This window comes from Ideonella sp., assembly GCF_036277275.1.
Lineage (GTDB): Bacteria > Pseudomonadota > Gammaproteobacteria > Burkholderiales > Burkholderiaceae_C > Ideonella.
On record NZ_DASUNH010000001.1, the window covers coordinates 1 to 57,671 of the forward strand.

Genomic DNA, 57,671 nt, shown 5'->3' on the forward strand with positions numbered 1-57,671 from the left:
AAGGTCACGTTCGTCGAGTCGCTGGGCGGCACGACCTACGCCTACTGCGACTACCCCGGCGCCGAAGACACGCTGACCTGCGAGCTGGATGGACACTCGCACCCGAAGCAGGGCCAGACATTGAGCCTGCAGGTGCCGTCAGAGCGTGCCTACATGTTCGATGCGCAGGGCCTGGCCTTCCAGCGCCACAGCGAGGCGGGCCGTGCCTGATCACAAGCTCGTCCGCTGGGCGGCGATTGCCGCGACCACGCTGCTCACCTCCTGCGCCCCCAAGGGCCCCGACACCGGCGCACTGAAGCTGCTCGTCTGGATCAACGGCGACAAGGGCTACAACGGGCTGCAGAAGGTCGGTGATGCGTTCGCCGCCGAGACCGGCGTACAGGTCACCGTGCAGCACCCCGAAGGCGCGCCGGACAAGTTCCAGGCCGCCGCCGGCGCCGGCAAGGGCCCGGACATCTTTTGCTGGCCGCACGACCGCGTCGGCGAATGGGCCAAGTCCGGCCTGATCGTGCCGGTGCACCCGCCTGCGCGCGTGCGCAGCGAGATCGAAGACTCGGCCTGGAACGCCTTCACCTACCAGAGCAAGACCTGGGGCTATCCGCTGTCGATCGAGGCGATCGGGCTGATCTACAACAAGGCGCTGGTGAAGACGCCGCCAGCCACCTTCGACGAGCTGATCGCGCTCGACAAGCAGCTGCAGAAGAACGGCAAGCACGCGGTGCTGTGGGACTACAACAAGTCCTTCTTCACCTGGCCGATGCTGGCCGGCCCGGGCGGCTTCGTCTTCGGCCGCACGCCGTCGGGCGACTACGACCCCAAGGCCGTCGGCGTCAACACCGCCGGCGCGCTGAAAGGCGCCGAGATGCTCGACCGCCTGATCAAGGACGGCCACATGCCCAAAGGCGCCCGCTACTCGGAGATGGAAGCCAGCTTCGCGCGCGGCGAGGTCGCAATGATGATCACCGGCCCCTGGGCCTGGGACAACGCCAAGAAGGCCGGCATCGACTACGGCGTCGCGCCGATCCCAGGCGTGGCCGGGCACGCGGCCAAACCCTTCGTCGGCGTGCTCGGCTGCATGGTCACGGCGCCCAGCCCGGTGAAAGACATCGCGCGCGAGTTCATCGAGAACCATCTCCTGACCGTCGACAGCCTGAAGACCATCTCGGCCGATGTGTCGCTGGGCACCCCGGCCAACAAGGCCTACTTCGCCGAGCTGTCGGGCGATGCCGCGATCCGCACGACGATGGAAAACGCCCGTGCCGGCGAGCCGATCCCGAACATCCCCGAGACGCAGCGTTTCTTCCCGGCGATGGACGCCGCGCTGGAGGCGATCACCAACGGCCGCCAGTCGCCGAAGGATGCACTCGACGGCGCAGCCGCTCGCATGGTCATCAACTGACATGAACACCCTCGCCGCCTCGCCCCCATTGACTCGCCCCGCCAGCGCCGGGCAGCGCAGCTTCACCTGGGCCATCGCCGCGCTGTGCGAGTTGCTCGTGCTGTGGTTCGCCTGGCGCCTGGCCGCCGGCGGCCAGGTGCTGGTCAGCACCGCCGCGCTCGCGCTCGGCACGATGGGTGTCTGGACCTACGCTTCGACGAAGTCACTGGCCTGGCGATATCTGTTCCCGGGCGTCGCCGGCATGCTGGTCTTCGTGGCCTTTCCGCTCGTCTACACGATGCAGATCGGCTTCACGAACTACTCGTCGGCCCACCTGCTGAGCGAGGCGCGCGCCCGCGCCTACCTGCTCGACCAAAACGATGTCGACGAAGCGCGCGCGATGGCGAGCTCGCTGCACGCCGATGGCTCGGCGCTGCGCATCAAGCTGACCAGCGCCGATGGCAGCGAGGTGCTGGTCACACCCCCGCTGCCGCAAGGCGCGGCGCCGAAAGCACCGGTGGCCTTGAGCCCCGCCACGCAAGACCTCGGTACACCGCTGTCGCTGCGCGAGGTGCTGGCGCAGCGCGACACCCTGCGCGACCTGGTGCTGCAGCGCCCGGACGGCACTCGGCTGCACTACACCGGTGTGCGCGAATTCGGCCCGCTGATGCCTCTGTGGAAGGCCGGCGGCGACGGCGCGCTGGTCCAGCAACCGTCAGGCACCGTCTACAAGCCGAACCGCGACACCGGCTATTTCGAGAACGAGCGCGGCGAGCACATCCAGCCCGGCTTCAAGGTCAACATCGGTTGGGCCAACTACACGCGGATGATGTTCGACGCCGACTTCCGCGGCCCGTTCGTCTCGATCTTCGGTTGGACCGTCGTCTTCTCGGCGTTGACCGTGCTGTTCGCGACCATCATCGGCATGACGCTGGCGGTGCTGCTGAACTGGGAGGCATTGAAGTACCGCACGCTGTACCGCACGCTGCTGTTCCTGCCTTACGCGGTGCCGGGCTTCATCTCGATCCTCGTCTTCAAAGGCCTGTTCAACCAGAACTTCGGCGAGATCAACGCGATCCTCGATGCCCTGTTCGGCGTGCGCCCGGCTTGGTTTGCCGACCCGACGCTGGCGCGTGCGATGCTGCTGATCGTCAACACCTGGCTCGGCTACCCGTATGTGATGGTGCTGTGCACCGGGCTGCTGAAGGCCATTCCCGCGGACCTGTACGAAGCCTCGGCGATCGCCGGTGCCGGCCCACTGACCAACTTCTTCAAGATCACCGCGCCGCTGATCGCCAAGCCGTTGACGCCGCTGCTGATCTCGGCCTTCGCGTTCAACTTCAACAACTTCGTGCTGATCGCGCTGCTGACCGACGGCCGGCCCGACTACCTGAACACCAAGCTGCCGGCCGGCACGACCGACATCCTGGTCAGCTACACCTACCGCATCGCCTTCACCGACGCCGGCGCCAACTTCGGCCTGGCCGCCGCGATCTCGACGCTGATCTTCATCGTCGTCGCGCTGATGTCGCTGGTGAACCTGAAGCTGACCGGCGAAGCGAAAGCGGCAAGGAACTGACATGGCCATCGTCACCGGAAGAAGCCAACGCTGGCGCATCCTCGCGGCCCACGCCGGGCTGTGGCTGCTGATCGCGGTCACGCTGTTCCCACTGCTCGCGGTCGTGTCGATCTCACTGCGGCCTGGCAACTTCGCGACCGGCTCACTGATCCCGACCCAGATCAGCCTCGAACACTGGAAACTCGCACTCGGCATTGCACACGTCGGTGCTGATGGCGTGCGCATCGAGCCGCCCTTCCCGGTGCTGTTGTGGCTGTGGAACTCGATCAAGATCGCGACCATCTCGGCGCTGCTGATCGTCGCGATCTCGACCACCGCGGCCTACGCGTTCGCCCGGCTGAAGTTCGCCGGCAAGCGCAGCCTGCTCAACAGCATGCTGCTGCTGCAGATGTTCCCGGTCGCCGTCGCGCTGGTCGCGATCTACGCAATCTTCGAGGGCATCGGCAACCACCTGCCCTGGATGGGCATCGAGACGCACACCGGCCTGGTCGTCGCCTACCTCGGCGGCGTGGCCACCCATGTCTGGACGATCAAGGGCTACTTCGACACGATCCCGGTCGACATCGAAGAGAACGCCAAGGTCGATGGCGCGACGCACTGGCAGGCCTTCCGCCTCGTGCTGCTGCCGATGGCCGTGCCCATCCTGATGGTGGTCTTCGTGCTGGCCTTCATCGGCACGATCATCGAGTACCCGGTCGCCTCGGTGCTGCTGCGCGAAGAGCCGAACCTCACGCTCGCGGTCGGCTCCAAGTTCTACCTCTACGACCAGAAATACCTGTGGGGTGACTTCGCCGCTGCCGCGGTGCTGAGCGGCCTGCCGATCACGCTGGTCTTCCTGGCCGCGCAGCGCTGGATCGTTTCGGGTTTGACCTCAGGCGGGGTCAAGGGATGATTGAGGGATGAACAAGCGCCTCTTCCTCACCACCCTCGCGCTGGCGGCCGCCACGGCTGTCGCAGCCCCTGTCAACCCCAAGGCCGCCCCGAAGGCGGCGCCCAAAGCGAACCGCTTCGACGCCGCCCTGGCCGGCACCTTCGAAGCGCGCGAGAAGGACTGGCGCAACGGTGCCGTGGTCTACCAGGTGCTGGTCGACCGCTTCGCGCCGAGCGCCAACCTGGACGCCAAGCGCTACCTCTACCCCGCCCCCAAGGTGCTGCGCAAATGGGACGAGCTGCCGCGGGCCGGCAAATACCTGCCCGACGCCAAGCTGTGGAGCCACGAGATCGATTTCTGGGGCGGCGACCTGAAGAGCCTGGCCACCAAGCTCGACCATGTGCAGGAGCTGGGCGCCGACGTGCTCTACCTGAACCCGATCCACCTGGCGTACACCAATCACAAGTACGACGCGCTGGACTACCAGGTCGTCTCGCCCGAATTCGGCACGCGCGAGGACGTGAAGGCCTTGGCCACCGACCTGCACCGCCGCCACATGAAGCTGGTGCTGGACGGCGTGTTCAACCACATGGGCCGCAACGCGCTGGTGTTCAAGCAGGCCGAGGCCACCCCGAACAACCCGTACCGCCAATGGTTCGTCTTCGGGCCCCAGTACGAAGGTGGCGCGCGCACCTGGGCGCTGGCGCAGAACCTGCCCGAGCTGAACCTCGAGAACCCGCAGGTGCGCGACCACATCTATGCCAGGCCCGACTCGGTCGTGCGCAGCTACCTGCGCGACGGCGCCGACGGCTGGCGGCTGGACGTCGCCTTCGACATCGGCCCTGACTTCCTGAATGAACTGACCCAGGCGGCACACCGCGAGAAGCCCGGTTCGCTCGTGATCGGCGAAATCGCCAACTACCCCAAGGAATGGTTCCCGGCCGTCGACGGCGTGCTCGGCTTCACGCTGCGCCAGATCATCCTGCGCACCGTCAACGGCCAGCTCGAACCGCGGGCCGCTGCGCGCATGGTCGAGCGCATGGTCCAGGAGACCGGCATCGAGCCCATGCTGAAGAGCTGGCTCTACCTCGGCAACCACGACACCGCACGCCTGGCCACCACCCTCCCGGACGAGCGCCAGCGCCGCCTGGCGCAAGTGCTGCAGTTCACGCTGCCCGGCTCGCCCAACCTGTACTACGGCGACGAGCTGGGCATGCTGGGCGGCGAAGACCCCGAGATGCGCGCGCCGATGCGCTGGGACCAGGTGACGCCCGACAACGCGGCGCTCACGTGGACCAAGCGGCTGGTCCAGCTGCACCGCAGCGAGCGCGCGCTGAAGGTCGGCAACTTCCGCCTGCTCGAAAGCCAGCGCCTGCTCGCGTTCGAGCGCTACACCGACCGCGCGCGCGATGCCGTGCTGGTGCTGGTCAACCCGAGCAGCGCCGACGTCACCGACACGGTGCTGATCCCCGATTCGAAGATCATGGACAACACGCGCCTGATCGATCTGCTCGGCGTACCCCAGGACGCGGCCAAGCCAGCCGAGCCGCCGCGCGTGAGCTCGGCGCTGCTGCAGGTCACCGTGCCGGCCGGTTCGTTCCTGGTGCTGAAGCCCGATGTCGCGCCGCCCGGGGGCTACACGAACTACAAGCGGGTGCAATGACGGGAGGCGCGCGCCACCAACTCGCTCACGTCATCGGCGCCGCGCTGGGGCTCTTCGCAGCCCAGGCCGGCGCCGCCGCTGCTCCGCATTGTTCGACCGACCCACTGGCCGGCCGCGCGCTGTACCTTCGCGGCAGCTTCAACGCCTGGGCCGCCGACGAGGCCCACCGCCTGCGATGGGCCTGCGACCGTTATGTGCTGGTCACCCGCCTGGGTGGTGACCAGCGTTTCAAGATCGGCGACGAACCCTGGTCGCCCGATGCCGACTTCGGCCAGGGCCTTGGCGCACAACTGCGGCGCCAGGGCCCTGACATCTCGCGCCGCTTCAACGGCACCCACCGCATCACGCTGACGATGAGCACCGACACCCTCGCCACCCCGACCCTGAGCGTTGAAGACTGCCCCAGCGCCGCCCCGCCATTCGGCGACACGGTTTTGTACCTGCGCGGCTCGATGAACAACTGGGCCGCGCTCGACGAGTACGCGCTGCAGTACAGCTGCGATGCCTACTACCTGAACACGAAGCTCAAAGGCAAGCACGAATTCAAGTTGGCCGATGCGGCGTGGACCCCGTCGCTGACCTCCGAGGGCCACACACTGGAGTTCGACGGCGAGCAGACGCTGCGCGCGGTGATCGTCGCCGAGCGACCGCTGGTCAGCCTGGGCCCGAAGACCTTCGCCGACCCGAACAGCCAACCTGTCGAACACCCGGTCGCGCAGAGCCTGCGCTTCGATTCGCGCTCGCTTCAGCACAAGGCGCCGTTCGGCGCGGTGGTGGAACACACGCCGATCGAGTTCGCGGTGTCGGCGTTGCCGGGTGTGACGAAGCTGACGCTGGTCGTCGAGCAGCGGCGGCTGGAGGGCAACCAGGAAGTGCTGGCGTACTTGCCGGTGGCGCGAGTGCCGATGACACGCCTGGCCTTCGACAAGCTCAGGCAGAACGGTGTGGGGATGGGGGTGGTCTCTTCACCGGTTCCGGCTGAGCCACCATCCGTTCGGGCTGAGCCTGTCGAAGCCCCAGCCCGCGACACCTGGACCGCCCGCCACACCTTCACCACCAAAGCCATCTATGGCTACTGGTTCGAGGCTGAGATCGACGGCCAGACCTTCGTGCTGCAGAACAACGCCGAGTCGGTCTTCTGGACGCGTGAGAAGGGCAGCCACGGTGTCGGCGCCGTGGCACCGCTGCCGACTCGCCAGAGCGCCATCCGCCGCTTTCGCCAGACCGTCTATGACGCGAACTTCAAGGTGCCAGACTACGCACCCGACCTTGTCTATTACTACATCTTCCCCGATCGCTTTCGCAACGGCGACAAGCGCAACGATCCCGTTGGCGGCCGCGACCGCTACCAGGACCAGACCGTGGAGCTGCACCGGAACTGGAACGAAAAACCCTGGAAGCCGGGCACCGGCGATGGCTCCGACGCCGTCTACAACAACGACTTTTTCGGCGGCGACCTCGCCGGCATCATCGACAAGCTCGACTACATCCAGGACCTCGGCGCCAACGCGATCTACATGACGCCGATATTCAAGGCGGCGAGCAACCACAAGTACGACACCGCCGACTACCACCAGGTCGACCCGGCCTTCGGCAACAACGCCGATTTCGAACGGCTGTGCCGCGAGGCGGCGAAGCGCGGCATTCGCGTGATCCCCGACGCATCGCTGAACCACGTCGGCAGCGACTCGGTCTACTTCAACCGCTATGGCAACCACGGCGACAACGGTGCGTTCCAGAACGGCCGCATCAACGCCGCGTCGCCCTACGCCAGCTGGTTCACGCTCGATCCAACGCAACCCGACGCCGACAAACAGTTCAAAGGCTGGGTCGGCGTGCGCGACCTGCCGGAGCTGAACAAGGCCTCGCCCGCCTGGCGCGCATTCGCCTACGGCAACCCTGATTCGGTGATGAAAGTCTGGCTCGACCGTGGCGCTTCCGGCTGGCGCATGGACGTCGCGCCGTGGGTGCCGGACGACTTCTGGCGCGAGTGGCGCAGCGCGATCAAGACCCACCAGCCCGACGCGATCACGATCGCCGAGACCTGGTTCGACAGCTCGAAGTACTTCCTCGGCGACGCCTTCGACTCGACGATGAACTACATCTTCCGCAACACGCTGCTCGAATACGCGGCGGGCGGCGACGCCACGGTGCTCTACCGCAACCTCGAGTCGATCCGCGAGGCCTATCCGCCGCAGGCCTTCCACGCACTGATGAACCTGCTGTCGACGCACGACCAGGCGCGCTCGCTGCACGTGCTGGGCTGGACGGACGGCGCCAGCGCCGAGGCTGTCGCACTGGCCAAGCGCCGTTACCGCCTCGCGCTGCTGTTCCAGATGACTTTCCCCGGCTCACCAGCCGTCTACTACGGCGACGAGGTCGGCGTGACCGGTGGCGACGACCCGTACAACCGCGCGACCTACCCGTGGGCCGATGAAGGCGGCAAGCCCGACGACGCGATGCTGGCGGAGTTCAAGCGCCTGATCGCGCTGCGGCACCGACACGCGGTGCTGCGCCGCGGCAGCCTGGAGGCGCCGCTGTTCACCGACGCGCATGCGATCGTGCTGGCGCGCCGGCTCGGCGACCAGTGGGCGATCACCGCGACGAACAACGCCGATGCGCCGCGCACCGCCACAGTGAAGTTGCCGGCTGGTGCACCGAAGCGCTGGTCGGATGCATTGAACGCCTCCCACCCGGCTGCGATTGCCGAAAACGGCCAGCTAACGCTGCAACTGCCTGCCCTTGGCGGCACGGTGCTGATATCGTCCCCTGAATGACCCCCGTTCCACCGCGGCCGCGGTTGTTCACGCTCACCTGGCCGCTGTTCGTCGAGTTCCTGCTCGGCATCGGGGTCAGCATCGTCGGCACCGCGCTGGCGGCGCGCGTGTCCGATGCGACCGGCGCGGCCTTCGCGCTGTCCAACCAGATCTTCGCGACGCTGTTCATCGTCTTCCGGATCGTCGGCGCCGGTATTGGCGTGGTGATCACGCAGAACCTCGGCGGTGGCCAGCGCGAGGGGGCTGACCGCGTCGCCCGCGCGGCGCTGGGTGCCAGCACGTGGATGGGAGGTACCACCGCGCTGCTGGCGTTCTTCGGTGCGACGCTGATGCTGAACCTGATGAGTGCACCGGCCGAAGTGATGCCGCTGGCCGTGCCGTTCCTGACGGCCCTGGCACCCGCGCTGCTGCTCGACGCCTGGAATGCCTCGATGGCCGGCGTGATGCGTGCGCACCTGCGCACCCGCGACACGCTGGCGGTGATCATCGCGATGCATGCCAGCCACCTGGCGCTGGCGATACCGCTGATGACCGGCGCCGGTCCGCTGCCGGCGCTGGGCCTTCCGGGCTTCGCGCTGGCGTTGGGCGCCAGTCGCGTGCTCGGCGTCGCGCTTCACCTGTGGTTGTGGCGCCTGCGCCTGGGCCTGGTGCCGCATGGGCGCGACTGGTGGCACGCGCCGCGACGCGAACTGGCCGCGATGCTGCACATCGGCCTGCCCGGTGCCGCCGAAAACATCGCCTACCGGCTGGCCTTCATGGTCAGCGTATCGGTGGCCGCGCACCTGGGCGCACAGGCATTGGCCACGCAGGCCTATGCGTCGCAGCTGATGTACGGCGTGCTGCTGTTCGGTCTCGCGACCGGTCTGGGTGTGGAGATCCTCGTCGGCCACCTGATCGGCGCCGGCCACTGGCACGAGGCGCACCAGCTGGTGCGCCGCGCGATGGCGCGCGGGCTGATGGTGAGCACGGCGGTGGCGACCATCGTGGCCCTCGCGTCGCCATGGCTGCTGCGGCTGTTCACCCAGGATCCGCAGATCATCGCCGCCGGCCAGACGGTGCTGTGGATCACGATCGTGCTGGAACCGGGACGCACCTTCAACCTCGTCGTGATCAACGCACTGCGCGCGGCCGGCGACGCGCGCTACCCGGTGGCCGTCGGTGCGGTCTCGATGCTGGTCGTGCTGGCCGGCGGCAGCTGGCTGCTCGGCATCCACTTCGGCTGGGGCCTGCCCGGGCTGTGGATCGCCTACGCGGCTGACGAATGGATCCGCGGCTTGTTGATGTGGCGCCGCTGGGCCACGCTGGGCTGGTTGCCGCATGCACGGGCAGCGCGGCGGCGGCTGCGGGCGGCGCGATCGGACGACACGGCTTAGGGCCTGTTACGTAACAGGCCCTAGGTCAGGTCCGGGCCTTGCAGTACCGGGCGATGAACTCGGCGTGGTCCGGCATCGTGTCGACGCAGCGAGAGACCACCTGCTGGATGCGGCCGACGAAGTCCGTCACCTCGCCTTCGGGCATCACATCGACCAGCGGATGGTAGGCGCGTGGCAACAGGCCCTGCCCTTCCAACACCTGCAGCCAGCCCGGCTCGGTGAACAGCTCGCCGTTGTCGCGCACCAGCCGGCCCTGCGCCTGCCACATGTCCAGCTTGCGCTGCAGCGTGGGCGGGATCTGCATCGTGCGGCAGTGGCGCCAGAAGGGCGAGTCGTCGCGCTCGGTGGCGTGGTAGTGCAGGATGATGAAGTCGCGGATGCGCTCCATCTCGAAGTCGGCTTGCGCATTGAATTCGTCGACGAGCACCGGGTCGAAGCCGCCATCGGGGAAGAAGCCGATCAGCCGCGCAATCGTCGATTGAATCAGGTGAATGCTGGTGGACTCCAGCGGCTCGAGGAAGCCGCTGGACAGGCCGACGGCGACGACGTTCTTGTTCCAGAACTTGCGGCGTTTGCCGGTCTTGAAGCGGATGGTGCGCGGCTCTGCCAGGCGCTCACCGTCCAGGTTGGCCAGCAGGATCGCGGTGGCCTCGTCTTCGCTGACGTACTGGCTGCAGTGCACGTGGCCGTTGCCGATGCGGTGCTGCAGCGGGATGCGCCATTGCCAGCCGGCACTGCGCGCGGTCGCGCGGGTGTACGGCGTCAGCACCGGCGCCGAGACGCAGGGCACGGCGATAGCACGGTCGCAGGGCAACCAGTGCGACCAGTCTTCGAACCCCGTCTGCAGTGCCTGCTCGATCAGCAGGCCGCGGAAGCCGGAGCAGTCGATGAAGAAGTCGCCTTCGATGACCTCCCCGTTCTCCAACCGCAGCGAAGCAACATGGCCGTTGTGCGGATGCAGCCGAGTCTCGACGATCTTGCCCTCGGTGCGGTCGACGCCCTGCGCTTCGCTGTAGCGGCGCAAGAACTTGGCATAGAGGCCCGCGTCGAAGTGGAAGGCATGGGTGATATCGGCCAGCGGCGAGTTCGGCACCTCTTGCGTCGCCCGCATGAACTTGCCGCGCAACGCCGCAACGCGGTTGATCGAGTAGTTCTCCAGCGGCGCCGCCCGGCCCGCCAGGCGCAGCTTCAGCCAGTACTGGTGGAAGTCGACCGTCCAGCGGTCCTGGCCGAGCTTGCCGAACGCATGCATGTAGCGGTTGCCGAGCCGGCCCCAGTCGACGAACTCGATGCCGAGCTTGAAGGTGCCCTGGGTCTCGCGGATGAATTCGTCCTCGTCGATGCCCAGCACCGAGTTGTACAGGCGGATCGCGGGGATCGTCGCTTCACCGACGCCGACGATGCCGATCTCGTCGGACTCGACGACCCGGATCCGGTAGCGCCCGCGCAATACCTTGGCCAGCGCGGCGGCACTCATCCACCCGGCCGTGCCACCGCCGACGATCACCAGGTTCTTCACAGGAGGCTGAGCATTCATGACGACACGCGGCGGCAGTGATGAAACGAAAAAGGCCTCTTGCCGTGGTCGACAAGAGGCCCTCGATCCGGCAAGCGGATCTTCTTACAGCTTGTAGTTGATGCCCAGCAGGTAGGTCGTACCGACGTTCACGGTTTCGACCACGTTGTTCGGCGTGTCGGCGTAGCGCTTGTACTTGGTGTTGCTGAGGTTGTAGCCCTGCAGCAGCACGCCCAGGCCCTTGAGCCAACCGGACTGGAACTCGTAGCCGATCTGCGCGTCGGTGATCGCTTCGCCCTTGATGTAGACGAGCTGGCGATCGCCGATATCGGTACGGCGTTCGCCGATGAAGTCCGAACGCTGGCGCTGCGACACGCGGACCTGGAAGCCGCTGTTCTCGTAGTACGCGGTGATGCTGCTCACCTCCTTGGACAGTCCCGGCAGCTCCATCTTGCCGGCACCACCATCGGTGATGTCAGGCGGGTTCAGCGAGCTGCGGGTGTTCGAGTAGCTGGCCGCCAGGCCGAAGCCGGACAGCGGCTTCCACAGCATGTCCAGCGGCACCGATGCCGCCAGCTCGTAGCCACTGACCGAGCCCCCCTTGCCATTGACCGGCACGGTCAGGAAGCCGACGTTGCCGCCCGGCGCGGGCGTGGTGTCCGCGGTCACGTAGGGCCCGAAATCGAACGCGACGGACTCGTTGACCACGTAGGTCTTCACGTCCTTGTAGAAGGCCGCAGCGCCCACGTAGGCCTTGTTGCCCCAGTACTTCTCGTAGGCCAGGTCGATCGCGTTGGCGCGGAACGGGCGCAACCACGGGTTGCCACCGGAACCGCTGTACAGGCCGGTCTGCACGTCCACCGCGAAGGCGAAGCTGGTGCGCATGTCGGCCATGTTCGGACGCGCCATCACCTTCGCCAGGCCCAGGCGCAGGATGTTCTGCGAGCCCAGGTCGAAGGCCAGGTTCAGGCTCGGCAGCACGTCGCCGTAGGTTTCGCCGTTGGTGGTGAGCGTCGCGGTGCGATCGGCATCGTCCTGACCCGGCACGGCACGGTTCACGACCCAGGCGGTCGAGCTCTGGTCGGCATGCACGTACTGCAGGCCGAGGTTGCCGCGCACGGGGATGCCGAACATCTCGGTGTCGATGTCCGCCTTGGCGTAGGCGGTGGTCAGGCGCTCCTTGACATCCCAGTCCTTGTTGTAGATGTCCGGATGCCGCTTCGCGGCGATGTCGTAGACGGCGTTCAGGTTCGCCACCGGGTCGAAGGTCGCGATGCTCAGGCCGCTGTCGCCCGCCTGCATCGAGCTGCCGCCCGGCATGTCGGCGAAGCCGAACGGGTCACCGCCCTTGATGCGCAGCTGGCCTTCGATGAACTCGCGGTTCTTCATGCGATCGGCGTAGTTCACGCCGAAGTCGATGCCGGAGAACCAGCCGCCGTCCAGGTCCTTGCGCCCGGACAGGCGGATCGATGCCAGCTCATCGGTCACATGCGGCAGCTTGGTGTAGCCGGCCTGCGCGGCAGCGGGGCCTCCGCCCCAGCCCATCACGTCGGTCAGCTTCATCTCGCTCGGGTCGGCGTACGACAGACCCGGTGTCACCCGGAAGCTGCTGCCGGTGCTGTCGAACGCGAGCGTGTCGGCCATGAAGGTCGGCGTGCTGGCGGTCGTCTCGACGACGACCTCCTTGCGGTCGGCGGTCGAATAGCTCAGGTCGGCTGCAGCGCTCCAACCGTCGGCCAGCTTCAGCTTGTTGTTCCAGCCGATGGCCTGCAGCTCGTCGTCGATGCTTTGGGCGTCATTGCGAATGATGCCGCGGAAGTTGTCCCAGGTGCCGCTAACGGCCACGCCGTCGACGACGGTGGCGTCGCGCAGCACGCGCGGCTGGCCGTAGGGCAGCGTGTCGCCACCGCCCCAGATCAGGCCGCCCTGGAAGCCCTTCTTGTCGATCTGCTTCTGGTACGTCGAGTACATCAAGTCCAGCGTGCTGCTGAAATTCTTGTTCGGTTTCCATTCCAGCACCGCCATCACGCCTTCGCGCTGCTCGGTGATCAGGTCGGTGAAGAACTCGAAGCCGCCACATGTCCGGATGGCCTGGGCGTTGTAGGTGTAGTCCGCCAGGCCCCAGCAGCCGCCGCGCGTCTGCGCGCCCAGATCCCGGTCGGTCTTGGCATAGCCGATGGCCAGGCCGATCGTGCGGTCGGCGAACTGGTCGATGTACGAGAAGCTGTAGCGGTTGCCGCTGCCTTCGGCCAGCGCGCCGACGCCGTTCTGCTCCTGCCGGTAGTTCAGCACCACCTGGCGGCCGCCGAAGTTCAGCGGGCGCACGGCGAGCATGTCCACCGTGCCGGCCAGGCCCTGGCCGACCAGGCCGCCGTCGGGCGTCTTGTAGACATTGACGCCGCCGAGCATCTCCGACGGGTACTGGTCGAACTCGACGTTGCGGCTGTCGCTGGTGGAGACCACCTCGCGGCCATTCAGCAGCGCAGTGGCGAAGTCAGGCGACATGCCGCGGATGCTGATGGTCTTGGCGGCACCGCCCTTCGGGTCGCGCTGCGCGGTCAGGCCGGGCAGGCGGGCGATCGATTCGGCAATGCTGGCATCGGGCAGCTTGCCGATGTCTTCCGCCGAGATCGACTCGACGATGTTGTCGGAGTTCTTCTTGACCGAGATCGCGCTCTCGATGCCTTTGCGGATGCCCGTCACGGTGACAGTCTGGACCTCTTCGGCCTTGTCTTTCTTGTCGGCGTCCTTGGCGGGCTCGGTTTGCGCATAGGCCACGCCGGTCGCAAAGATCAACGCCGAGCAGGCCGCCGCGACAGGGTTGATCTGGAAGGCGCCGCGCGGCGCGTAGCCATGGTGGCTCGCCCGGCGCTTCTTGTTGGTCGTTGTCATGGAGGACTCCTCAAGCTCTTGAAACACACACGCACCACAGCCCAACCCGACGGTTCTTCCCTCTCAGACAGAAGCGCCGAATTTGCAGCTTGCGAAGAATTCTGTACTAAAACTAGATTCCCAGCCACCTCAGGCAATCCCTTAGTGGTGCGCAAACGCCCTCGAATCGCTCACTCCACCAGAGGCAATCCACGCAACAGCGAACCATCAAATCCCGCGAGACGCCCAAACATGGGGCGTACTTCGCCGCCAAGACGAGTGTAGTGTGACTACATATTTGTGATTTCGCCACAAACAAGGCACAGGCTTTCCCTGACGAGCGCTTTCAGCGCTTGCCAAAGTCGAGGACCAACAGGGGAAACAGGAAAGGCAGGTCAGGCCGGCAGCAGCCAGGCCAACGCGGGGCCCAGGCGGGCCCGCCACGCACGCTCGTGGTGGTCGGCGCCGGGGAAGACCCGGCTTTGCAGGTCGATGCCACGCCGGTAGCCGCGCGCCACGGCCAAGGCGTCGACCGCACGTTGGTGCGGCGCATACAACGCGTCGAGGTGACGATCGCCGTGATCGAAATACAGCCGATGCCGACCCGCCGGCGGCAAGGCCTCCGCCAGCCAGGCGCGGCCAGCTTCAGCGATCGACCCCAACCGCGGGTCGCCGCCGCGCCGCAGCAGCGCCGGGTTGATCGACAAGGGCCAATGGGTCGACAGCCCGCCCGCCGCACCGAAGACCTCGGGGTAGGCAACCAGCGCATTGAGCGCGATCAACCCACCCATGCTCGAGCCCATCACGGCCGTATCGGCCAAGCCGCGCCGCGTGCGATAGCGCGCATCGATGGCGGGCTTCAATTCATCGACAAGGAAGCGCAGGTAAGCGTCGGAGAGGGCCTCGAATGGCTCGCCAGGCAGGTGGCCGCCACAGGTCGCCACGGAGTACAGCGGTGCCGGCAGACGCCGCAGCGCCGCCGCGGGTGCGTATTCGGCGTAGCGCCTTTCGGTGCTCCAGATGCCGACCACGATCGTCGGCCGCATCCGGCCAGCCAGCATCTGCGCCGTCACGTGATGGCCAACCGCCCACGGGTGGCCCGCCGCTGCCGTGGCCGGGTCGAAAAGCTGCTGGCCATCGTGCATGTAGAGCACCGCATGCGGCCCAGCCTCGGGCTCGTCATAGCCCGGCGGCAGCCAGACATCGACCCGGCGGGGCGCAACGTGCCGCGAGGGCCAGGCGCCGAAACATTCGAAACGGCCCCCCGCGTCCGGCGCAGCGGTGGACCATGCGGCAAACGGATCGTCGACCCCCACTACCCGCTCGCACCAGTCGGCCCAGCGGTTCTTCAGTGCAGCCGGCAAGCGCCCAAGCACGGCGTGGCCCGTCAGCCCAACCTGGACTTCATGAAGCCTGCCCGGTGCATCGGCGCTGCATCAACAACCCGTCTCTTGCTCGATCGCCGCGGCCGCACCGATGAGCGCGACCAGCGTGTCGGTGATCAGCGCGGTGGGAATGGCCTCGAGGTAAGCCCGGAACCGCCCCTTGGCTTCGAACCGCGCGCGAAAGGCCGACGCAAAGAAACGCTCTTCCATGCGGGGCACGATACCGCCTCCGATGTAGATGCCGCCGCGTGCACCGAGCACCAGTGCGACATTGCCGGCAAAACCACCGAGCAGCGAGCAAAACGCATCGAGGCTGCGGCTGGCCGCTTCGTCAGCGCCCGCCAGGCCGCGGTCCATGATCTGCTCGGCAGTCCAAGGCTCAGCCACCGGCCGGCCCAGTACCTCCGCCACCGCACGGTGCAGCACCGGCAACCCGATGCCTGACAGCAGCCGCTCGGCCGACACGTGGTCGAACGCCTTGCGCACGGCACGCAAGATCTCGGATTCGAAATCGTCGCCCGGCGCCAGCGTGCTGTGCCCACCCTCGCCTGCCAGCGCCTGCCAGCCTTGCGGTGTCTGCACCACGCCGCCCACGCCGAGGCCGGTGCCCGGGCCGATCACCGCCAGCGTGCCATGCGGCTGCGGCAACGCGCCATGCGGACGCAACTGGCCCGCGCCGAGGTGCGGCAAGGCCAGCGCCAGCGCTTCGAAGTCGTTCAACACCTGCAGCCCCTGCAAGCCCAACTCGTCTTGCAGGGCCTGGCGCGAAAACGTCCAGTGACTGTTGGTGAAGGACACCCGGTCGCCGACCACCGCCGTCGCGACCGCGATCGCCGCCTGGCGCGGTGCAGAGTAGGCCGAACCCAGCTCGGCCGACAGGCCCGCCAGGTACGCGCGCGCCGCGTCGGCAGGCGCCGGGTAGCCAGGCACGGCCAGCTTCTTCACATGGGCGGCGGCAGCGCCCGGCGCCGCCAACCAGCCGAAGCGGGCGTTGGTGCCGCCGATGTCGGCGACCAGCCGCGGGTACGACGATGCGGCATCAGGCAACGGGGTGGCGGCACTCACCGGCGCCTCCCGCCATTTGAAGGAGCAAGGGCCTGCGCGGCCGCGCGGGGAAGAAGACAGATTTGCACGTGTTGTTTTCCAGCCGGGTTGAGCACCTCACGACCCCGCCCCACGGGCACAGCAGGTCACGCCAGTGCAGTCTCAAAATGACAAGGTAGCAAAACTACATTGTCGCCGCAAGCGAATGAACCCCTTCATACCTATGTGGCAGACGTTGTCTCGTAATCGAAGTACAGGGTCATTTTCTGCAAATGTCGGAAAATCGCTAGAACGGCGTCACTTACAAACCGGCTACCATTGCCCGCCATGACCCGTGCCGATTTGATGGGCCGGCTGCTGGCCTTCGTCGCGCGCCTGATCACCGGGGCGCAGGGGCACTGGAAAGGCTGCCCGCCCGAGGCGCTTCAGCGCATCTACTTTGCCAACCACCAGAGCCACCTCGATTGGGTGTTGATCTGGGCGGCCTTGCCGGGCGAATTGCGTGCCCACACCCGGCCGATCGCCGCCAAGGACTATTGGACCGCGTCACCATTCAAGCACTGGCTGACGCGCGAGGTCTTCAACGCCGTCTACGTGAACCGCCAGCGCACCGACGACCAGGATCCGCTGGAGCCGCTCGTGCAGGCGCTGCAGGCCGGCGACTCGCTGGTGATCTTTCCCGAAGGCACCCGCAGCCACCGCGGCGAGCCGCAGGCCTTCAAGAGTGGGCTGTACCACCTGGCGCAGCAGTTTCCGCAGGTGCAACTGGTGCCGGCCTGGATCGACAACGTGCAGCGGGTGATGCCCAAGGGCGAGGTCGTGCCGGTGCCGATCCTGTGCACGGTCACGTTCGGTGCGCCGCTGTCGCTGAAGCCAGACGAAGACAAGCGCGAGTTCCTGGCCCGCGCGCGCGACGCCGTCGTCGCGCTGCGCCCGCTGGTGCTGTGAGCCGAGCATGCTGAAGACCCTGCGCAACCTCAGCAGCGAACAGCAGGTCGGCCTGCTGTTCATCATCCTGTTCGGCGTGCTGCTGGCGGTCACCATCGGTGCGCTGCTGGTCAGCCTGCAAGACCGGCCCTCGGTCTGGATCAAGCGCTACGAGCGCTTCAAGCGTGACCTGCGGGCCGTGTGGGTCGGCGCGGTGGTGTTCTGGCTGGCGTGGATCTCGGGCCCGGTCGGCGCCACGCTGTTGTTCGGCGTTTTCTCGTTCCTGGCGCTGCGCGAGTTCATCACACTGAGCCCGACGCGGCGCAGCGACCACCGCAGCCTGCTGCTCGCGTTCTTCATCGTGCTGCCGGTGCAGTACGTGCTGGTGGGCAACCGCAACTTCGACCTCTTCTCGGTCTTCATCCCGGTCTACGTGTTCCTGGCGATTCCGGTGATCAGCGCGCTGGCCGGCGACCCCGAACGCTTCCTGGAGCGCAACGCGACCATCCAGTGGGGCATCATGGTCTGCGTCTACGGCCTGTCGCATGCGCCGGCGCTGCTGCTGCTGAATTTCCCGCGGGTCGAAGCAGGCCGCGGCGCCTTCCTGGTGTTCTTCCTGGTGATGGTGACGGCCGTCGCGCAGATCACACAAGAAGGCTTCAGCCGCTGGCTGCGCCACCGGCCGCTCGCGCGCCAGATCAGCCGCTCGTTCTCGGCCCGCGCCTGGGCGCTGGGCACGGTGACGGGCGGGCTGGCCGGTGGGCTGCTGTTCTGGATCACGCCGTTCAAACTGCCGCAGGCCATCGTGATGGCACTGATCGCCGGCGGCGCCGGCACACTGGGCGAGTTCGTGATGAAGGCCCTGAAGAAGGACGCCGGCGTCGCCTACTGGGGCAACCAGGCCGCCGTGACCGGAGCCGTCGGCCTGCTCGACCGGGTCGCGCCGCTGGCCTTCGCGGCGCCGGTGTTCTTCCACTCGGTGCGCTGGTACTTCAGACTGTCGCCATGAGCCGGGCCGCAATGACATGACCCGCGTGTTGGGCATCGACCCCGGCCTGCAATGCACCGGCTTCGGTGTCGTCGAGCAAGAGGGCAGCAAGCTGCACTACGTGGCCAGCGGCACGATCCGCACCACCGGTGCAGGCATTGCCCAAGGTGACCTGCCGGCGCGGCTGAAGATCATCTTCGACGGCGTGCGCGAAGTCGCCGAGCGCTACCAGCCCACCAACGCGTCGGTCGAGATCGTCTTCGTCAACGTCAATCCGCAGAGCACGCTGCTGCTGGGCCAGGCGCGCGGTGCCGCATTGACGGCGCTGGTGACCGCGGGCCTGCCGGTGGCCGAGTACACCGCGCTGCAAATGAAGAAATCGGTCGTCGGCCACGGCCATGCGGCCAAGTCGCAGATCCAGGAGATGGTGATGCGGCTGCTGAGCCTGCCCGGCCTGCCGGGCAAGGACGCGGCCGATGCACTGGGGCTGGCGATCACCCACGCGCACGCCGGTGGCTCGTTCGCGGCGATGGCCCAGGCCACGGCCTTGAACCGGCGCACGCACGCACAGTTCCGCAAAGGCAGGACCTATTGAACTGTGGCCCCCACGCTCCCTTCCGGTCGCTGCCCTGCAGGCCGCGCCGAGCCGGAAGCTCGGCCCTTCGGCAGGCACGAACAGTCCTCAGGACTGTTCATGTCCCGCCTCAGCCCCCCACGGGGGCTCGCGCAGCGGACCGGCAGAGCCGGATCCGCGCACGCCACCTGAGGGGCGGCGGCTCCTGCGGAGCGCCACGTACAGCAAGGACATTCCCATGAACAACCCGCCCGTGACCACCCAATGGATCGACGTGCCCAGCAGCGACGGCAGCTTCGGCGCCTACCTCGCGCTGCCGCCGGCAGGTCGCGGGCCGGGCTTGCTGTTGCTGCAGGAGATCTTCGGCGTCAATGAACACATCCGCGGCGTGGCCGAGCAGTACGCGCTGGCCGGCTTCGTCGTCACCGCGCCCGACCTGTTCTGGCGCAAAGGCGCGCGCATCGAGTTGGGCTACGAAGGCGATGACCGCCAGCGCGCCGACCGGCTGATGAGCACGATCCAGACCGAAGCGGTGGTGCGCGACATGCAGGCCACGCTGGCCACCTTGCGCACGCGGCCCGAATGCAGCGGCAAGGTCGGTGCGATCGGCTACTGCATGGGCGGGCGGCTGGCCTACACCGCGGCGGCGCTCTGCGATGTCGATGCCGCGGTGGCCTACTACGGCGGACGCATCCAAGACCAGCTGCACCTGGCCGCACAGATCAACTGCCCGATCCAGTTCCACTACGGTGAACGCGACGACCACATCCCGCTCAGCGCGGTCGAGGCAGTGCGCGAAGCTGTCGTCGACAAGGACGCCGAGATCCACGTCTACGCCGGCGCGCAGCACGGCTTCAACTGTTGGAGCCGGGCCAGCTACAGCCCGGCCAGCGCCGCATTGGCGCACGGCCGCAGCCTGGCGTTCCTGGCACAACAGTTGTTCTGAAGCCCGCGGTTTAACGCGCCGGCGCCTGTGTCGGTGTGCGACCGGCTGCCTGCGCCATCACCGGCTGCGGCGCCAGCTCACCCTGCCACAGCTCCAGATGCAGCGAGCGCCCGGGTGACTGCTTGACATCGGCCACCGCCAGACGCTGGGGCGGGCCGTCCAGTGCGGCGCGCAGGGCGGCGTCGGGCGGACCATCACTGACGATCAACAGCGGCACGGGGCGATCGGCCGCTTGCACCGGCGACGTCAACTGGAAGTGGTTGTGCGCCGGCTTGCCGGCATCCCGCCAGGCCAGCCAGCGTGGCGGATGCTTGCGCCAGGCGTAGCTGCCGTTCGCCAGCACCGCGCGATCGCTGCCCAGCACCACCGGCGTCGGGCCCTCCATGCCGGCCTCGGCTTGCCGCTGCTGCCAGAAGCCATCGGCCGCGGGACGCAGCTGGTTGAAGGCCTCGTCCCAACCGCGCATCCGGGCCCAGACATCCAGCTGCCGCGGCAGCGGCCGGTGCAGCGCCTGCGCCAGGTCGTTGGCCAAGGTCACGACGCCGATCAACAAGACCTGCAAGGCAAGCGCGACATACCAGCCCCGCAGGCGCCGGTGCGGCTGCTCGGCCTGCAGCCACAGTGCGACGCCGAGCACCAGGCCGATCAGCGCCGGCGCGGTCCAGTTCGGCTGGGCCCGCGCATGCAACGACTGCACCACACCGATCAGCAGCAACGGCCCGCTCAGCCAAGCGGCTGCCAACCAGGCTTCGCGTCGCGTGGCGCCGCTGAGGCTGGGCTGCCAGAAGGCAGCACCCAGTGAGGGCGACTTCGCACCGCGCCAGCGCCAGACCATTGCCCATGGCGCAACCACCGGCCCCAACAGCAACGTCAGGCCGCCCAGGTACAGGCCGAGCGTCGCCCACATCGGCGCCGAGCGCGCGCCGACGGTGATCTCGGCGGTGTGCCGCAGCGTCGGCCAGTCGTGCGCCGCATTCCAGGCCAGGTTCGGCATGACGCACAGCAGCGCCACGGCCGATGCCAACACCAGCCCCCGCGCCGTCGACATGGCGCGCGGCACGGTGCGCGGCACGGTCCACAACAGGCCCAGCGCCGAGACGGCGAATGCGGCCATCGTGTATTTCGACATCAGGCCAAGGCCGCCCCACAGGCCCAGCCACAGCCAATCGCGCCGCCGCCCATCGCGCCACACGCGCCACAGTGCGCCCGAGGCCAATGCCCACGCCAGCAGCAGCGGTGCATCGGTCGTCGCCGCCATGCCCAGCAGGCCAGCCACCGGCGAGGCGATGAACAACAGCGCCGCCAGCCGGCCGCCACGTTCGGGCCACGCCGCCGCGTGGGTCGACACGTCGGCCAACACCTCGCTGACCCAGCGGAACAGCACCCAGGCCGTCAGCGGGTAGCACAGCATCGCCAGCGCCTTGACACCGAGGAGGCCATCGCCGAGCACCTGGGTCGACAACGCGATCAGCGCGGCGATCATCGGCGGCTTCGAGTAGTAGCCCCAATCCAGCGCCTTCGACCAGGCCCAGTACTGCGCCTCGTCCACATGCAGGCCGGCATTCACATGCACCACCACCCAGGCCCTGGCGACGGTGATGCCGATCAAGGCCAGTGCCAAGCCCAGCAGCAACGCGTGATCGTTTCCCCAGGCGCCCAGCCAACTGGAGGGCTTGTCATCGGCCCGGCCCTGGCAACGGCCGGCGGTACCGCAGCGTGAACCCATTTCTTTTCCCTTCTTGTTCTCCCGGCGCGTGCCCCGTCAGGACGCTGCACGCTCCTCACCACCGAGCGCCTTGTAGAGCGCCAGGCGGTTCAGCAATTCACCCAATCTCGCCAGCACCAGCGCCTGGTCGGCCGCGGCCAGCGAACGTTCGCTGTCCAACAGCTCGATCAGATTCGCGGCACCGCCTTCGTAGCGCATGCGCGTCAGGCGCAGCCGCTCGCGTTCGCCGGTCTGCAGCGTCTGCTGCGCACTGACCTGGTCGCGCCACGTCGCCTGCGCGACCAGCGCGTCGGCAGTCTCGCGAAAGGCCGACTGGATCGCCTTCTCGTACTGCGCCACCGCGATGTCGCGGTTGACCTCGGCCACCTTGACGTTGGCCTGGTTGCGGCCGGCGTCGAAGATCGCCAGCGCGGCATTGCCCGCCAGCGTCCAGGCGAACGTGCCCGACTCGACCAACCCTCGCAGCGTGTCGCTGACGACACCCGCGCTGCCGCTCAAGGTGATACGCGGGAACATCGCGGCGCGCGCCGCGCCGATGTTGGCGTTGGCGGCGATCAGCGTCTGCTCGGCCTGGATCACATCGGGCCGGCGCAGCAGCAGCTCCGACGACGCACCGGCCGGCACGGCAGCCAGCGCATCGGTGCTCAGCGGCGCGCCGGCGGTCGGCAGGCTGTCCGCCGTCACCGGTTGGCCGACCAGCAACGCAAGCGCATTGGCGTCCTGAGCGGCCAGGCGCTCCAGCTGCGCCACGCTGGCCTGCGCCTGCGCGAGCAGGCCACGCGTGCCGTGCAGCTCGACATCCGACGCGGCACCGACGTTGACCCGCAACTCGCTCAGCTTCAGCGTCTGCTCACGCCCGGCCAGCGTCTGCCTGGCCAACGCGAGTTGTTCCTGGTCGGCCGCCAGCGTGAACCAGGTCGCGACGACCTGTGACACCAGGGCCAGCCGGGCCGCGCGGCTGCCGGCTTCGGTGGCCAACAGGTTCGCCGCAGCGCTGCCGCTGACGTTGCGCACCCGGCCGAACAGATCCAGCTCATAGCTGGTGACCTGCAGGCCGGCCTGGAACGTGTTCACCTGATCGTCGGTCGTCGTGCTCGGCGCCCGTGCGGCATTGATCGCCGCCGCCACGGTGGGCCAGCGGTCGGCATCGGCCAGGCGCAGTTGGGCACGGCTGCGCTCGATGTTCAGCATCGCGACGCGCAAGTCGCGGTTGTTGGCCAGCGTCTGCTGGACCACCTTGCGCAGCCGCTCATCGCGCAGCAGCTCGTTGATGGCCGGCAAGGCGTCGCCAGTCGCGGCACCTGCGGGCAATACGCCGGGCACCGGCAGGCCGGGGCGTTCGTAGCCCGGTGCGAGGTTGATGCAACCAGCGAGCAACGCCGCCGACAACAACAGCGGCCCGGCCGCCGCCCGCTGAACGAACAGATGGCGGCTCATCATTGGCCCTCCTTCTTGTGGTGCAAGGCTTCTTCGGCCGCCGCGTCGGTCTTCGCCGACGAGATGTGCGTGGCGTGGTGCAGCACGTGGCCGCCCGGGAACAGTCGGCGGATCACGACGAAGAACACCGGCACCAGAAGCACCGCGAGCACCGTCGCCGTCACCATGCCGCCCATCACGCCGGTGCCGATCGCACGCTGGCTGGCCGAGCCGGCCCCCGACGCGATCGCCAGCGGCAGCACACCGAGGATGAAGGCGAACGATGTCATCAAGATCGGCCGGAAGCGCAGATGGCAGGCCTCCAGGGTCGCCACCAGCAGGCTCTTGCCTTCAGCCTGCAAGTCTTTCGCGAATTCGATGATCAGGATCGCGTTCTTTGCCGACAGGCCGATGATCGTGATCAATCCGACCTTGAAATACACGTCGTTCGGCATGTCGCGCATCCACACCCCGGCCAGCGAACCGACCACGCCGAGCGGCACGACCAGCAGCACGGAGACCGGGATGCTCCAGCTTTCATACAACGCGGACAGGCACAGGAACACCGCCAGCATCGAGAACGCAAGCAGGATGGTGGCCTGCGCGCCGGAGAGCTTCTCTTCGCGCGACTGGCCAGTCCATTCGAAGCCGAAGCCGGGCGGCAGCTGGGCCGCGAGCTTCTCCATCTCGGCCATCGCTTCGCCGGTCGAGACACCCTGCGCCGCATCACCGGCGATCTTCATCGCCGGGTAACCGTTGTAGCGCACGGTCTGCAACGGGCCTTCGACCCACCGCGTCGACGCGAACGCCGACAGCGGCACCTGCTGGCCCTTGTTGTTCGGCGCGTAGAGCTTCAGGATGTCTTCCGGCTGCATGCGCGTCGATGCTTCAGCCTGCACGATCACGCGCTGCAGACGGCCGGCGTTCGGGAAGTCGTTGACATAGGTCGAGCCGAGCGCGGTGGCGAGCACCGAGCCGATCGTGTCGAAGCCAACGCCGAGCGCCGCCGCCTTCTCGCGGTCGATGTCCAGCTGCAGCTGCGGGGCATCCTCCAGCCCGTCGGGCCGCACGCCTTGCAGCAGCTTGCTCTTCGAGGCCATGCCCAGCATCTGGTTGCGCGCGGCCAGCAGTGCCGCGTGACCCATGCCGCCGCGGTCCTGCAGGCGGAAGTTGAAGCCGGTCGCGGTGCCCAGCTCAGGAATGGGCGGCGGCGACAGCGGAAAGATGAACGCGTCGCGAATGCCCATCAACGCACCGAAGGCCTTGCCAGCCAGCGTCTGCGCGCTGTGCTCCTGGCCCTTGCGCTCTTCCCACGGTTTCAGCGGCACGAAAGCCAGGCCCGCGTTCTGGCCGGAGCCCGAGAACGAGAAGCCGAGCACGCCGACGACCTTGTCGACCTCGGGCTGCGCCAGGAAGAATTTCTCGACTTGGCTCATCACCGCTTCGGTGCGCGTCTGCGACGCGCCCGGCGGCAATTGCACGTTGACGATCAGGTAGCCCTGGTCTTCGTTCGGCAGGAACGAGGTCGGCAGGCGGTTGTACATCAGCACGACCGCCGCGATGATCACGCCGTACAGGCCGAGGAACCAGGTCGCACGAGGCAGGATGCGCGCCACCACCGACTCGTAGCCCTTGGCGGTGCGCTTGAAGCTGCGGTTGAACCAGCCGAAGAAGCCCTTCTTCTCGTGGTGTCCGGCCGGCACCGGCTTGAGCAGCGTGGCGCACAGCGCCGGCGTCAGCGACAGCGCCATGAAGGCCGACAGCAGCATCGACGACACCATCGCGAGCGAGAACTGGCGGTAGATGTTGCCGACCGAGCCGCTGAAGAACGCCATCGGCACGAACACCGAGACCAGCACGACGGTGATGCCGATGATCGCGCCGGTGATCTGGCCCATCGCCTTGATCGTCGCGTCGCGTGGGCTCAGACCCTCTTCGGCCATGATGCGCTCGACGTTCTCGACCACGACGATCGCATCGTCGACCAGGATGCCGATAGCCAGCACCATGCCGAACAGCGTCAGCACATTGATCGAGAAGCCCAGCGCCAGCATCACCGCGAAGGTGCCGGTCAGCGCGACCGGCACGACGATGGTCGGGATCAGCGTGTAGCGGATGTTCTGCAGGAACACCAGCATCACGACGAACACCAGCGCGATCGCCTCGACCAGCGTCTTGACCACTTCTTCGATCGAGATGCGGACGAACTTCGAGCTGTCGTACGGGATGTCGTAGCCCATGCCCTCGGGCATGTAGGCCTGCAGCTCGCTCATGCGCTTCTTGATCGCGGTGGCTGTGGCCAGCGCGTTGCCGGTGGGCGCGAGCTGCACGCCGATGCCGTTGGCGGTCACGCCGTTCAGCCGCGCCGAGCTGGTGTAGGCCTGGCCGCCGAGCTCGATGCGGGCGACGTCTTTCAGCCGCACCGTCCCGCCGTCGGTGTTGCTGCGCACGATGATGTTGCCGAACTGCTCGATGCTGCTCAGCTGGCCGTTGACAGTGATCGTCGCGTACATCGTCTGGCCGCTGGCCGCCGGCAGGCCGCCGATCGTGCCGGCCGAGACCTGCAGGTTCTGCGCCCGGATCGCTGCATTCACGTCCGCCGTCGACAGGCCGTAGCCAACCAGCTTGGCCGGGTCGACCCAGATCCGCATCGCACGCTCGGTGCCGAACAGGATGGCCTGGCCGACGCCAGGTACGCGCAGCAGCTCGGGCACGATGTTGCGCGCCGAGTAGTCGCCCAGCGCCACCGGGTCGTGCGCCGGGTTGGTCGAGCTGACCATCACGAACAGCAGGAAGTTCGCGCGCGCCTTGTCGATGCGTACGCCTTGCTGCACCACCGCGGCCGGCAGCCGCGGCGTTGCGCGTGAGAGCCGGTTCTGCACCTCGATCTGCGCGATCGAGACATCGGTGCCGGGCTCGAAGGTCGCCGTGATGTTGCCGGTGCCGGTGGCATCGGCACTGGACTCCATGTAGATCAGGTTCGGCGCGCCGTTGAGCTCCTGCTCGATGACCGACAGCACCGAGTCCTCCAGCACCTTGGCCGAGGCGCCGGGGTAGGCGGTGGTGATGACGATGGCCGGCGGCGCGACGCTGGGGTACTGCGCGACGGGCAGCCGCGTGATTGCCGCCGCGCCGATGACGACGATGAACAGCGCGATGACCCAGGCAAAGATGGGCCGATCAATGAAGAAACGGGAATTCATTCGGTCACCCCGGCATCAGCGGCTGGCCGCCGAAGCGGGGGCGAGGGCCGGGGCCTGGACCGGGGCAGAAGCCGGTGCGGCCGCAGCGCCGGAGGCCGCACCGGGCGGCGTCCAAGGCACTGGCGCCACCGGCGCCTTCGGCCGGATCTTCTGGAAACCGTCGACCACCACCTGCTCGCCGGGCTTCAAGCCGCCGAGCACCACCCATTGCGTGCCTTGCGTGCCACCGAGCTGGACCGGGCGCGGCGAGACCTGGTGGTCGGCGCCGACGACCATCACCGTGTCACCACCGGCACCACGCGTGACCGCCTGCTGCGGCAGCAGCATCGCGCCATGGCTCTTGGCCTGGTCGACCTTGACCTTCACGTAAAGGCCCGGCAGCAGCTCACCCTTCGGGTTGGGCACTTCGGCCCGCAACGTCACCTGGCCGCTGGTCGGGTCGACGGTCAGGTCGGCGAACAACAGCTTGGCCGGCAGCGGGTATTCGCTGCCGTCGTCCATCACCAGGCGAGCCTGGGCGCCCTGCGCCGATTGCAGCTTGCCGCTTTCGAAGGCGCGCTTCAGGCGCAACGCCTCGGTGGCCGATTGCGTGATGTTGACGTAGAGCTTGTCGGTCTGGTGGATCGTGGCCAGCAGCGTCGCCTCGGCCTGACTGACCAGTGCGCCTTCGGTGACGAGCGCGCGGCCGATGCGGCCGGCGATCGGTGCCTGCACCGCCGCATAGTCGACGTTCAGGCGTGCTTGGGTGACCGCGGCCTTCGCGGCCGCCGTGTCGGCCAGCGCCTGCTTGTGGGCCGCCTGGGTGGCGACCCAGTCCTGCTGGCTGATCGCGCGGGCCTCGGCGAGCGGGCGATTGCGTTCGAGCAGCGCGCTGGCTTGCGCAAGGCCCGCTTCGGCCTTGGCCTGGGAGGCCAACGCACTGTCCAGCGCGGCGCGGTAGGCCGAGTCGTCGATGTGGAACAGGCTCTGGCCCTGCTTCACCACGCTGCCTTCTTCGAACAGGCGCTGCTTGACCACGCCGGTGACCCGCGCGCGCACCTGCGCCGTGCGCCAGGCCTCGAGCCGGCCCGGCAACTCGGTCGCGATCGTCACGCCCGCCGGCTGCACGGTGATGACGCCCACCTGCGTCGGCGGCATCTGGCCACCGCCCGGACCACCCTGCCCACCGGCGTTGCCGCAGGCCACCAGGAACGTGGCCACGGTCGCCGACAAGGCCAGCGCCGGCACGGCGCGAAGGCGCGGGAAGTCGGCTGGGTGAGCAAGGGGCTTGGCAACGTCCATGTGATTCCTTAAGGCAAAGGCCTCGAAGCTGGCCTTTGGCAACAGAGTTCTGGGGCGACGAACGGGGAGCGCCGGGTTCGACACGGCCGAGCACCATCGACGGGCGACACCGGCACCCGGATTGCCCGCGCGTGACGGCTGCGGGCAACTACCCGGTCTGGGGCGGCGCAGTATACATACAATCACGAATGTATGTTCATACTCCGATGCACCCGTTGCCGCGACAATCCGACCCGGCATTCGCGCCGAGTGCGAAATATGCCTAGGCAATCAATTTCCTCGCTGGCCTAGGGCCTTTCCCCTACCTCATGGTTCGCCGTACCAAGGCCGATGCACTGGCCACCCGCCATCAGATCCTTGACGCCGCCGAGGCAGAGTTCCTCGCCCGCGGCGTGGCCCACACCCGTCTGCAGGACGTGGCGGCCGCCGCCGGTGTGACACGCGGGGCGATCTATTGGCACTTCCAGGACAAGGCCGAGCTGTTCAACGCGATGATGGAACGGGCCTTCCTGCCCTGTGAGGGCGCGGCCGAACGCGCGCTGGCGGTGGCCGGCGACGACCCGCTGGCGCAGCTGCATGAAATGGCCGTGGCACCGCTTCGCGTCCTGGCGGAGAGCGAGCAGGTGCAGCGCGTCTTTCGCATCGCGATGCACCAGACCGAATACACCGCCGAGCTGGCCCCGGTGCAGGAGCGCTACCTCGAAGGCAGCGGCGAGTTCCAACAGCAGTTGGCCGAAGCACTGCAGCGCGCTGACGCCCTGGGCTGGTTGCGGCCCGGGCTGACGATCAAGGCCGTCGCGCTGGGATTGTTCGCACTGGTCGACGGGCTGATGCATCACTGGACGCTGAGGCCCGGTGGCTTCGATCTGGTGGTGTGCGGCGAAGCCGCCGTGCGCGCCTATGTGGACGGGCTGCGCGCCGCCCTGCCGCAAGCGCCTACAACAGCAGTGCCAGCCGCTCCAGCACCAGCACCGCCAGCGCCCCGATCCCGGCGAGCACCGTCCACTTGACGATCACCAGCCCACGCCGCCGCCAGACCGGGTCACGCGTCGCGACATAAGTGGCCAGGCACAACAAGCCCGCCAACAGCAGCAGGCCGAACAGCAATCGAAAGATCATCATGCGGTGAGCTTAGCGTGCGCAGGCGGGCACCACGCGACGCCCCGCATTCCCGGGCGCGCGCAGCGCCGGCCCTTCAAGTGGCGTGCGCGGATCCGGCTTCACCGGTCCGCTGCGCCAGCCCCCTCGGGGGGGCTGAGGCGGGACATGAACAGTCCTGAGGACTGTTCGTGCCTGCCGAAGGGCCGAGCTTCCGGCTCGGCGCGGCCTGCAGGGCAGCCCCGGGAGGGGCGTGGGGGCTCAATCACCATGCCGGTGCCAACTCGGCAAACCCGGCGGGCGCGCGGTCCTCATCATCGAAGGTGATGTATTCGTAGGCGCTGGCATCGGCCAGAAGCTTGCGCAGCAGCTTGTTGTTCAGTGCGTGGCCGCCGCGGAACGAGGTGTAGGCAGCCAACAGTGGCGCACCGGCAATGTAGAGGTCGCCGATCGCGTCGAGGATCTTGTGCTTGGCGATCTCGTCGTCGTAGCGCAGGCCATCGCTGTTGAGCACGCGGTAGTCGTCGATGACGATCGCGTTGTCCATGCTGCCACCCAGCGTCAGGCCGCGCGAGCGCATCGCCTCGACGTCTTTCGTGAAGCCGAAGGTGCGGGCGCGAGCGATCTCTTGCTTGTAGCGGCCCGAGCCCATGTCGAAGGTGACCTCCTGGCCGGTCGCATCGACCGCCGGGTGGTTGAAGTCGATCTGGAAGGTCAGCTTGAAGCCGTGGTACGGCTCGAGCTTGGCCCACAGCAGCCTGGGGCCCTCGCCCTCGCGCACCTCGACGGTCTTCTTGACCTTCAGGAAGCGCTTGGGCGCGTTCTGCAGCTCGATGCCGGCGCTTTGCAGCAGGAACACGAAGCTGGCCGACGAGCCATCGAGGATCGGTACCTCGTCGGCAGTGATGTCGACGTACAGGTTGTCCAGCCCGAGCCCGGCGCAGGCCGACATCAGGTGCTCGATCGTCTGCACCTTGGGCCCGCCAGGCTGGCCAGCGGGCGAGATCGTCGACGCCATGCGGGTCTCGCTGACCGAGTCGAAGCGCACCGGGATGTCGACCGGGGTCGGCAGGTCGATACGGCGAAACACGATGCCGGTGTTCGGTGCCGCCGGGCGCAGCGTCATCTCGACCTTCTGGCCGCTGTGCAGCCCCACGCCAACGGCGCGGGTCAGGGATTTGAGGGTGCGTTGCTTCAGCATGGGCAGGGTCAGGCCCGTTTTTGGGCAACGGGAGCCCGAATTGTCCTTCAGGGCCGGGTTCCCCGCTGTAAAGGAAGGTCAAGCGTCACGCGCGTGCCACGTCCGGCGACGCTGTCGATGCTCAGGCGCCCACCCAGACGCGCCGCGCGCTGCACCAAGTGGCGCAGGCCCCGGCCTTGGTCGACCAGCGCGACATCGAAGCCGCGGCCATCGTCTTCGACCAGCACCTGCACCTGGTCGTCGCCGGCCAGGCGCGTGGCGATGCGCACAGTGCGCGCAGCCGCGTGCTTCAACACATTGGTCAACACCTCCTGCACGATGCGCAGCACCTGCAGCGCATCGGGCGGGTTCAGCCAGTGCAGCGGCGGCAGGTCGTCGACCTCCCACTGCATGCGCAGGCCAGCCGCTTCCAGGCGCCGACCGAGCCGGTGGCGCAGCGAGGCCAGCAGCGTAACCAGGTCGTGCTCGATCGGCTCCAGCGAATCGATCACCAGCCGCAGGTCGTCGACGCATTCGCGCAGCAGCGCGGCCACGGCGCCTTGCTCCAGATTGCCCTGCTCGGCCAGCACCAGCGTCGACATCAGCGTCGAGCCCAGCCCGTCGTGCATGTCGCGCATCAGGCGCTGGCGCTCGATCAGCAAGGCCTGCTCGCGTTCGATCAGCCGCAGCCGCTCGTGGTTGGCGCGCAGTTCGGCCTCGCGCACCGCCAGCCGCGCTTCCAGCCCGGCATTGACGCGCTCGGCCTGGTCGATCGCCACGGCGTAGCGTGTCTGCACCGCGAACAGGAACGACAGCAGCACCAGGATGGTGGCGAACGGCAGCAGGTAGACCGACTCGATCGACACCTTGCCGGCGATCAGCAACAGGTCATGGGCCCCGAGCACCTCGGACAGCCACAGCGTCACGACGATGACCCGGAACTCGATGCGCCCGCCGCGCCAGGCCACGATCGTCAGCCAGGTCGTCACGATGAACGCGACGATCGCGTTGACCAGGTGCTGCTGCACCAGCGACGACAACGGTGACCACTCGAACGGCATCGTCAGCAGTGACATCGCGACGACGAACACCACCAGCGCCCGCTCGACCCGTGGGTAGCTGCGCGAATCGAAACGGAAGGCGAACAGGTAGATCAAGATCATGACCCACGACAAGGACGCGTTGGTGGCCCACCAGAACCAGGTGTAGGCCACCGGGTCGGCCGGCATGTCGATGAAGTAGTGCAGGCTGCGCAGCGTCCACACCACCGAGCTGAAGAAGAACAGCAAGTAGGCCTGCCCGCGCCGGCGGTGCAGCCAGTAGACCAGCGCGAACAGACCCAGCGCCAGGAAGGTCAGTGAACCCACTTCGGGCGCCGTCAGCTGCAGCGCCCGGCGCCAGCTGTCGCGCGCCGCCAGCGTCTCGCGCGGGCCGACGTCGATGCGCGAGACGCGGTGCTGGCCGGTGTCGTAGCGCACCAGCCCGATCGCCAGCCGCAAGGTGCTGCCCGCGGGCGGCGCCGCGCCGAGATCGACGAAGACCGGCCGGTTCCACTGTTCGCGCCAGCGATCGGCGCCATCCCAGATCAGCCGCCAATGGTCCTGCTCGTGCTGGATGACCTGCACCGCACCGCCGGTGATGCGCGGCACGTACAGCGCGAGCGCACCCTCGACGCCCGGCGGCACCACATAGTCCACGCGGTACCACCAGACGCGCAGCGGGCGCGGCTGCGCCTGAGCCGGCAAGTCGGGCCGGCGCGCTTCGTGCAATGGCAATGACACGCTGCGCCAGGCCGCCGCATCGGTCGGATCGGGTGCATCGACCTGCGGGCGCGGGCGCCCGTCGCCCCGCATCTGGTTGGCCTGGAAGGGGCGCGAATGCAGCCAGGCCTCATGGAACTGGCGATCGGCGACGTCGCTGACTGGCAGGCTGGAGCGCGCCAGCAGCCCCAGGCCCACGGCCAGCAGTGCGAGCACTGCCAGCGCCCACGCCCCGCGCATGCGCCAGTTTCGGCTGTGCTCTGCGCGATCGCCGGCCGCCGGGTCGGGCGAGCCGCCGACACCCAGTTCAGTCACGCACCAGCCCGAGCTTGCGGGCCTCGTAGATGGCTTCGGTCTTCGAATGCACCTGCAGCTTGCGGTAGCTGCGCTTGACGTAGGTCATCACCGTGTGGCGCGAGACGCCCAGCATGCGGGCGATTTCCTCGAAGCTGAAACCCTTGGCCGAGTAGGTCAGGACCTGTCGCTCCTGGGGCGACAGCAGCGCGTCACCATCGAGCGCCGGTGTCGGGTCAGGGGTCAGGCGCTGCAGAAGGCGCCGCGCGATCACCGGGCTGATCGGGCTGCCGCCGGCGTGCAGCGTGCGGATCTGCTCGGCCAGGTCGGCCGGGTGCGCATCCTTCAGCAGATAGCCGGTGGCGCCGGCCTCGAGCGAGGCCATCACGTGCGGCTCGTCGCCAAAGATGGTCACCACCATCACGTCGGTGCCAGGCAGGTGGCTGTGCGCATAACGGATCAGCTCAATGCCACTGCCGCTCGGCAGCCCCAGGTCGACCAGCAGCACGTGCGGCTTCAGTTCACGCAGCAGCAGCAAACCCTGCGGCAGATCGGACGCAGTACCGACCAGGTGCAGATCCGGCGCGCTGCCGACCACCGACGCAAACGCGGCGCGAAAGCGCTCGTCGTCTTCCACGATCAGTACGGAGACAGGGTCCATCGTGGCGCCGCGAGGGTGTGAGAAATGATGCGAGCTTACTCGCCCCAGGGCAGCATCAGCGACAAGTACAGCAGCTTGTCGAACTCGGGTTGGAAGCGGGCAACGATGTCGTCCGGGTCGGGACACAGCGCGTCGTCCGTGATCAGGCCGAACTGCACGCCGCCGGCGTAGCTGAGGATGCTGACGCCGACGCCGATGTCGCCGCTGGCCGGCACCCAGAACATCGTCTGCTTGATCGTGCGGCCGCAGAACTTCATCGGCTCGCGCGGGCCGGGCACGTTGGTCATCACCGCGGTCGCTTTTTTCGCGAACAGGTTCAGCAGTGCGGCCTGCATCGGCTTGATCAGCAACCCCGCGACGGCCAGCAGCGCGAACGCCATCACCGGTTGGTAGCCGCCCTTCAGCTCGCTCATGCGGGCCCGCACCGCGCCCAGGCGCTCGACCGGATTGGCAATGCCCACCGGCAGCACCAGCGGCACCAGGCCGAAGCGGTTGCCCAGCTTCCAGGCCTGGTCGAGCGGACGCAGGTTGACCGGCACCATCGCGCGGATCTCCTTGCCGGCCGGGTCGTCGCCATGCGCGCGCAGGTGCTCGCCGATCGCGCCGGCGACGCAGGTCAGCAGGATGTCGTTGATCGACGCGCCGAAGGCCTGGCCGACGGCCTTGACCTCTTCGAGCGGCATCGGCTCGCCCCAGGCGACCACCTTGCCAGGCGTGGCCTTGCCTTTCAGCCGGGTGGGCGAATCGTCAGGCATCAGTGCCATCGCCGCGGCGTCGCTGATCAGCTGGTAGCCGGCGCGGGCCACGTCCATGCCGCCGGCCAGTGGCTGCACCGGGTTGGCCATCAGCTCGACCGACTTGGCCATGCCGTCGCCATACAGCCCGATGGCCTTGATCGTCAGCTCGGTGACGGGTTTGAGCAGCGCGTCGGCAAACCAGTCGAACTCGGCATCCGGGTCCTCGCCGTTGCCGCCGCGCTTCTTGCGCTCGGGCGGAGGCTTGCCGCCGTCGGTGATCGACAGCATCACCGAGATCAACGAGATGCCGTCACCGATGCAGTGGTGGATGCGGGTGATGATCGCGCTGCGGCCGGTCTCCAGCTCTTCCACCAGGCGCAGCTCCCACAGCGGGCGGGTCGGATCCAGCGGCGTCGCGGCCAGCACGCCGACGCGGGCCTTCAGCGCCTCGACCGGTGACTGGCCCGGTGCCATCGACAGGTGTTCGGCCACCACGTGCTGGGTGATGTCGAAGCTGCCGTCCTCGACCCAGTGGGCGCCCATCGCGTCCTCGACCACCTTCTGGCGAAAGCGGCTGTATTTCAGCAGGCTGCCCTCGACACGCTCGCGCAGGTCGGCCAGGCTCAGCGTCGGCTCGACCAGCCAGACCCCGACGATCATCATCAGGTTGGCCTCGGTGTCCATGCGCAGCCAGGCGGTGTCGACGCGCGACATGCGCTCGGTGGTGACGGTGGGGCTGGCGGACATGGAAAGCTCCCTCTACGGATTCGGCTTGTCGTATCGACGATGCTGGGTAACATCCCAGCCCGTCAATTCTGCTTTACCTTTACCCCAGGAGGCACCGCCATGGCAGACCTGAAGGCCCAGTTCGAGACCGCTGTCGCCGAGAGCAAACAGTTGCCCGAAAAGCCGGACAACATGACCCTGCTGAAGATCTATTCGCTGTACAAGCAGGCCACCGCGGGCGACGTGGAGGGCAAGCGCCCCGGCTTCACCGACATGGTCGGTCGCGCCAAGTGGGATGCGTGGAACGAGCTCAAAGGCAAGTCCGCCGACGAGGCGATGCAGGACTACATCGACCTGATCGAATCACTGAAGTAAGAACAAAGCCGGGCCCATGCCCGGCTTTGTTTTTGGGCTGGACTGGAAAGTCCCGCCCTCAGAGGCGCTCCGTAGGAGCCGCCGACCCTCAAGTGGCGTGCGCGGATCCGGCTCGGCCGGTCCGCTGCGCGAGCCCCCTCGGGGGGCAGCCCGCCGGAGCGGGCGTGGGGGCACCAATCACAGCTTGGTGATTTTGAGCCAGTTGATGTTCCAGCCGCCCGCCAGTGCCTTGATCGCGATCTGCTGTTGACCTGCCGACAGGTTCACGTTGTGCGAGATGGTGGTCCAGTTCTGCCAGCCGCCGGTACGAGGCACGCCGAGCGAGCCGTAGACCTGCGTGCCGCCGGCACGTTCGAGCTGCAAGGTGCCGCCACCATTCAGGCTGGCCACGCGGTACTCGACCTTGTAGGTCCCGCTGCTGGGCAGGTTGACGTCCCAGACGATCCAGTCGTTCGGGTCGATCCAGCCAACGTTCTGGCCGCCTTCCGAACAGGCCTCGGTCGCGATGCCCATCATGTTGGCGTAAGCCTCGGCCTGGATCGTGGTCGAGAAGCCGCCGGACACCTTCTGGTAGACCCGCACGTAGTCGACGTACATCTTGGCGGGCAATTTCGATTCGTCGATGTTGAAGCCCGGCCAGTTGCCGCCCACCGCCATGTTCAGCAGGAAGAAGAAGTCCTTGTGGAACTCGTCGGTGCCGCCGGCGCTGTTGGTGATGTCGATGACGTGGTACTGGCGGCCGTCGATGAACCAGCGGATGAAGTTGGCGTCCCACTCGACCGCGTAGACGTGGTAGCCCGTGACGCCACCGGCGTTGGTGTGGCCGCCGTAAGAGGCATAGCTGCCGTTGTCGGCCTGCCAGTGCACCGTGCCATAGATGTCGGCCTCGGTGTTGACATGCTCCATGATGTCGATCTCACCGGAGGCCGGCCAGCCGACCTGGGTGATGTTGCTGCCGAGCATCCAGAACGCCGGCCAGGTGCCCATCGACGAAGGAATGGCGATGCGCGCTTCCATGCGCCCGTATTTCCAGCTCTTGCGCCCTTGCGTCTTCATGCGCGCCGAGGTGTAGCGAAAGCCGCCGTAGTCCTGCCGCTTGGCGGTGATCACCAGCGCGTTGTTCTCGATCGTCGCGTTCTCGCGCCGGTAGTACTGCAGCTCGTTGTTGCCCCAGCCGCCCAAGCCATTGCCGGTCTCGAACACCCAGTCCGGGCCGATGCTGCCGTTGAACTCGTCCTGCCAGACCAGTTGCCAGCTCTGGGCGAAAGCCAGCTGGCCGCCGAACAGCGTCAGCAGGAACAGAAACAAACCTCTGACTCTCCTCATCACTGTCTCCACGTGTCGTCTCTTCGAACGCCCTGTCTCAGGGCAACCCGACCGAGATGCCAGCAACGTTTCCCTCATGTTTTTCGATCCCGGCCGCGAGTCGATCCTAGCGTTGCATGCCTGACCGTGAAAGCGCTTTCCACCTAGGCAAAGCCCGTAAGGGTGTGCCATGAAGAACGGGCGCCTCGGCGCCCGTTCTTGTGCCCGGCGGGTCGCCCATGCGGCCCGCACCGGGGGGTCATTGGCTGATCTTCAGCCAGTTCAGGTTCCAGCCGCCGGCCAGCGCCTTGACCGCGATCTGCTGCTCGCCCGCAGGCAGCGTGACGTCGTGGCTGATCGTGGTCCAGGTCTGCCAGCCGCCGGAGCTCGGCACGTCGAGCGCACCGTAGATCGGCGAGCCACCGGCCTTCTCCAGCTGCAGCTTGCCGCCGCCGTTCTGGCTCGCCACGCGGTATTCAACCTTGTAGGTGCCGGCGCTGGGCAGGTTCACGTTCCAGACCATCCAGTCGTTGGCATCGATCCAGCCGACGTCCTGGCCACCTTCGGAACACGCCTCGGTCTGGACGCCGGACATGTCCGAGTAGGACTCGGCTTCGATCGTCGTCGAGAAGGCACCCGCCAGCGGCGCACCCATCTTGAAGGTCGCCGCCTTCTTCGCGGTGTTGGTGCCGGCCTTCTTCACGAACAGCAGCGCGTCTTTCTGGCGGATGTAGTGGCCCGGCAGGTTGTAAGCCTCGAATGAGCTGGCCGAGGCATTCGACAGGCCATTGCGCTTGTAGAAGGTGGCCGTTTCCTTGAAGCCTTGCGAGCCGTCGTTCGTGTCGAGCCACAGCTCGCCGTTGCGCTGGTGCAGGTAACGCTCGGGGAAGTTCTGCGACTGAAACGACACGCCAGCACCGGCCAGGCCCGGCACCAGCTTCCAGTTGCCGTCCTGATAGGGCGTCACGTTGGCGGCCTTGTCGATGCGGCCGCGGCTGTTCTGGTGGCGGATCACCTTCGGCGTGCCGTCCAGCGCCCACGAGTTGTAGGTGCCGGTGTCGTTGCCCTTCTGGTAGACGCGCACGTAGTCGACCAGCATGCGTGCAGGCAGCTTCGACTCGTCGATGTTGAAACCGGGCCAGTTGCCGCCGACAGCCATGTTCAGCAGGATGAAAAAGTCCTTGTGGAACTCTTCGGTGCTGCCGGTGCCATTGGTGATGTCCATCACGTGGTACTGCACGCCGTCGACGAACCACTTCATCGCGTTGGCGTCCCACTCGACCGAGTAGACGTGGTAGTTCTGCGGCGTGGTGTTCGTGTGGCCGGTGTAGGACGCATGGCTGCCATCGGCGGCGGCCCAGTGCGGCGTGCCGTAGATGGTCGCCTCGGTGTTGATGTGCTCCATGACGTCGATCTCGCCCGAAGCGGGCCAGCCGACCTGGCCGATGTTGCTGCCGAGCATCCAGAACGCGGGCCACAGGCCCGAGCCGAGCGGCACCGAGATGCGCGCCTCGATACGGCCGTATTTCCAGCTCTTCTTGCCCTGCGTCTTCATCCGCGTCGAGGTGTAGCGGAAACCGCCGAAGTCTTCGCGCTTCGCGGTGATGACGAGCGCACCGTTCTCGACCGTCGCGTTCTCGCGCCGGTAGTACTGCAGCTCGTTGTTGCCCCAGCCGTTGGTGCCGTTGCCGATCTCGAAGACCCAGTCGGGGCCGATGCCGCCTTCGAACTCGTCCTGCCACACCAGATTCCAGCCCTGCGCGAAGCCGAGCGTGGAGGTGAACAGGAAGGCGAAGAACAGGAACAGGCTGCGTACTCTCCTCACGATGGATCTCCTGGTCTTGTGAATGGAACTGGTTCCAGCGCAGGGTAACGCCTTGGTGGGGAACAGGTGTTGCCGAACGTACGCGCCGCGCCCTGCCTACGGCCCAAACCGCGAACGCAGCAGCGGACGCTCAAGGGCGTTCGCCGCCTGAAAGCGAACGGGCCGACTCGAAAGGCGGCCCGGTGGGTGGTGATCAATACTTGCGGCTGATCTTCAGCCAGTTCAGGCTCCAGCTGCCGCCCAGGCCCTTGAGGCCGATGTGCTGCTCGCCAGCATCGAGCGACACGTCGTGGGAGATCGTCGTCCAGTTCTGCCCACCGTTGGTGTTGGGCACGTCGAGCTGGCCATAGACCGGGTTGCCGCCACCTTTTTCGAGCTGCAGCTTGCCGCCGTCGACCGAGCTGGCCACGCGGTATTCGACCTTGTAGACACCGGCGCTGGGCAGGTCGATCGGCCAGACCATCCAGTCGCCGGCGTCGATCGAGCTGACGTCCTGCCCGCCCTCCGAGCATGCCTCGTCGACGACGCCGGACATGAACTCGTGCGTCTCGGCTTCGACTGTCGTGGCGTACGCCGCTGCCAGCGGCAGGCCTGCCATGAAGGTCGAGGCCTTCTTCGCCGTGTCGGTGCCGGCCTTCTTCACGTAGAGCAGGCCATCCTTCTGGCGGATGTACTGGCCCGGCAGGTTGTAGGCCTCGAAGGACTTGGCCCATTCGTCCGTCAGGCCCGGGCGCTTGTAGAACGTGGCCGCGTTCTTGAAGGCAGCGCTGTTGTCGTTCGCCTCGAGCACCAGCTCACCGTTGCGGTGCCGCAGGAAGTGGCCCGGCTCGTTCTCGGACTGGAACGACACGCCCGCACCGGCAAGGCCGGGAATCATCGTCCAGTTGCCGTCGCCATACGGCTTGACCTTCGCGGGCTTGTCGAGCTGCGCGCGGCCATCCTGGTGGCGGATCACCTTGGTGGTGTTGTCGAGCGCCCAGGTGCTGGTGATGCCGCTTTCGTTGCCAGGCTTCTGGTAGACGCGCACATAGTCGACGTACATCCTTGCCGGCAGCTTGGTCTCGTCGATGTTGAAGCCGGGCCAGTTGCCGCCCACCGCCAGGTTCAGCAGCAGGAAGAAGTCGTTGTGGAACTCGGCCGTGCCGCCGACACCGTCGGTGATGTCGATGACGTGGTACTGCACACCGTCGAGGAACCAGCGGATCGCCGTCGGATCCCACTCGATCGAGTAGAGGTGGTAGTCCTGCGGCGTGGTGGTGACATTGCCGCCATACGAGGCATAACTGCCATCCGGTGCAGACCAGTGCACGGTGCCGTAGACCTTGTCCTCGGTGTTGACGTGCTCGAGGATGTCGATCTCGCCGGACGCCGGCCAGCCGACGCGGGTGATGTTGCTGCCCAGTGCCCAGAAAGCCGGCCACAGCCCGGAGCCCAGCGGCACCTTGATGCGCGCCTCGATGCGGCCGTACTTGAAGCTCTGCTTGCCCTGCGTCTTCATCCGCGACGAGGTGTAGCGGAAGCCGCCGAAGTCTTCGCGCTTCGCGGTGATCACCAGGTTGCCGTTCTCGACGTTGGCGTTCTCGCGGCGGTAGTACTCGAGCTCGTTGTTGCCCCAGCCGCCGGCGCCGTTGCCGATCTCGAACACCCAGTCCGGGCTGATGCTGCCCTCGAACTCGTCTTGCCAGACCAGCTGCCAATCAGCGGCCGCGCAGATCTGCGCCGCGATCAGCCCCACGCCCAAGGCGAACAGGTTCCGAATCTTCTTCATAGGCCGTCTCGCTCCATGCTCCTCGTCGATGGAATCCCCGAGCGCGTGGGTCGACCCCGGCCCGGGAAGCGGCCCGATGCTTTTTGGAAGCGGTTCCGTTCAGGCGCGGCCGGATCGTAGACTGAAAGCGATTTCAGCCTCAACCTCGGGAGAGCCCTAGAAGTTGCAAGCAAACGTGAGCAGCCGTCGCCAGGTAGCAACCACAGAAAGGCAACCACAGAAGGAAAGACGGCCCGGCCGCGGCTCAGGCGGGCCGGGCGGACGGAAGCGGCCTCAGGCCGGCGTCAGGCCTTCTTGGCCGCCTTGGCCTGCTCCTTGGCCAGCGCCTCGTCGAGCTGCTTGGCGACCTCGGCCTGGATCTGGCTGGCGAAGGCCGCCATCAGCAACCCGAGCTTCGCTTGCACCTCGAAATGCTCGCCGGTGACCACCATCGTGCCCGAGACGCCGGAGCGCTTGAACTGCACCGTGTCGCTGGTCTCGCCCTCCAGCACGCCACATTCCATGTCGTACTTCTTCTCGACATGCTCAGCCCATTTCCACGCGACTTTGCGGGCTCGCTCCAGGCCCAGGCTATGGTCGCGGTGGATTCGAATATCAGCCATGGTTGTCCATCAATGTTGTTTGTGTGATTCGGTGGTCTGCGGCGCCAGGCTCTGCAGTGTGGCGTCGCGCTCGGCGCGCGGCAAGGCGGCCAGGCGCCGGGCTGCGGCATAGAAACGTGGGAAGTCCCGCCCCTCGCGCTCGAACAGCGCGGTGAACGCCGGTACCCAGTTCAGGTAGGCCGCCTGGATGCCCAGCGAGGCGTTGTTGGCCCTGGCGAAGAACGTATCGTAGCCGGCGAAGCCGTTCCAGGCCCCGGCTTTCAGCGCCGCGTGGTCGGCCCGCATCTGGGCCATCAGCTCGGCCTTGCGCGCACGTTTGGCCTCGTCGTGCGCGTCTGAACGGTACAGCGCATCCAGCGCCGCGCGGGTGCCGAGCGTCAGGCGCCGAAAGTCCGACCGTCGCTGTTCGATCGCCTTCGCCTGCGCGCGCGACGCATCGCTGCCGTGGGCCGCCATCCAGCGCTCGCCGCCCAGGCGCTCGACCGCGGTCGCAAACGACTCGTTGAACATCGTGTCGCCGGGCGCGAACGCCACCTGGTGCGCGAGCTCGTGGAAGATCAGCCGCGACAGCTCGACCTCGGGCCATTGGATAAAGGTATTCAGCAGCGGGTCACCGCCCAGCCACTCCAACTTGCCCAGCGTCGAGTAGGCCGGTACCGGGTAGACGGTGACCTCGAGGCCCTGGTCGCGCAGCGCCTGGCCTTCGGCATCGGCATCCGCCTGGGCGTAGTAGCCACGGTAACCGACGCAGCCGACCACCGGGTAGCACCAGGTCTGCAGCTTCAGCGACAGCTCGGGCGCCGCCGCGACATTCCACACCGCGGCGTTGCGCTTCAGATCGGCAAACGCGCGGTAGCTGCGGTTGTCCGGCAGCTTCAGTTCGCTGACGGCGAAGTCGCGCATGCGCTTGGTCAGCGCCAGCTTGGTTTTCAGCGGCTCGGGCGTGCCGGGCTCACCGAGCCAGTCGTCGACCGGCCGCGCGCTGTTCAACAGGTTCACGTGGCCGCTGACCGACTGGGCCAGGTAACCCATCGAACTGCAGCCGCTGGTCAGGCAGACGGTGCCGGCCGCGACCGCCAGCAAGCCCACGACGCTGGCGACACCTGTCATCAACCAACCCTTGAGACGCATCGATTCAAAGTGCCGCCACCTCGACCAAGCAGTCGTAGAAGGTCGGTGCCTTGCCCAGGTCGGTCAGTTGCTGGTGCGTCAACTCGTTGACGTTGGTGCCGTTGCGGCCCAGCTTGCGCCACCAGACGCCCAGGCCGTTGACGACACCGGGCCGCGCGCGCTGGTTGATGCGGGCGGTGCAGTGGTAGTTGCCGCGGTCGTTGAACACGCGCACCGCCTGGCCATCGACGAGCGAACGCGCCGCCGCATCGGCCGGGTGCAGCTCGACCACCGGCTCGGCCTCGATGTCGCGCAGGCTCTTGACGTTGACGAAAGTCGAATTGAGGAAATTGCGCGCCGGCGGCGAGATCATCGCCAACGGGTAGCGGGCAGCCAGCTCGGGCGCAGTGGCCACGCTCTCGTAGTTCGGCACATGGTCGGGCAGCGGCACACCGGGGCCTTCGGCGATCGCCTTGCCGCCGGGCGTGGGAAAGCCACCTTCGGCGAAGGGCGCGTCCGGCAACGGCAGCTTGAACCAGCCGTCGCGCTGCAACTGCTCGGTGTCGACCTGCTCGTTGAAGGCCTGGCGCGCGATCGCCTCGTCGCCGTCCCGGAAGCAGGGCTCGGTGAAGCCGAGCCGGGCAGCGAGCTGGCGAAAGATTTCGCAGTTCGACTTCGCCTCGCCCCGCGGTGAGACCGCCGGCTCGTTGATCAGCACGTAGGTGTGGCCGTAGCTGGTGTGCGCGTCCCAGTGTTCCATCTGGGTCGTCGCCGGCAGCACGTAGTCGGCATGGTCGGCGGTGTCGGTCAGAAAGTGTTCAAGCACCACCGTAAACAGGTCTTCACGCTGGAAGCCCGCCACCACCTTGGGCGACTCGGGCGCCACCGCGACCGGGTTGCTGTTGTAGACCACCAGCGCCTCGATTTTCGGGCCGAATGCGGCAGAGGATTCACGCAGCAGATCGTCGCCGATCGTGCTCATGTTGATCGTGCGCGGCTGGCGACCAGCCAGCAGATCGGGCCGGTCCAGCGCGGCCGTGTTCTTCACCGCCTTGTTCCAGCCCGAGGCCGACAACAGCATGCCCCCCGCACGATGCCGCCAGGCACCGGTCAGGCAAGGCAGCAGCGCGATCAGGCGCACGGCGTTGCCACCGCCGCGCACCCGCTGCATACCGTAGTTCAGGCGGATCGCGGCCGGCTTCGTCATGCCGTAGTCGCGTGCCAGGCCACGCACCTCGTCGACCGTCAGGCCGCACTCGGCGGCGGTGCGCTCGGGCGTCCACCGCAGTGCGCGTTCGCGCAGCGCGGGCCAGCCTTCGACGTGGCGATCGAGGTAGTCGTGGTCGAGCCAGTCGTTGGTGATCAGCTCGTGCATCAGGCCCAACGCCAGCGCACCGTCGGTGCCGGGCAGCAAGGCGATGTGCTGGTGGCACTTCTCGGCCGTTTCGGTCTTGCGGGGGTCGATCGCGATCAGCTTGGCGCCGTTGCGTTTGGCGGCTTGCGCGAAGGTCCAGAAATGCAGGTTCGATGCGATCGAGTTGCTGCCCCAGATGACGATCAGCTTGCTTTCGGCGAAATGCTCCAGGTGCATGCCGACCTTGCCGCCGTAGGTCATCTGCAGCGCCTCGCCACCAGCGGCGGAGCAGATCGTGCGATCGAGCAACGAGGCACCAAGCTTGTTGAAGAAGCGTGCGGCCATGCTCTCGCCCTGCACCAGGCCCATCGTGCCAGCGTAGCTGTAGGGCACGATGGCTTGCGGGTCCCGCGCGGCGATCTCGCGCAGCCGGCCGGCGATGTCGTCCAGCGCCTCGTCCCAGCCCACCGCCACGAACTGCCCGCTGCCCTTCGGTCCGACACGCTTGAGCGGCGTCAGCACCCGTTCAGGGTGGTTGACCCGTTCGGCGTAGCGCGAGACCTTGGTGCACAGCGCGCCATGGGTCGGTGGGTGGTTCGGGTCGCCCTGGATGCGGACGATTTGTTCACCCTCGACGGTGACGCGAATGGCGCAGGTGTCGGGGCAATCGTGCGGGCAGGCTGCGTGAACGGTGCGGGCGGTGGGGCTGGCGACGACGGACATCCGAGCATGATGGCACAGCGCCCCTGCCCCTGGCGGGGCTGCGCCCATGGGCGGCGAACGTGCCTCGGGGCCGCGAGTAACATGCCACGGCCCCTGCCCGGGACGACGTCCCGACAGCCGTCACCGCGGCGTTTCTGGGGGCCTTCCTGACGCCACCCGCCGCCATGACCCTGATCGACACCCTGCAGGCCGATGCCGAGACGATCGCCGCGCTGCGTCGCGAGATCCACGCCCACCCCGAGTTGTGCTTCGAAGAGGTCCGCACCGCCGACCTGATCGCCAAGCAGTTGACCGAATGGGGCATCCCGATCCACCGCGGGCTCGGCAAGACCGGCGTGGTCGGCATCGTCAAGAACGGCAACAGCCCCCGCGCGATCGGCCTGCGCGCCGACATGGACGCGCTGCCGATGACTGAGCACAACCGCTTTGCACATGCGAGCCAGCACCCCGGCAAGATGCACGCCTGCGGCCACGACGGGCACGTCGCGATGCTGCTCGGCGCGGCGCGCCACCTGGCCAAGCACCGCAACTTCGATGGCACCGTCTACCTGATCTTCCAGCCGGCCGAAGAAGGCGGCGGCGGCGCGCGCGAAATGGTCAAGGACGGCCTGTTCAAGCTGTTCCCGATGGACGCGGTGTTCGGCATGCACAACTGGCCGGGCTACGAGGCGGGCCAGTTCGCCGTCTGCGATGGCCCAGCGATGGCCTCGAGCAACGAATTCAAGATCACGATCCGCGGCAAGGGCGCCCACGCCGCGCTGCCCCACCTCGGCCTGGACCCGGTGCCCGTGGCCTGCCAGATGGTGCAGGCCTTCCAGACCATCGTCAGCCGCAACAAAAAGCCGATCGACACCGCCGTCGTCTCGGTCACGATGATCCACACCGGCGAAGCCACCAACGTCATCCCCGACAGCTGCGAAATCCAGGGCACGGTGCGCACCTTCACGCTCGAGGTGCTCGACCTGATCGAACGCCGGATGAAGGAAATTGCCGAACACACCGCGGCCGCGTTCGGCCTCAGCGTCGACTTCGAGTTCCACCGCAACTACCCGCCGACGATCAATCACCCAGCCGAAGCGCAGTTCCTGCGCGGCGTGATGCGCGAACTGGTCGGTGACGCCAACACGTTGGAGTTTGAAGCCGCAATGACGGCCGAGGACTTCAGCTACTTCCTGCTCGAAAAACCCGGCGCCTACTTCGTCATCGGCAACGGCGACGGCAGCCACCGCATCAGCGGCCATGGCATGGGGCCCTGCACGCTGCACAACCCGAACTACGACTTCAACGATGCGTTGATCGCGCCAGGGGGGGCGTTGTGGGTGCGGTTGGTGGAGCGCTTCCTGGCCCGGACCTGAGCCGCAGCAACCCGTCATGTCCTGATTCGACCTGAAGCCGTCCGTTTCAGGGCTGGCGCGGCGACGCATCCAAGGGAAACATGGCATCCTCTGCCACTGAAACTCGTTGATCGTCATGTCCATTTCCGCCCGCCCCACCACCGCCCTGCTGCTCATCGACGTGCAGGAGTCCTTCCGTGTCCGGCCGTACTGGAGCGACGCCGAAGCGCCCGCGTTCTTCGAGCGCACCAACGAGCTGGTCGCTGGGTGCGCCGCCGCCGGCATCCCGATCGTGCAGGTGTTCCATGTCGACGAGCCGAACCGTGCCGACAACCCGTTTGCGCATGCCAGCGGGCTGATCAAGCCGATGGCGGAGTTGAAGCCCTTCGACGCCGCGCTGGTGGTCGAGAAGCACCGCCACAGCGCGCTGGTGGGTTCCGGCTTGCCGGTGTGGCTGCACGGCCAGGGCATCCGCCGGCTGATCGTTGCCGGCATCCGCACCGAGCAGTGCTGTGAAACGACCACCCGCCATGCCAGTGACGAGGGCTGGGAGGTCGACTACGTGACTGAAGCCACGCTGACCTTCGACATGACCACGCCGTCGGGCGCCACCCTGAGCGCCGCGGCGATCCGCGAACGGACCGAGACCGTGCTGGCCGGCCGCTTCGCGACCATCTGCACGGTCGAGCAGGCGCTGGCCCGCGCGAAGAGCGCCGCATGACGCGTTTGTTGCTGTTGATGTTCGGCGAGGTCGAGTTGCTCGACTTCGCCGGGCCCTACGAGGTGTTCACCACCGCCAACCGCATGGCCTCGCGGCGCAACATCGCGACGCCGTTCGAGTTGGTGACGGCGTCGCCTGACGGCCGCCCGGTCACGGCACGCGCCGGCTTGGTGCTTCGGCCGGACTGCGCGCTGGTCGATGCACCGGTAGCTGATGTGGTGCTGGTGCCCGGCGGCGTGGTCGACCACCTGCTCGACGACGCGCCATTGCTGGCCGAGCTGCGCCGCCGCTCGGCCCAGGCGCAGATCACCGCGTCGATCTGCACCGGCGCCTTCGTGCTCGCCGAGGCCGGTGTGCTGCACGACGCTGAAGCGACCACACATTGGGAAGATGCCGAGGACCTGGCCAGGCGCTACCCAAGCCTGCGGGTGCAGCCGGAACGCCGCTGGGTCGACAACGGCCGCATCGTCACCTCCGCCGGCATCGCGGCCGGGATCGACATGAGCCTGCATCTGGTCGGCCGCCTCGTGGATACCGAGCTCGCGCAGCGCACCGCGCGACAGCTGGACGTCCCCTGGGGCGACGCGTGAGCCCACCGATCGAGGTGCTGTTCGTCGTGCTGCCCGACAGCCTGCTGTTGGATGTGGGCGGGCCGGCGGAAGCCTTCCGGCTCGCCAATGCGCAACTCGAGGCGCGTGGCCGCCCACCGGCCTATCGGATGCGCTTCGTCGGCCCGGATGCGACAACACCCTCCTCGGTGGGCCTGATGCTCGCCGGCCTGCAGCCGCTGCCCGACCGATTGGCCGCCCCGACGTGGATCGTGCTGGTCGGCCGCCCCGGCAACGCGCCGCAAGTCGTGCGCCACCAGCGGGCCTGGCTGGCGACACGCCATTGGTTGGCACAGGTCGTGGCCACCGCGCTGACGCCGACGGACACCCCGCATCGCCTGCTGACCGTCTGCTCCGGCGCCCTGCTGGCCGCCGACGCCGGCTTGCTGGCCGGGCGGTGCGTCACCACCCATCACGAACTGCTGGACGAACTGACCGCGCTGGCACCTGCCGCACGGGTGGTCGCCAACCGCGTGTTCGTCGAAGACGGCGTGTTCGCCAGCAGCGCCGGTGTCACCGCCGGCATCGACCTGGCGCTGCACCTGATCGCGCAGACGCAAGGCGAGGCGTTGGCATCGGCCGTGGCGCAGGTGATGGTGGTGTTCCATCGCCGCGGCACCGACGACCCCGAGCGTTCACCGCTGCTCGCGGGCCGCAGCCATCTGCATCCCGCCGTGCACGCAGTGCAGACCGCCGTGCTGGAAGCGCCCGGCGAGGACTGGTCGCTCGAACGCATGGCCGCGCTGGCGCACGTGACGCCGCGCCACCTGGCGCGGCTGTTCCGCGAGCACGCCGGCCTGACCCCGCGCGAGCATGTCGAGCAGGTACGCCTGGCGCTGGCGCAAGAGGCCAAGCAGGCCGGCCTGCACACCAAGCAGGCGCTGGCACTGGCGGGCTTTCGTTCGGACCGGCAGTGGCGGCGCGCACGCAGCCGTGCTGCCGCATCGGCGTGAGTGCCCCCTAGACGATCAAGCCGCGCTCAATCAATTCACGCTCCAGTTCGGCGTCGCCGACGAACTGCACCGCCTGCCAGCCGAGCGCCTTGGCGGCTTCGATGTTCGGGCCGTGGTCGTCGATGAAGAGCACCTGCTCGGCCGGCAGCCCGAACTGCTTCAACGCATGGTCGAAGATTGCCGCGGCGGGCTTGTTGACCTTGACGCGCGAAGAGAAAACGCCGCCGTCGAACCAGTCCATGAAAGGGTGCGCGCGTTCCAGGTGCTCGGCAAACGGCAGCGGCATGTTGGACAGGAAGTACAGCGACCGCCCGGCATCCTTCAGGCGCTTCATCAACGCCACGGTGCCCGAAAGCGGCGTCAGCGAGGCCGGTGCCGCATCGACCACGGCCATCACTTCGGCTTCGTCCAGCCCGGTGCGGCGGGCGATGCGCTCGATCAGCGCCGGTACCTCGACCTGGCCGCTGTCGAAATCACCCCAGTCGCCTTGGTAGCTCTGGAAGATCTGCTCGACCCAGTGCGCCGCGGTCTCGGGTGTGGCGGCGCGCCGAGGCAGCACGCGGCTCAGCAAGGCCTCGGGCTGCCAGTCGAAAACCACGCGGCCGAAGTCGAAGACGATCGCGGTGTCCACAGTCGATGCGTCGAGCAAGGTGTCGCTCCAGGCACTGCTCTTGATCATGCTCATCCTCGCAAACGTGCCAGCAGGCCAGCGGTCGAGCCGTCCAGGCCCGTCGAGTCGCCCGATGTGAAGCGCGGCAGCAGCTGGTTGCACAGCGCCTTGCCAAGCTCGACGCCCCACTGGTCGAAGCTGTTGATGCCCCAGATCGCACCGCTGGTGAACACGCGATGTTCGTACAGTGCGATCAGGGCCCCGAGCGAGCGCGGGTTCAGCGTTTCCAGCAGCAGCGTGGTGCTGGGCCGATTGCCGGGGAAACTGCGGTGCCGCGCGAGCACCGTGCGGTCCAGCGTCTGTGACGCAGTCGGCGCTTTCTCGGTGGCCGCTTCGGCCGAAGTCTTGCCCTGCATCAGCGCCTGACTTTGTGCCAGGCAGTTGGCCAGCAGCTTGGTGTGCAGATCGGCATGACCATGGCTCGGGCGCTTGACCGCGATGAACTCGACCGGCACGACGTCGGTGCCCTGGTGCAGCATCTGGAAGTACGCGTGCTGGCCGTTCGTGCCGGGCTCGCCCCAGACCACCGGGCTGGTGCCGAACGGTAGCGTGCGCCCATCGCTGTCGACCCCCTTGCCGTTCGACTCCATCTCCAGCTGCTGCAGGTACGCCGGCAATCGCGCCAGGCCCTGGTGGTAGGGAGCGATCGAGCGGCTGGTGAAGCCATGGAAGTTGCGGTACCAGACGTCGAGCAGGCCCAGTTGCACCGGCAGGTTCTGCAACAACGGCGCTTGCGCAAAGTGCTTGTCCATCGCATGCGCGCCGTCGAGGAATGTGCGGAATGCGTCGGCACCGATCGCGATCGCCAGCGGCAGGCCGATGGCGCTCCACAGCGAATAGCGGCCGCCGACCCAGTCCCAGAAGCCAAAGGTGTCGGTGATGCCGAACTCGGCCGCGGCCTTCAGGTTGGTCGTCACGCCGACGAAGTGGCGCGCCGTGTCCTTGCCGCCGTTCGCGACGAACCACTCGCGCGCGACCTCGGCGTTGGACATCGTCTCCTGCGTCGTGAAAGTCTTCGAGGCGACGACGAACAGCGTGCGCTCGGGCTTCAGGCCCTGCAGCAACGGCGTGATGTCATGGCCGTCGACATTGGAGACGAAGTGCAGCCTCAGGCCCGGATGGCAATACGGCTGCAGCGCGATCGCCGCCATCCGTGGCCCGAGGTCGGAACCACCGATGCCGATGTTGACGATGTCCGTGTAGGCGGCGCCTGCCTCCGCGCGGATGCGTTCGGCGTAGGCCAGCATGCGATCGAGCACGTCGTGAACATCGGTGCTGAACGGGCCGGCGCCGCGCGGCGCGCGCAAGGCGGTGTGGAGCACCGCGCGGCCTTCGGTCGTGTTGATCGGGTCGCCGGCAAGCATCGCGTCACGCCGGGCCGCGAGGTGGCAGTCTTCGGCCAGCTCGACGAGCAGGCGGCGCGTCAGCTCGTCCCAACGGTTCTTCGACAAGTCGGCAAAGACCTCGGGCGCCTGCAAGCCGAATCGATCGAAACGCATGGGATCGTCGGCAAAGGCCTGGCGCAAATCGAACTCGCGGCCATGGGCCTCGTGATGGCCACGCAGCGCGGCCCAGGCCACGGTGGCGTCGCAACGCGGAGAGGCGAGGTTCGGCATCTCAGGCCTCCTGGATCAGCTTGTCGAGCCTTACCGCATCCGCGGCGAACAGGCGAATCCCCTCGGCCAGCTTCTCGGTGGCCATGGCGTCCTCGTTCAGCGCATGACGGAAGCCCGCTTCGTTGTAAAGCACGGCATGCAGGTCGAGTTGGCGCGCATCGCCAGCGTCCAGTGCCGGCGACAGCGGCGCCTCGCTGGCTTGCAGCTGCGCCAACAATTCGGGGCTGATCGTCAGCAGGTCGCAGCCCGCCAGCGCCGTGATCTGGCCCGTGTTGCGGAAGCTCGCCCCCATCACCTCGGTGGCGATATCGAACTTCTTGTAATGATTGAAGATTTGCGTCACCGATTTGACACCAGGGTCGTTGGCGCCGGCCATCGCCGCTTCGTCCCAAGCGGCGCCGGCTTGCTTCTTGTGCCAGTCGTAGATGCGGCCGACGAACGGGCTGATGAGTGTCACGTTGGCCTCGCCGCACGCCACCGCCTGGCAGAAGCTGAACAGCAGCGTCAGGTTGCAATGGATGCCCTCGCGCTCGAGCGCGCGGGCCGCCTGGATGCCCTCCCAGGTCGAGGCCACCTTGATCAGCACCCGGTCGCGGCCGATGCCGGCGTCTTCGTACAGGCCGATCAAGTGATGGGCCCGGGCAATCGTGGCGGCCGTGTCGAACGACAGGCGGGCATCCACTTCGGTCGACACACGGCCCGGCACGACCTTCAGGATCTCGCGGCCGAAGCGCACGAGCACCTGGTCGACAAGCTGGGGCAGCGGTTGCCCGCGGTGGACGGCCACCGTCTCCTTCAGCAGCGGTGCGTATTCCGGTTGCAGCACCGCCTTCAGGATCAGCGAAGGGTTGGTCGTGGCGTCGCGAGGCGCGTACTGTGCCAGTTGCTTGAAGTTGCCGGTGTCGGCCACGACGGTGGTGTAGGCCTTGAGTTGGTCGAGCTGGTTCATGGTGATGTGAGACGGCCGCTGATAGGAAAGGTGGGCGACGCGCAGCCCTCATTAGAAGGCCTGATCCGGTTTCAGCGCGGTTACGCCCCATGACCCAGTCGGGCGCCGTTGACCCGTGGAAGAAACTCATGCATCATTCAGCGTGTAACTTTGTTTCACATCGCTGACCATGTCCTTCGACCTCGTATTCTTCGGCGGCACCGGCGACCTGACCTGGCGCAAGCTGATGCCCGCGCTGTTCCAGGCCTTTCGACACGGCAAATTGCCCGCTGGCGGCCGCATCCTGGCGGTGGCGCGTGACGAACGCAGCGATGCCGACTACCGTCAGTTCATCCGCGAACGTTTCGTCGACGTCGACAGCTCGAAGCGGCCGAACGACGACGAGTTCGATCGCTTCGCCGCGCTGCTGCATTACCGCCGGATGGACTTGTCGCAGCCGGCCGACTATGCGGGCCTGAAGGCCTGGCTCGACGAGCGCGGTGCGGACACCGCGGTGCTGTACCTGGCCACCAGCCCGCACCTGTTTCCAGTGATTTGCGAACAGCTCGGCGCGGCTGGCCTCAACGGCCCGAAGGTGCGCGTGGTGCTGGAAAAGCCGCTCGGCCACGACCTGGCCAGCGCGCAGGAGATCAACCGCGTCGTGCGCTCGGTGTTCACCGAACGGCAGGCCTTCCGCATCGACCACTACCTTGGCAAGCCGGCGGTGCAGAATCTGATGGCGCTGCGCTTTGCCAACGTGCTGTTCGAGCCGCTGTGGCGGCGCGAGTGCATCTCCAACATCCAGATCACGCTGGCCGAATCGATCGGTGTCGGCACGCGGGGTGACTTCTACGACCGCACCGGTGCCCTGCGCGACATGGTGCAGAACCACGCGCTGCAGCTGCTGACGATGATTGCGATGGAGCCGCCATCGACCAACGACGCCGACGCAATCCGCGATGAGAAGCTGAAGGTGCTGAAGTCGCTGAGGCCCTTCACGCCGGCCAGCGTGGCCCGCGATGTGCTGCGTGGCCAGTACAAGGCCGGTGCCGTCAATGGCAAGGCCGTGCCCGGCTACCTGGACGAGGTGAAGGTGCCGCCCGGCAGCACCTGCGAGACCTTCGTGGCCCTGCGGACCGAGGTGCAGAACTGGCGCTGGGCGGGCGTGCCCTTCTACCTGCGCACCGGCAAGCGCCTGGCAGCGCACGAGGCGCAGATCGTCGTCAGCTTCCGCGAAGTGCCGCACCCGATATTCGCCGGCATGAGCCGGGCCAACAAGCTGGTGATCAAGCTGCAGCCGGAAGACGGGCTGGAACTGCACCTGCTGGCCGCCAAGGGTTCGGGCCAGGGCGAGGCGTTGTCGTCGGTCTCGCTGGACCTGGATTTCGACAAGGCTTTCCCCACCGAGCGCGTCGGCGCCTACGAGCGCCTGCTGCTCGACGCCATCGCCGGGCGCCTGAACCTGTTCGTGCGCAGCGACGAACAGGAGCAGGCCTGGCGCTGGGTCGAACCGATCCTCGACAGCTGGGCCCAGGATGCAAGCGACTTGAAGACCTACGCAGCAGGCAGCTGGGGGCCACCCGCCGCCAGCGCCATGGTCGCGCGTGACGGCTTCGCGTGGGCCGAAGAGCAGTAGGCATTCGTCATGCTCGACCGAATCCGCGCCTCCATCCCCGCGCTGCCGCCGGCCGAGCAGCGGGTCGCCAAGCTCGTGCTCAGCGACCCGCGCAGCTTCGCCTCGATGCCGGTCGGGGAGCTGGCCGAGCGATCGCACGTCAGCAAACCCACCGTCGTGCGCTTTTGCCGCAGCGTGGGCTACGACGGCCTGTCGGATTTCAAGCGCAAGCTGGCCGGCAGCGTCAACGAAGGCGTGCCCTTCGTGCACCGCTCGGTTGACGAAGACGACAAGCCTTCGGACATCATCGTCAAGGTGATCGACAACGCGGTCAGCGCACTGCTCAAGTACCGCAACGACGCCGCCGGCCATGCCTTCGAACGCGCCATGGCGGCGCTGGTCGAAACGGCCAAGCACAACGGCCGGGTCGAGTTCTACGGCGTCGGCAATTCCGGCATCGTCGCGCAGGACGCACAGCACAAGTTCTTCCGCCTGGGCGTCAATGCGATCGCGATGAGCGACGGCCATGTGCAGGTGATGAGTGCGACCATGCTCAAGCCGGTCGACTGCGCCGTGGTGATCAGCAATTCGGGCCGCAGCCAGGATCTGCTGGGCGTGGCCGAAATCGCGCAGCGCAAGGGCGCGACGTTGATCGTGATCACCGCCAGCGGCTCACCGTTGGCGCAGATGGCGCAAGGGGCCGGGCAGATCCTGCTGGCCGCCGACCACCCGGAAGACTACGACCGCTACAGCCCGATGGTCTCGCGCATGTTGCACCTGATGATCATCGACATCCTGACCACCGGCGTCGCATTGCGCCTGGGCCAGGGGCTGCGCCCAGTGCTGCAAGAGATCAAGCGCAACCTGCGCACGCGCCGCTACGCCCAGCCGGAGTAGGCAGCCCCCGAGAACCCCCGCGGGCTCTCAGGCCATGCCGAGCAACTCGGCCACGCCGTAAAGCTTGGCCAAGTCGACCAGCTTGGCCGGTGCATTGCGCACCTCGAAGCCACGCTGACGCCCTTCCGCCAGGCGGCGGCATTGCAGCAACACGGCCAAGGAGGCCGAGTCGATCTGCACCAACGCACCCGCATCGATCACGATCGTGCCGTCGCCGGCCGCGGCGATCGCCGGGCCGAGCGTCGCCAGCGCCGAACGCGCATCGCGCAGCGTCAGCGCTGCCGGCAGGATCAGGGTCGCAGCCTCGGTCATGGCTCTCAGCTCTTGGCCGCAGCCTTGTTCTTCTCTGCCAGCTTGGTGATCAGGCCGTCGATGCCAACCGCGCCGATCTCCTGCGCGAAGCTGTTCTTGTACTGCTCGACCAGCCAGACGCCCAGCACATTGACATCGTAGATCTTCCAGCCGCCGTCGACCTTCTCGAGACGGTAGTCGAGCTGGATCGGCTCGCCCTTGCCCTTGATCTCCGTGCGCACGACGACCTCGGAGTCTTCGGCGCCGGCACGGTACGGCTTCAGCTGCACGGTCTGGTCGCGCACCTGCGTCAGCGCGCCGGCATACGTCCGCACCAGCAGGATCTTGAACTCGGCCTGCAGGCGTTGTTGCTGGTCCGGCGTGGCGGTCTTCCACGGCCGGCCGACAGCGGCGGCCGTCATGCGCTGGAAGTTCACGTTCGGCATCACCTTGGTGTCGACCAACGTGATGATTTTGGACACGTCGCCGGCCTGGATCGCCTTGTCGGCCTTCAGGGTGTCGATGACTTCAGTGGAAACTTGCTTGATCAGCGCATCGGGCGCCGTCACTTGAGCATGGGCGGCGAACGGGCCCACCAGCGAAGCGGCGGCCACGGCGGCCAAGGCAACACGGCGGGTCAGGGCAAAGGCAAACATCTGGGTTCCTTCCTTGTGGAGGCTTGGCGCCGGTCAAGGCGCCGGCCGGCTCAGTCAACGCGCCAACAAGCGGGTCGGTTCACCGGTGTCGGTGACAAATTGCAGCGAGCAAGCGCTCACTTGGCTGCCGGTGCATCCGTCTCGGCTTCTTCGTCCTCATCGGGCGACTCCGGCGGGTTGCCGTCGTAGACCTGATTCTGCCGCCGGGCCAGATAGGCGTCGCGCAGGAAGCTGTATTTGTCCAGCGCGACGTCGTCCAGCACGCGGCTGGCGCCCAGCAGGCCCGCGCGGGTGCTGACCGCCTGCATCAGCGCCACACCGATCAGCTTGGCGCGGGTATCGTCGATCAATGCAGTCGGGCTGGCTTGCATGTCGACCGGCAGTGCGGCAGTGTCGCGCAATGTCGAGGGGCCGAGCACCGGCAGCATCACGTACGGGCCCGACGGCATGCCCCAGCTTCCCAGCGTCTGGCCGAAATCTTCGGACTGCTTTTCCAGGCCGATCTCGGTGCCAATGTCGAGCAGACCGCCGAAGCCCAGTACGCTGTTGGTGGCCACCCGCATGCCCATCTGCAGCGTGCTTTCGAACTTGCCTTGCAACGCGTGGTTGACTGTTGACCAGGCGTCGGCGACGTTGCCAAAGACGTTCTCGATCAGCGTGCGCACGTACTCGGGCACGATGTCCTTGTAGGCCTGTGCGACCGGCTTCAGCACCGCGGTGTCGACCGCTTCGTTGAACGAGAAGACGGAGCGGTTCCAGGATTCGAATGGGTCTTTCTTCGACGGTGCCGGGTTGGCTGCCGGCGCCGACGGCGGCTCATCAGCGGGCGCTGAGGCTGCCCCGCTGGCGGCAGCAGCCAGGACTGCCTGTGTCGCGTGAGCGGCGTCGCCGTCCTCGGCGCGAGCAGCGCCGCCGAGCACCAGCGCGATCGCGCAGGCCGCTGCCAGCTTCATTTCTTATCCCCGTTCTCGGCACCGGCCTCGCCGGCCTTGCTCAGCAGCATCTGGCCGATCAGGTTCTCTAGCACGATGGCCGACTGGGTTTGCTTGATCATGTCGCCGGCAGCGAAGTTCTTGTCGTCGGCACCCGGGTCGATGCCGATGTACTGGTCACCCAGCAGGCCCGAGGTCAGGATCTTGGCCGACGAGTCCTTCGGGAACTCGACGCCACTGATGATCTGCAGGCTGACCACGCCCTGGTAGGTCTTGGGGTCCAGCTTGATCGACGTCACCCGGCCGACCAGCACACCCGCCGAACGGACCGGCGCACGGACCTTCAGGCCACCGATGTTGTCGAACCGGGCTTGCAGCAGGTAGGTCTCGCCGTTGCTGAAGCTGGCCAGGTTGGCTGCCTTCAGCGCCACGAACAGCAGCGCCGCGATGCCCAGCAACACGAAGAGGCCGACGAGGGTTTCGATGCTTTTCTTTGCCATCGTTTGATCCTTAGCGCGTGGAAAACATCAGCGCCGTGAGAATGAAGTCCATGCCCAGCACCGACAGCGACGAGATGACGACGGTGCGGGTGGTGGCATAGGCCACGCCTTCCGGCGTGGCTTCGGTGACATAGCCCTGGTAGAGCGCGACGGCCGTGCAAATGACGCCGAACACCGCGCTCTTGACGACGCCGTTGCCGACATCGCGCCAGACATCGACACCGCTTTGCTGAATCGACCAGAAGTTGCCCGGGTCGATGCCGATCAGGCCGACCGCGACGAGCCAGGCGCCCGAGATGCCGATGGCCGAGAACATGATCGCCAGCAGCGGCATCGAGATCGCGCCGGCGAGGAAACGCGGCGCGAGAACGCGCTGGCGCGGGTCGATCGCCATCAGCTCCAGCGCAGCGATTTGCTCGCCCGCCTTCATCAGGCCGATTTCCGCCGTCAACGAGGTGCCGGCGCGGCCTGCGAAAAGCAGCGCTGTGACCACCGGGCCCAGTTCACGTACCAGCGACAGGTTGACCACCAGGCCCAGCGACTCAGCCGCCCCGTAGGTGGCCAGCGCGTAGTACATCTGCAGCGCGAGCACGAACCCCACCGCCATGCCCGAAGCCAGGATGATGACCAACGAGCGGTTGCCGATCGCGTGGATCTGCGAAACGACCAGGCCGAAACGACGCAAGGCCGCTGGCGACGCCGCCAGCAGGTCGACAAAAAACAGGGCCGACCGGCCCCAGCTGCCCAGGCCACGCAAAGCCCAGGCGCCCACGAACGCAAGCCAGCTCATGCCTGGCCTCGCAGACCGTAGTCGACAGCCATCTCGGGCGCCGGGTAGTGGAACTTGACGGGACCGTCGGGCTCGCCCCGCACGAACTGGCGCACTTCGGGATCGGTGCTGGCCATCAACTCGGCCGGCGTACCTTGGGCAACGACACGCCCGCCGGTGGCCAGCAACACGACCCAGTCGCTGATGGCCATGCACTCGGGCACGTCGTGCGAGATCACCAGCGAGGTGGCGCCGGTCACGTCGTTGAGCGTGCGGATCAGGTTGGCCGCAACGCCCATCGAGATCAGGTCCAGGCCGGCGAACGGCTCGTCGTACATGATCAGTTCGGGATCGAGCGCGATCGCACGGGCCAGCGCAATGCGCCGCGCCATGCCCCCTGACACCTCGCTGATCTTCAACGGCGCCGCCCCACGCAGGCCGACCGCGTTGAGCTTCATCAGCACGATGTCGTGAATCAGCTCGTCCGGCAGGTCGGTCATCTCGCGCAGCGGGAAGGCCACGTTGTCGTAGACCGTCAGGTCGGTGAACAAGGCCCCGAACTGGAACAGCATTCCGAGGCGGCGCCTCATGCGGTACAGCAGGGCGCGGTCGCGCACGTTGACGACTTCGCCGTCGAACACGACACGACCCGCGCTGGCAGCGTAGACGCCACCAATCAAGCGCAGCAAGGTCGTCTTGCCGCAGCCCGAGCCGCCCAGGACGGCCGTGACCTTGCCGCGCATGAAGCGCAGGCTGATGTCGTTCAGAATCGTCCGGCTGGCGTCATATCCAAACGTGACGTGATCGATCTCAATGAATGGGTCGCTCATCTCGGGCAGGGATTTCCCGAGGATTGTCGCATGGGCTTTCTGGGGGGCCGGACGCTTTGCCCAGCCATCACCTACGGACACGTCGCAGCAACACGACGCGCCCGCCCCGGCTGTGCTAGCAGCGAAGTTCAGCGGGGCAGCGTCGACGAGCCCATCAAGAACTCGTCGACTGCACGTGCAGCCTGACGGCCTTCGCGGATCGCCCAGACCACCAATGACTGTCCGCGTCGCATGTCGCCGGCTGCGAACACCTTGTCGACATTGGTCTTGTAGCCGTTCGCCGCATCGGTGCCGGCCTTCGCGTTGCCGCGCATGTCCAGCTCGACACCGAATGCTTCGATGACCGCGGCGACCGGGCTGACGAAACCCATCGCCAGCAGCGCGAGGTCGGCCTTCAGCAACTGCTCGCTGCCCGGCATTTCGACCATCTTGCCGCCCTTCCATTCGACACGCACTGTCTTCAATCCCGTCAGCTTGCCCTTCTCGCCGACGAATTCTTTGGTCGCGATCGCGAATTCGCGCTGGCAGCCTTCTTCATGGCTGGACGAGCTGCGCAGCTTGTACGGCCAGTACGGCCAGGTCAGCGGCTTGTCTTCGGTCTCGGGCGGCATCGGCATCAGCTCGAACTGCGTGACACTGGCCGCCCCGTGCCGGTTGCTGGTGCCGACGCAGTCGCTGCCGGTGTCTCCGCCGCCGATGACGATCACATGCTTGCCATCCGCGCGGATCTGGCCCTTCAGCTTGTCACCCGCGTTCAGCTTGTTCTGCTGCGGCAGAAACTCCATCGCGAAGTGCACGCCGTCCAGGTCGCGCCCGGGCACCGGCAGGTCGCGCGAAGTTTCGGCCCCACCAGCCAGCAGCACCGCGTCGAACTCAGCCTTCAGCTCACCCGGCGTGACGCTGGATTTGGCCCAGTTGGTGATCTTCGAGCCCTTGGGCAACTCGCCCACCATCACGCCGGTGCGGAACACCACCCCCTCGGCTTCCATCTGCGCGACGCGCCGGTCGATGTGCGACTTCTCCATCTTGAAGTCAGGAATGCCGTAGCGCAGCAGGCCACCGGCGCGGTCGTTCTTTTCGAACACCGTCACCGCGTGACCGGCGCGCGCCAGCTGCTGTGCTGCCGCCAAGCCGGCCGGGCCGGAGCCGACCACCGCCACCTTCTTGCCGGTCTTGACTGTCGCCGGTTGCGGCTTGACCCAGCCCTCTTCCCAGGCCCGGTCGATGATCGCGTGCTCGATCGACTTGATGCCGACCGGGTCGTCGTTAACGTTCAAGGTGCACGCGGCCTCGCACGGCGCCGGACAGATGCGGC

At 67.2% G+C, this 57,671-nt stretch carries 47 protein-coding genes and 1 pseudogene (1 of these 48 running past the window's edge); 19 read left to right on the forward strand and 29 right to left on the reverse strand.

Annotated features, from left to right (window positions below):
• From VFY73_RS00005 to VFY73_RS00035, 7 genes and pseudogenes are all read left to right on the forward strand, one after another.
• A pseudogene (locus tag VFY73_RS00005) lies at positions 1–210 on the forward strand (hypothetical protein); the annotation flags it as partial.
• A complete protein-coding gene (gene malE / locus VFY73_RS00010) occupies positions 203–1,399 on the forward strand; it encodes a maltose/maltodextrin ABC transporter substrate-binding protein MalE (RefSeq protein WP_329715842.1) in 1,197 nt (398 codons plus the stop codon). The pseudogene VFY73_RS00005 and the gene malE, both read left to right, overlap by 8 nt.
• 1 nt (position 1,400) lies before the next feature.
• Positions 1,401–2,957 carry a maltose ABC transporter permease MalF gene (gene malF / locus VFY73_RS00015; RefSeq protein WP_329715843.1) on the forward strand — a complete coding sequence of 519 codons (1,557 nt, stop codon included), beginning with the start codon at positions 1,401–1,403 and terminating at the stop codon, positions 2,955–2,957.
• A gap of 1 nt (position 2,958) precedes the next feature.
• The gene (malG, locus tag VFY73_RS00020) at positions 2,959–3,849 is read left to right on the forward strand and encodes a maltose ABC transporter permease MalG (RefSeq protein ID WP_329715844.1); all 891 of its coding nucleotides are present in this window, start codon (positions 2,959–2,961) and stop codon (positions 3,847–3,849) included.
• Between the two features lie 7 nt (positions 3,850–3,856).
• Positions 3,857–5,491, forward strand: a complete 1,635-nt coding sequence (locus tag VFY73_RS00025; RefSeq protein ID WP_329715845.1) for an alpha-amylase family glycosyl hydrolase — start codon at positions 3,857–3,859, stop codon at positions 5,489–5,491.
• Entirely contained in the window at positions 5,488–8,268 is a 2,781-nt protein-coding gene (locus VFY73_RS00030) for an alpha-amylase family glycosyl hydrolase (protein ID WP_329715846.1), read from the forward strand. The genes VFY73_RS00025 and VFY73_RS00030 overlap by 4 nt, the downstream gene beginning before the upstream one ends.
• Entirely contained in the window at positions 8,265–9,641 is a 1,377-nt protein-coding gene (locus VFY73_RS00035; protein ID WP_329715847.1) for an MATE family efflux transporter, read from the forward strand. The genes VFY73_RS00030 and VFY73_RS00035 overlap by 4 nt, the downstream gene beginning before the upstream one ends.
• 25 nt (positions 9,642–9,666) lie before the next feature.
• Here the strand turns inward: VFY73_RS00035 and VFY73_RS00040 are convergent, their stop codons facing one another.
• The 4 genes from VFY73_RS00040 to glk all read right to left on the reverse strand — a co-directional run bounded on the left by VFY73_RS00040 (position 9,667) and on the right by glk (position 16,478).
• Positions 9,667–11,178 (reverse strand): tryptophan halogenase family protein, encoded by a 1,512-nt coding sequence (locus tag VFY73_RS00040; RefSeq protein ID WP_329715848.1) that lies wholly within the window; start codon positions 11,176–11,178, stop codon positions 9,667–9,669.
• Between the two features lie 84 nt (positions 11,179–11,262).
• A complete protein-coding gene (locus VFY73_RS00045) occupies positions 11,263–14,049 on the reverse strand; it encodes a TonB-dependent receptor (protein WP_329715849.1) in 2,787 nt (928 codons plus the stop codon).
• Positions 14,050–14,423: 374 nt separating this feature from the next.
• On the reverse strand, positions 14,424–15,404 hold the full coding sequence (locus VFY73_RS00050; protein WP_329715850.1) for an alpha/beta hydrolase: 981 nt from the start codon (positions 15,402–15,404) through the stop codon (positions 14,424–14,426).
• A gap of 60 nt (positions 15,405–15,464) precedes the next feature.
• Positions 15,465–16,478 (reverse strand): glucokinase, encoded by a 1,014-nt coding sequence (glk, locus tag VFY73_RS00055; protein ID WP_329715851.1) that lies wholly within the window; start codon positions 16,476–16,478, stop codon positions 15,465–15,467.
• Between the two features lie 306 nt (positions 16,479–16,784).
• Between glk and VFY73_RS00060 the strand changes: the two genes are divergently transcribed.
• From VFY73_RS00060 to VFY73_RS00075, 4 genes are all read left to right on the forward strand, one after another.
• Positions 16,785–17,405, forward strand: a complete 621-nt coding sequence (locus tag VFY73_RS00060; RefSeq protein ID WP_329715852.1) for a lysophospholipid acyltransferase family protein — start codon at positions 16,785–16,787, stop codon at positions 17,403–17,405.
• Between the two features lie 7 nt (positions 17,406–17,412).
• Positions 17,413–18,393: a phosphatidate cytidylyltransferase gene (locus tag VFY73_RS00065; protein WP_329715853.1), complete on the forward strand. Its 981-nt coding sequence runs from the start codon at positions 17,413–17,415 to the stop codon at positions 18,391–18,393.
• Between the two features lie 16 nt (positions 18,394–18,409).
• On the forward strand, positions 18,410–18,967 hold the full coding sequence (ruvC, locus tag VFY73_RS00070) for a crossover junction endodeoxyribonuclease RuvC (protein WP_329715854.1): 558 nt from the start codon (positions 18,410–18,412) through the stop codon (positions 18,965–18,967).
• Between the two features lie 217 nt (positions 18,968–19,184).
• Positions 19,185–19,892, forward strand: a complete 708-nt coding sequence (locus tag VFY73_RS00075) for a dienelactone hydrolase family protein (protein WP_329715855.1) — start codon at positions 19,185–19,187, stop codon at positions 19,890–19,892.
• A gap of 10 nt (positions 19,893–19,902) precedes the next feature.
• Here the strand turns inward: VFY73_RS00075 and VFY73_RS00080 are convergent, their stop codons facing one another.
• The 4 genes from VFY73_RS00080 to VFY73_RS00095 are packed head-to-tail and all read right to left on the reverse strand — an operon-like array spanning position 19,903 to position 27,518.
• Positions 19,903–21,618, reverse strand: coding sequence for an ArnT family glycosyltransferase (locus tag VFY73_RS00080; RefSeq protein ID WP_329715856.1), 1,716 nt, complete (start codon positions 21,616–21,618; stop codon positions 19,903–19,905).
• A gap of 36 nt (positions 21,619–21,654) precedes the next feature.
• The gene (locus VFY73_RS00085; RefSeq protein ID WP_329715857.1) at positions 21,655–23,055 is read right to left on the reverse strand and encodes an efflux transporter outer membrane subunit; all 1,401 of its coding nucleotides are present in this window, start codon (positions 23,053–23,055) and stop codon (positions 21,655–21,657) included.
• Entirely contained in the window at positions 23,055–26,237 is a 3,183-nt protein-coding gene (locus tag VFY73_RS00090) for an efflux RND transporter permease subunit (protein WP_329715858.1), read from the reverse strand. Before VFY73_RS00090 ends, VFY73_RS00085 begins: the two co-directional genes overlap by 1 nt.
• 15 nt (positions 26,238–26,252) lie before the next feature.
• The gene (locus VFY73_RS00095; RefSeq protein WP_329715859.1) at positions 26,253–27,518 is read right to left on the reverse strand and encodes an efflux RND transporter periplasmic adaptor subunit; all 1,266 of its coding nucleotides are present in this window, start codon (positions 27,516–27,518) and stop codon (positions 26,253–26,255) included.
• Positions 27,519–27,826: 308 nt separating this feature from the next.
• Here VFY73_RS00095 and VFY73_RS00100 point away from each other — a divergent pair, with 308 nt between their 5' ends.
• Positions 27,827–28,528 carry a TetR family transcriptional regulator gene (locus VFY73_RS00100; protein ID WP_329715860.1) on the forward strand — a complete coding sequence of 234 codons (702 nt, stop codon included), beginning with the start codon at positions 27,827–27,829 and terminating at the stop codon, positions 28,526–28,528.
• On the opposite strand, the gene VFY73_RS00105 is transcribed toward VFY73_RS00100, so the two are convergent.
• The 5 genes from VFY73_RS00105 to VFY73_RS00125 all read right to left on the reverse strand — a co-directional run bounded on the left by VFY73_RS00105 (position 28,455) and on the right by VFY73_RS00125 (position 33,995).
• Positions 28,455–28,640 carry a hypothetical protein gene (locus VFY73_RS00105; protein WP_329715861.1) on the reverse strand — a complete coding sequence of 62 codons (186 nt, stop codon included), beginning with the start codon at positions 28,638–28,640 and terminating at the stop codon, positions 28,455–28,457. The two genes, VFY73_RS00100 and VFY73_RS00105, sit on opposite strands and share 74 nt — an antisense overlap.
• 241 nt (positions 28,641–28,881) lie before the next feature.
• On the reverse strand, positions 28,882–29,817 hold the full coding sequence (gene lpxC, locus VFY73_RS00110) for a UDP-3-O-acyl-N-acetylglucosamine deacetylase (RefSeq protein WP_329715862.1): 936 nt from the start codon (positions 29,815–29,817) through the stop codon (positions 28,882–28,884).
• Between the two features lie 47 nt (positions 29,818–29,864).
• Positions 29,865–31,871: a sensor histidine kinase gene (locus tag VFY73_RS00115; RefSeq protein ID WP_329715863.1), complete on the reverse strand. Its 2,007-nt coding sequence runs from the start codon at positions 31,869–31,871 to the stop codon at positions 29,865–29,867.
• On the reverse strand, positions 31,864–32,511 hold the full coding sequence (locus VFY73_RS00120) for a response regulator transcription factor (RefSeq protein ID WP_329715864.1): 648 nt from the start codon (positions 32,509–32,511) through the stop codon (positions 31,864–31,866). The genes VFY73_RS00115 and VFY73_RS00120 overlap by 8 nt, the downstream gene beginning before the upstream one ends.
• Positions 32,512–32,546: 35 nt before the next feature.
• Complete coding sequence (locus VFY73_RS00125) at positions 32,547–33,995, reverse strand: wax ester/triacylglycerol synthase family O-acyltransferase (RefSeq protein ID WP_329715865.1); 1,449 nt, start codon at positions 33,993–33,995, stop codon at positions 32,547–32,549.
• A 99-nt stretch (positions 33,996–34,094) separates the two neighbouring features.
• On the opposite strand from VFY73_RS00125, the gene VFY73_RS00130 reads away from it, so the two are divergent.
• Positions 34,095–34,349: an acyl-CoA-binding protein gene (locus VFY73_RS00130; protein ID WP_329715866.1), complete on the forward strand. Its 255-nt coding sequence runs from the start codon at positions 34,095–34,097 to the stop codon at positions 34,347–34,349.
• A gap of 177 nt (positions 34,350–34,526) precedes the next feature.
• On the opposite strand, the gene VFY73_RS00135 is transcribed toward VFY73_RS00130, so the two are convergent.
• The 6 genes from VFY73_RS00135 to VFY73_RS00160 all read right to left on the reverse strand — a co-directional run bounded on the left by VFY73_RS00135 (position 34,527) and on the right by VFY73_RS00160 (position 43,036).
• A complete protein-coding gene (locus VFY73_RS00135) occupies positions 34,527–35,675 on the reverse strand; it encodes a carbohydrate-binding protein (RefSeq protein ID WP_329715867.1) in 1,149 nt (382 codons plus the stop codon).
• A gap of 238 nt (positions 35,676–35,913) precedes the next feature.
• Positions 35,914–37,479: a carbohydrate-binding protein gene (locus tag VFY73_RS00140; protein ID WP_329715868.1), complete on the reverse strand. Its 1,566-nt coding sequence runs from the start codon at positions 37,477–37,479 to the stop codon at positions 35,914–35,916.
• 193 nt (positions 37,480–37,672) lie between these two features.
• Positions 37,673–39,247 carry an AbfB domain-containing protein gene (locus VFY73_RS00145; protein ID WP_329715869.1) on the reverse strand — a complete coding sequence of 525 codons (1,575 nt, stop codon included), beginning with the start codon at positions 39,245–39,247 and terminating at the stop codon, positions 37,673–37,675.
• Positions 39,248–39,531: 284 nt separating this feature from the next.
• Positions 39,532–39,849 carry a polyhydroxyalkanoic acid system family protein gene (locus VFY73_RS00150; RefSeq protein ID WP_329715870.1) on the reverse strand — a complete coding sequence of 106 codons (318 nt, stop codon included), beginning with the start codon at positions 39,847–39,849 and terminating at the stop codon, positions 39,532–39,534.
• 9 nt (positions 39,850–39,858) lie between these two features.
• The gene (locus tag VFY73_RS00155; RefSeq protein WP_329715871.1) at positions 39,859–40,959 is read right to left on the reverse strand and encodes an aminopeptidase; all 1,101 of its coding nucleotides are present in this window, start codon (positions 40,957–40,959) and stop codon (positions 39,859–39,861) included.
• A gap of 25 nt (positions 40,960–40,984) precedes the next feature.
• The gene (locus VFY73_RS00160; protein ID WP_329715872.1) at positions 40,985–43,036 is read right to left on the reverse strand and encodes a molybdopterin oxidoreductase family protein; all 2,052 of its coding nucleotides are present in this window, start codon (positions 43,034–43,036) and stop codon (positions 40,985–40,987) included.
• A gap of 164 nt (positions 43,037–43,200) precedes the next feature.
• Here VFY73_RS00160 and VFY73_RS00165 point away from each other — a divergent pair, with 164 nt between their 5' ends.
• From VFY73_RS00165 to VFY73_RS00180, 4 genes are all read left to right on the forward strand, one after another.
• Positions 43,201–44,391 (forward strand): M20 aminoacylase family protein, encoded by a 1,191-nt coding sequence (locus tag VFY73_RS00165; RefSeq protein WP_329715873.1) that lies wholly within the window; start codon positions 43,201–43,203, stop codon positions 44,389–44,391.
• Positions 44,392–44,506: 115 nt separating this feature from the next.
• Entirely contained in the window at positions 44,507–45,091 is a 585-nt protein-coding gene (locus tag VFY73_RS00170) for an isochorismatase family protein (RefSeq protein ID WP_329715874.1), read from the forward strand.
• Entirely contained in the window at positions 45,088–45,681 is a 594-nt protein-coding gene (locus VFY73_RS00175; protein WP_329715875.1) for a DJ-1/PfpI family protein, read from the forward strand. Before VFY73_RS00170 ends, VFY73_RS00175 begins: the two co-directional genes overlap by 4 nt.
• On the forward strand, positions 45,678–46,652 hold the full coding sequence (locus VFY73_RS00180; protein WP_329715876.1) for a GlxA family transcriptional regulator: 975 nt from the start codon (positions 45,678–45,680) through the stop codon (positions 46,650–46,652). The genes VFY73_RS00175 and VFY73_RS00180 overlap by 4 nt, the downstream gene beginning before the upstream one ends.
• Positions 46,653–46,659: 7 nt before the next feature.
• Here the strand turns inward: VFY73_RS00180 and VFY73_RS00185 are convergent, their stop codons facing one another.
• From VFY73_RS00185 to tal, 3 genes are read right to left on the reverse strand one after another with little or no spacing between them, the layout of a single operon-like run.
• A complete protein-coding gene (locus VFY73_RS00185; RefSeq protein ID WP_329715877.1) occupies positions 46,660–47,337 on the reverse strand; it encodes an HAD family phosphatase in 678 nt (225 codons plus the stop codon).
• On the reverse strand, positions 47,334–48,938 hold the full coding sequence (gene pgi / locus VFY73_RS00190; RefSeq protein WP_329715878.1) for a glucose-6-phosphate isomerase: 1,605 nt from the start codon (positions 48,936–48,938) through the stop codon (positions 47,334–47,336). The genes VFY73_RS00185 and pgi overlap by 4 nt, the downstream gene beginning before the upstream one ends.
• A 1-nt stretch (position 48,939) precedes the next feature.
• Entirely contained in the window at positions 48,940–49,887 is a 948-nt protein-coding gene (gene tal, locus VFY73_RS00195; protein ID WP_329715879.1) for a transaldolase, read from the reverse strand.
• Between the two features lie 169 nt (positions 49,888–50,056).
• Between tal and zwf the strand changes: the two genes are divergently transcribed.
• Together zwf and VFY73_RS00205 are read left to right on the forward strand one after the other, a co-directional pair.
• Entirely contained in the window at positions 50,057–51,502 is a 1,446-nt protein-coding gene (zwf, locus tag VFY73_RS00200; RefSeq protein WP_329715880.1) for a glucose-6-phosphate dehydrogenase, read from the forward strand.
• Between the two features lie 9 nt (positions 51,503–51,511).
• Complete coding sequence (locus VFY73_RS00205; RefSeq protein WP_329715881.1) at positions 51,512–52,378, forward strand: MurR/RpiR family transcriptional regulator; 867 nt, start codon at positions 51,512–51,514, stop codon at positions 52,376–52,378.
• 27 nt (positions 52,379–52,405) lie between these two features.
• Here the strand turns inward: VFY73_RS00205 and VFY73_RS00210 are convergent, their stop codons facing one another.
• From VFY73_RS00210 to VFY73_RS00240, 7 genes are all read right to left on the reverse strand, one after another.
• Positions 52,406–52,690 carry an STAS domain-containing protein gene (locus VFY73_RS00210; RefSeq protein ID WP_329715882.1) on the reverse strand — a complete coding sequence of 95 codons (285 nt, stop codon included), beginning with the start codon at positions 52,688–52,690 and terminating at the stop codon, positions 52,406–52,408.
• A gap of 5 nt (positions 52,691–52,695) precedes the next feature.
• Positions 52,696–53,325: an ABC transporter substrate-binding protein gene (locus VFY73_RS00215; RefSeq protein WP_329715883.1), complete on the reverse strand. Its 630-nt coding sequence runs from the start codon at positions 53,323–53,325 to the stop codon at positions 52,696–52,698.
• Between the two features lie 116 nt (positions 53,326–53,441).
• Complete coding sequence (locus VFY73_RS00220) at positions 53,442–54,278, reverse strand: VacJ family lipoprotein (protein ID WP_329715884.1); 837 nt, start codon at positions 54,276–54,278, stop codon at positions 53,442–53,444.
• A complete protein-coding gene (gene mlaD / locus VFY73_RS00225; RefSeq protein WP_329715885.1) occupies positions 54,275–54,757 on the reverse strand; it encodes an outer membrane lipid asymmetry maintenance protein MlaD in 483 nt (160 codons plus the stop codon). Before mlaD ends, VFY73_RS00220 begins: the two co-directional genes overlap by 4 nt.
• Positions 54,758–54,767: 10 nt before the next feature.
• Complete coding sequence (gene mlaE, locus VFY73_RS00230; protein ID WP_329715886.1) at positions 54,768–55,547, reverse strand: lipid asymmetry maintenance ABC transporter permease subunit MlaE; 780 nt, start codon at positions 55,545–55,547, stop codon at positions 54,768–54,770.
• Positions 55,544–56,356 carry an ABC transporter ATP-binding protein gene (locus VFY73_RS00235; protein ID WP_414654344.1) on the reverse strand — a complete coding sequence of 271 codons (813 nt, stop codon included), beginning with the start codon at positions 56,354–56,356 and terminating at the stop codon, positions 55,544–55,546. Before VFY73_RS00235 ends, mlaE begins: the two co-directional genes overlap by 4 nt.
• A gap of 128 nt (positions 56,357–56,484) precedes the next feature.
• A protein-coding gene (locus tag VFY73_RS00240; protein ID WP_329715887.1) for a glutamate synthase subunit beta crosses the window boundary here: on the reverse strand, positions 56,485–57,671 show its 3' portion. 280 nt of this gene lie beyond the right edge of the window; the window shows 1,187 of its 1,467 coding nt (coding positions 281–1,467); its start codon lies off the right edge, out of view — the gene reads right to left on this strand; its stop codon occupies positions 56,485–56,487.

Bases quoted from the DNA above. Each gene is read 5' to 3' on its own strand.
- VFY73_RS00035 (WP_329715847.1), top strand. From the start codon at position 8,265: ATGACCCCCGTTCCACCGCGGCCGCGGTTGTTCACGCTCACCTGGCCG.
- VFY73_RS00065 (WP_329715853.1), top strand. From the start codon at position 17,413: ATGCTGAAGACCCTGCGCAACCTCAGCAGCGAACAGCAGGTCGGCCTG.
- VFY73_RS00220 (WP_329715884.1), bottom strand. From the start codon at position 54,278: ATGAAGCTGGCAGCGGCCTGCGCGATCGCGCTGGTGCTCGGCGGCGCT.
- VFY73_RS00025 (WP_329715845.1), top strand. From the start codon at position 3,857: ATGAACAAGCGCCTCTTCCTCACCACCCTCGCGCTGGCGGCCGCCACG.
- zwf (WP_329715880.1), top strand. From the start codon at position 50,057: ATGTCCTTCGACCTCGTATTCTTCGGCGGCACCGGCGACCTGACCTGG.
- VFY73_RS00045 (WP_329715849.1), bottom strand. From the start codon at position 14,049: ATGACAACGACCAACAAGAAGCGCCGGGCGAGCCACCATGGCTACGCG.
- VFY73_RS00075 (WP_329715855.1), top strand. From the start codon at position 19,185: ATGAACAACCCGCCCGTGACCACCCAATGGATCGACGTGCCCAGCAGC.
- VFY73_RS00080 (WP_329715856.1), bottom strand. From the start codon at position 21,618: ATGGGTTCACGCTGCGGTACCGCCGGCCGTTGCCAGGGCCGGGCCGAT.
- VFY73_RS00170 (WP_329715874.1), top strand. From the start codon at position 44,507: ATGTCCATTTCCGCCCGCCCCACCACCGCCCTGCTGCTCATCGACGTG.
- VFY73_RS00235 (WP_414654344.1), bottom strand. From the start codon at position 56,356: ATGAGCGACCCATTCATTGAGATCGATCACGTCACGTTTGGATATGAC.
- VFY73_RS00120 (WP_329715864.1), bottom strand. From the start codon at position 32,511: ATGGACCCTGTCTCCGTACTGATCGTGGAAGACGACGAGCGCTTTCGC.
- malG (WP_329715844.1), top strand. From the start codon at position 2,959: ATGGCCATCGTCACCGGAAGAAGCCAACGCTGGCGCATCCTCGCGGCC.
- pgi (WP_329715878.1), bottom strand. From the start codon at position 48,938: ATGCCGAACCTCGCCTCTCCGCGTTGCGACGCCACCGTGGCCTGGGCC.
- VFY73_RS00205 (WP_329715881.1), top strand. From the start codon at position 51,512: ATGCTCGACCGAATCCGCGCCTCCATCCCCGCGCTGCCGCCGGCCGAG.
- VFY73_RS00060 (WP_329715852.1), top strand. From the start codon at position 16,785: ATGACCCGTGCCGATTTGATGGGCCGGCTGCTGGCCTTCGTCGCGCGC.
- mlaD (WP_329715885.1), bottom strand. From the start codon at position 54,757: ATGGCAAAGAAAAGCATCGAAACCCTCGTCGGCCTCTTCGTGTTGCTG.
- VFY73_RS00090 (WP_329715858.1), bottom strand. From the start codon at position 26,237: ATGAATTCCCGTTTCTTCATTGATCGGCCCATCTTTGCCTGGGTCATC.
- VFY73_RS00130 (WP_329715866.1), top strand. From the start codon at position 34,095: ATGGCAGACCTGAAGGCCCAGTTCGAGACCGCTGTCGCCGAGAGCAAA.
- VFY73_RS00145 (WP_329715869.1), bottom strand. From the start codon at position 39,247: ATGAAGAAGATTCGGAACCTGTTCGCCTTGGGCGTGGGGCTGATCGCG.
- ruvC (WP_329715854.1), top strand. From the start codon at position 18,410: ATGACCCGCGTGTTGGGCATCGACCCCGGCCTGCAATGCACCGGCTTC.
- lpxC (WP_329715862.1), bottom strand. From the start codon at position 29,817: ATGCTGAAGCAACGCACCCTCAAATCCCTGACCCGCGCCGTTGGCGTG.
- VFY73_RS00085 (WP_329715857.1), bottom strand. From the start codon at position 23,055: ATGAGCCGCCATCTGTTCGTTCAGCGGGCGGCGGCCGGGCCGCTGTTG.
- VFY73_RS00175 (WP_329715875.1), top strand. From the start codon at position 45,088: ATGACGCGTTTGTTGCTGTTGATGTTCGGCGAGGTCGAGTTGCTCGAC.
- VFY73_RS00185 (WP_329715877.1), bottom strand. From the start codon at position 47,337: ATGAGCATGATCAAGAGCAGTGCCTGGAGCGACACCTTGCTCGACGCA.
- VFY73_RS00210 (WP_329715882.1), bottom strand. From the start codon at position 52,690: ATGACCGAGGCTGCGACCCTGATCCTGCCGGCAGCGCTGACGCTGCGC.
- VFY73_RS00150 (WP_329715870.1), bottom strand. From the start codon at position 39,849: ATGGCTGATATTCGAATCCACCGCGACCATAGCCTGGGCCTGGAGCGA.
- VFY73_RS00215 (WP_329715883.1), bottom strand. From the start codon at position 53,325: ATGTTTGCCTTTGCCCTGACCCGCCGTGTTGCCTTGGCCGCCGTGGCC.
- VFY73_RS00160 (WP_329715872.1), bottom strand. From the start codon at position 43,036: ATGTCCGTCGTCGCCAGCCCCACCGCCCGCACCGTTCACGCAGCCTGC.
- VFY73_RS00040 (WP_329715848.1), bottom strand. From the start codon at position 11,178: ATGAATGCTCAGCCTCCTGTGAAGAACCTGGTGATCGTCGGCGGTGGC.
- malF (WP_329715843.1), top strand. From the start codon at position 1,401: ATGAACACCCTCGCCGCCTCGCCCCCATTGACTCGCCCCGCCAGCGCC.
- VFY73_RS00135 (WP_329715867.1), bottom strand. From the start codon at position 35,675: ATGAGGAGAGTCAGAGGTTTGTTTCTGTTCCTGCTGACGCTGTTCGGC.
- VFY73_RS00095 (WP_329715859.1), bottom strand. From the start codon at position 27,518: ATGGACGTTGCCAAGCCCCTTGCTCACCCAGCCGACTTCCCGCGCCTT.
- VFY73_RS00155 (WP_329715871.1), bottom strand. From the start codon at position 40,959: ATGACAGGTGTCGCCAGCGTCGTGGGCTTGCTGGCGGTCGCGGCCGGC.
- VFY73_RS00030 (WP_329715846.1), top strand. From the start codon at position 5,488: ATGACGGGAGGCGCGCGCCACCAACTCGCTCACGTCATCGGCGCCGCG.
- VFY73_RS00100 (WP_329715860.1), top strand. From the start codon at position 27,827: ATGGTTCGCCGTACCAAGGCCGATGCACTGGCCACCCGCCATCAGATC.
- mlaE (WP_329715886.1), bottom strand. From the start codon at position 55,547: ATGAGCTGGCTTGCGTTCGTGGGCGCCTGGGCTTTGCGTGGCCTGGGC.
- VFY73_RS00125 (WP_329715865.1), bottom strand. From the start codon at position 33,995: ATGTCCGCCAGCCCCACCGTCACCACCGAGCGCATGTCGCGCGTCGAC.
- VFY73_RS00165 (WP_329715873.1), top strand. From the start codon at position 43,201: ATGACCCTGATCGACACCCTGCAGGCCGATGCCGAGACGATCGCCGCG.
- VFY73_RS00105 (WP_329715861.1), bottom strand. From the start codon at position 28,640: ATGATGATCTTTCGATTGCTGTTCGGCCTGCTGCTGTTGGCGGGCTTG.
- tal (WP_329715879.1), bottom strand. From the start codon at position 49,887: ATGAACCAGCTCGACCAACTCAAGGCCTACACCACCGTCGTGGCCGAC.